Origin of the sequence: Caballeronia sp. LZ062, assembly GCF_031450785.1 — a bacterium.
In the GTDB taxonomy this organism is placed as follows: Bacteria; Pseudomonadota; Gammaproteobacteria; order Burkholderiales; family Burkholderiaceae; genus Caballeronia.
The window spans coordinates 57,672-114,334 of record NZ_JARTWB010000003.1; the positions used below are offsets into that span (position 1 = coordinate 57,672).

Annotated in this window: 53 protein-coding genes (2 of these 53 cut by a window edge); 27 read left to right on the plus strand and 26 right to left on the minus strand. The window is 62.5% G+C overall.

Going from position 1 to position 56,663, the window contains the following annotated elements; genetic code table 11:
- The 3 genes from P9239_RS20430 to oxlT form a co-directional block, all read left to right on the plus strand.
- On the plus strand, positions 1-442 hold the 3' portion of the coding sequence (locus P9239_RS20430; RefSeq protein ID WP_309754275.1) for a GntR family transcriptional regulator. Its footprint begins 341 nt before the window's first position; 442 of the gene's 783 nt are visible here — the last part of the coding sequence; the start codon falls outside the window, past its left edge; the stop codon is at positions 440-442.
- 135 nt (positions 443-577) lie between these two features.
- Positions 578-2,209, plus strand: coding sequence for a gamma-glutamyltransferase family protein (locus P9239_RS20435; RefSeq protein ID WP_309754277.1), 1,632 nt, complete (start codon positions 578-580; stop codon positions 2,207-2,209).
- 107 nt (positions 2,210-2,316) lie between these two features.
- Positions 2,317-3,615 (plus strand): oxalate/formate MFS antiporter, encoded by a 1,299-nt coding sequence (gene oxlT / locus P9239_RS20440; RefSeq protein ID WP_309754279.1) that lies wholly within the window; start codon positions 2,317-2,319, stop codon positions 3,613-3,615.
- A gap of 184 nt (positions 3,616-3,799) precedes the next feature.
- Here the strand turns inward: oxlT and P9239_RS20445 are convergent, their stop codons facing one another.
- Positions 3,800-4,459: a TetR family transcriptional regulator gene (locus P9239_RS20445; protein WP_309754281.1), complete on the minus strand. Its 660-nt coding sequence runs from the start codon at positions 4,457-4,459 to the stop codon at positions 3,800-3,802.
- Positions 4,460-5,078: 619 nt separating this feature from the next.
- Here P9239_RS20445 and P9239_RS20450 point away from each other — a divergent pair.
- On the plus strand, positions 5,079-5,483 hold the full coding sequence (locus P9239_RS20450) for a hypothetical protein (protein WP_309754283.1): 405 nt from the start codon (positions 5,079-5,081) through the stop codon (positions 5,481-5,483).
- A 128-nt stretch (positions 5,484-5,611) separates the two neighbouring features.
- Here the strand turns inward: P9239_RS20450 and P9239_RS20455 are convergent, their stop codons facing one another.
- Positions 5,612-6,856, minus strand: a complete 1,245-nt coding sequence (locus P9239_RS20455; protein ID WP_309754285.1) for a DUF1479 domain-containing protein — start codon at positions 6,854-6,856, stop codon at positions 5,612-5,614.
- A 93-nt stretch (positions 6,857-6,949) separates the two neighbouring features.
- On the opposite strand from P9239_RS20455, the gene P9239_RS20460 reads away from it, so the two are divergent.
- Entirely contained in the window at positions 6,950-7,921 is a 972-nt protein-coding gene (locus P9239_RS20460) for a helix-turn-helix domain-containing protein (protein ID WP_309754287.1), read from the plus strand.
- Positions 7,922-8,019: 98 nt separating this feature from the next.
- On the opposite strand, the gene P9239_RS20465 is transcribed toward P9239_RS20460, so the two are convergent.
- Positions 8,020-9,351 (minus strand): LLM class flavin-dependent oxidoreductase, encoded by a 1,332-nt coding sequence (locus P9239_RS20465; RefSeq protein WP_309754289.1) that lies wholly within the window; start codon positions 9,349-9,351, stop codon positions 8,020-8,022.
- Between the two features lie 230 nt (positions 9,352-9,581).
- Between P9239_RS20465 and tauA the strand changes: the two genes are divergently transcribed.
- Genes tauA through P9239_RS20480 form a run of 3 tightly spaced genes read left to right on the plus strand, consistent with a single transcriptional unit; the run spans position 9,582 to position 12,264 of the window.
- Complete coding sequence (gene tauA, locus P9239_RS20470; protein ID WP_309754291.1) at positions 9,582-10,616, plus strand: taurine ABC transporter substrate-binding protein; 1,035 nt, start codon at positions 9,582-9,584, stop codon at positions 10,614-10,616.
- On the plus strand, positions 10,613-11,392 hold the full coding sequence (locus tag P9239_RS20475) for an ATP-binding cassette domain-containing protein (RefSeq protein WP_309754293.1): 780 nt from the start codon (positions 10,613-10,615) through the stop codon (positions 11,390-11,392). Before tauA ends, P9239_RS20475 begins: the two co-directional genes overlap by 4 nt.
- Positions 11,389-12,264: an ABC transporter permease subunit gene (locus tag P9239_RS20480; RefSeq protein ID WP_309754295.1), complete on the plus strand. Its 876-nt coding sequence runs from the start codon at positions 11,389-11,391 to the stop codon at positions 12,262-12,264. Before P9239_RS20475 ends, P9239_RS20480 begins: the two co-directional genes overlap by 4 nt.
- 402 nt (positions 12,265-12,666) lie before the next feature.
- Here the strand turns inward: P9239_RS20480 and P9239_RS20485 are convergent, their stop codons facing one another.
- Positions 12,667-14,184: a methyl-accepting chemotaxis protein gene (locus P9239_RS20485; protein ID WP_309754296.1), complete on the minus strand. Its 1,518-nt coding sequence runs from the start codon at positions 14,182-14,184 to the stop codon at positions 12,667-12,669.
- Between the two features lie 767 nt (positions 14,185-14,951).
- On the opposite strand from P9239_RS20485, the gene P9239_RS20490 reads away from it, so the two are divergent.
- Entirely contained in the window at positions 14,952-15,695 is a 744-nt protein-coding gene (locus P9239_RS20490; RefSeq protein WP_309754297.1) for an SDR family oxidoreductase, read from the plus strand.
- 492 nt (positions 15,696-16,187) lie between these two features.
- On the opposite strand, the gene P9239_RS20495 is transcribed toward P9239_RS20490, so the two are convergent.
- Positions 16,188-16,484 (minus strand): putative quinol monooxygenase, encoded by a 297-nt coding sequence (locus P9239_RS20495; RefSeq protein ID WP_309754298.1) that lies wholly within the window; start codon positions 16,482-16,484, stop codon positions 16,188-16,190.
- Between the two features lie 15 nt (positions 16,485-16,499).
- Positions 16,500-17,489, minus strand: coding sequence for a zinc-dependent alcohol dehydrogenase family protein (locus P9239_RS20500; RefSeq protein ID WP_309754299.1), 990 nt, complete (start codon positions 17,487-17,489; stop codon positions 16,500-16,502).
- Between the two features lie 126 nt (positions 17,490-17,615).
- Here P9239_RS20500 and P9239_RS20505 point away from each other — a divergent pair, with 126 nt between their 5' ends.
- Positions 17,616-18,494: a LysR substrate-binding domain-containing protein gene (locus P9239_RS20505; protein ID WP_309754300.1), complete on the plus strand. Its 879-nt coding sequence runs from the start codon at positions 17,616-17,618 to the stop codon at positions 18,492-18,494.
- 419 nt (positions 18,495-18,913) lie between these two features.
- Positions 18,914-20,266, plus strand: coding sequence for an MFS transporter (locus P9239_RS20510; protein ID WP_309754301.1), 1,353 nt, complete (start codon positions 18,914-18,916; stop codon positions 20,264-20,266).
- A 351-nt stretch (positions 20,267-20,617) separates the two neighbouring features.
- On the opposite strand, the gene P9239_RS20515 is transcribed toward P9239_RS20510, so the two are convergent.
- From P9239_RS20515 to P9239_RS23445, 5 genes are all read right to left on the minus strand, one after another.
- On the minus strand, positions 20,618-20,944 hold the full coding sequence (locus tag P9239_RS20515; RefSeq protein WP_309754303.1) for a hypothetical protein: 327 nt from the start codon (positions 20,942-20,944) through the stop codon (positions 20,618-20,620).
- A gap of 2 nt (positions 20,945-20,946) precedes the next feature.
- Positions 20,947-22,647 carry a methyl-accepting chemotaxis protein gene (locus tag P9239_RS20520; protein WP_309754305.1) on the minus strand — a complete coding sequence of 567 codons (1,701 nt, stop codon included), beginning with the start codon at positions 22,645-22,647 and terminating at the stop codon, positions 20,947-20,949.
- Positions 22,648-23,459: 812 nt separating this feature from the next.
- On the minus strand, positions 23,460-24,035 hold the full coding sequence (gene flhC / locus P9239_RS20525; RefSeq protein WP_309754308.1) for a flagellar transcriptional regulator FlhC: 576 nt from the start codon (positions 24,033-24,035) through the stop codon (positions 23,460-23,462).
- A 2-nt stretch (positions 24,036-24,037) separates the two neighbouring features.
- On the minus strand, positions 24,038-24,340 hold the full coding sequence (locus tag P9239_RS20530; protein WP_309754309.1) for a flagellar transcriptional regulator FlhD: 303 nt from the start codon (positions 24,338-24,340) through the stop codon (positions 24,038-24,040).
- 751 nt (positions 24,341-25,091) lie between these two features.
- Positions 25,092-25,406, minus strand: a complete 315-nt coding sequence (locus tag P9239_RS23445; protein WP_404980114.1) for a 4-hydroxythreonine-4-phosphate dehydrogenase PdxA — start codon at positions 25,404-25,406, stop codon at positions 25,092-25,094.
- 392 nt (positions 25,407-25,798) lie between these two features.
- On the opposite strand from P9239_RS23445, the gene P9239_RS20535 reads away from it, so the two are divergent.
- Positions 25,799-27,154, plus strand: a complete 1,356-nt coding sequence (locus P9239_RS20535) for a TAXI family TRAP transporter solute-binding subunit (RefSeq protein ID WP_404980115.1) — start codon at positions 25,799-25,801, stop codon at positions 27,152-27,154.
- Between the two features lie 82 nt (positions 27,155-27,236).
- Here P9239_RS20535 and P9239_RS20540 read toward each other — a convergent pair whose 3' ends face one another.
- From P9239_RS20540 to P9239_RS20555, 4 genes are all read right to left on the minus strand, one after another.
- Positions 27,237-28,214: an aldo/keto reductase gene (locus P9239_RS20540; RefSeq protein WP_309754311.1), complete on the minus strand. Its 978-nt coding sequence runs from the start codon at positions 28,212-28,214 to the stop codon at positions 27,237-27,239.
- A 218-nt stretch (positions 28,215-28,432) separates the two neighbouring features.
- Positions 28,433-29,776, minus strand: a complete 1,344-nt coding sequence (locus P9239_RS20545) for an MFS transporter (protein WP_309754312.1) — start codon at positions 29,774-29,776, stop codon at positions 28,433-28,435.
- 183 nt (positions 29,777-29,959) lie between these two features.
- Positions 29,960-30,868 carry an SMP-30/gluconolactonase/LRE family protein gene (locus P9239_RS20550; RefSeq protein ID WP_309754314.1) on the minus strand — a complete coding sequence of 303 codons (909 nt, stop codon included), beginning with the start codon at positions 30,866-30,868 and terminating at the stop codon, positions 29,960-29,962.
- Complete coding sequence (locus P9239_RS20555) at positions 30,865-31,695, minus strand: NAD(P)-dependent oxidoreductase (protein WP_309754316.1); 831 nt, start codon at positions 31,693-31,695, stop codon at positions 30,865-30,867. The genes P9239_RS20550 and P9239_RS20555 overlap by 4 nt, the downstream gene beginning before the upstream one ends.
- Before the next feature lie 182 nt (positions 31,696-31,877).
- On the opposite strand from P9239_RS20555, the gene P9239_RS20560 reads away from it, so the two are divergent.
- The gene (locus P9239_RS20560) at positions 31,878-32,885 is read left to right on the plus strand and encodes a LacI family DNA-binding transcriptional regulator (RefSeq protein WP_309754318.1); all 1,008 of its coding nucleotides are present in this window, start codon (positions 31,878-31,880) and stop codon (positions 32,883-32,885) included.
- Between the two features lie 50 nt (positions 32,886-32,935).
- On the opposite strand, the gene P9239_RS20565 is transcribed toward P9239_RS20560, so the two are convergent.
- A complete protein-coding gene (locus P9239_RS20565; RefSeq protein ID WP_309754320.1) occupies positions 32,936-34,222 on the minus strand; it encodes an MFS transporter in 1,287 nt (428 codons plus the stop codon).
- 362 nt (positions 34,223-34,584) lie between these two features.
- On the opposite strand from P9239_RS20565, the gene P9239_RS20570 reads away from it, so the two are divergent.
- The 3 genes from P9239_RS20570 (at position 34,585) to P9239_RS20580 (ending at position 38,583) form a co-directional block, all read left to right on the plus strand.
- Complete coding sequence (locus P9239_RS20570; RefSeq protein WP_309754322.1) at positions 34,585-36,540, plus strand: Cache 3/Cache 2 fusion domain-containing protein; 1,956 nt, start codon at positions 34,585-34,587, stop codon at positions 36,538-36,540.
- Between the two features lie 651 nt (positions 36,541-37,191).
- A complete protein-coding gene (locus tag P9239_RS20575; protein ID WP_309754323.1) occupies positions 37,192-38,271 on the plus strand; it encodes a glycosyltransferase family 2 protein in 1,080 nt (359 codons plus the stop codon).
- Between the two features lie 54 nt (positions 38,272-38,325).
- Positions 38,326-38,583 (plus strand): hypothetical protein, encoded by a 258-nt coding sequence (locus tag P9239_RS20580; RefSeq protein WP_309754325.1) that lies wholly within the window; start codon positions 38,326-38,328, stop codon positions 38,581-38,583.
- A gap of 23 nt (positions 38,584-38,606) precedes the next feature.
- Here the strand turns inward: P9239_RS20580 and P9239_RS23450 are convergent, their stop codons facing one another.
- The 3 genes from P9239_RS23450 to P9239_RS20595 form a co-directional block, all read right to left on the minus strand.
- Positions 38,607-38,960, minus strand: coding sequence for a response regulator (locus P9239_RS23450; RefSeq protein WP_404980116.1), 354 nt, complete (start codon positions 38,958-38,960; stop codon positions 38,607-38,609).
- A gap of 212 nt (positions 38,961-39,172) precedes the next feature.
- Entirely contained in the window at positions 39,173-39,469 is a 297-nt protein-coding gene (locus P9239_RS20590) for a hypothetical protein (RefSeq protein WP_309754329.1), read from the minus strand.
- 256 nt (positions 39,470-39,725) lie between these two features.
- Positions 39,726-40,580 carry an oxidoreductase gene (locus P9239_RS20595; RefSeq protein WP_309754331.1) on the minus strand — a complete coding sequence of 285 codons (855 nt, stop codon included), beginning with the start codon at positions 40,578-40,580 and terminating at the stop codon, positions 39,726-39,728.
- 298 nt (positions 40,581-40,878) lie between these two features.
- Between P9239_RS20595 and P9239_RS20600 the strand changes: the two genes are divergently transcribed.
- Positions 40,879-41,082, plus strand: coding sequence for a cold-shock protein (locus P9239_RS20600; RefSeq protein WP_008347993.1), 204 nt, complete (start codon positions 40,879-40,881; stop codon positions 41,080-41,082).
- A gap of 275 nt (positions 41,083-41,357) precedes the next feature.
- Positions 41,358-41,780, plus strand: a complete 423-nt coding sequence (locus P9239_RS20605) for a hypothetical protein (RefSeq protein ID WP_309754349.1) — start codon at positions 41,358-41,360, stop codon at positions 41,778-41,780.
- Between the two features lie 147 nt (positions 41,781-41,927).
- On the opposite strand, the gene P9239_RS20610 is transcribed toward P9239_RS20605, so the two are convergent.
- Complete coding sequence (locus P9239_RS20610) at positions 41,928-42,695, minus strand: sulfite exporter TauE/SafE family protein (protein ID WP_309754351.1); 768 nt, start codon at positions 42,693-42,695, stop codon at positions 41,928-41,930.
- A gap of 81 nt (positions 42,696-42,776) precedes the next feature.
- On the opposite strand from P9239_RS20610, the gene P9239_RS20615 reads away from it, so the two are divergent.
- Entirely contained in the window at positions 42,777-43,661 is an 885-nt protein-coding gene (locus tag P9239_RS20615; RefSeq protein WP_309754353.1) for a LysR substrate-binding domain-containing protein, read from the plus strand.
- Here the strand turns inward: P9239_RS20615 and ppk2 are convergent.
- Positions 43,658-44,812, minus strand: coding sequence for a polyphosphate kinase 2 (gene ppk2 / locus P9239_RS20620; protein WP_404980117.1), 1,155 nt, complete (start codon positions 44,810-44,812; stop codon positions 43,658-43,660). The genes P9239_RS20615 and ppk2 overlap by 4 nt on opposite strands.
- Entirely contained in the window at positions 44,812-45,033 is a 222-nt protein-coding gene (locus tag P9239_RS20625) for a YdcH family protein (protein WP_309754356.1), read from the minus strand. Before P9239_RS20625 ends, ppk2 begins: the two co-directional genes overlap by 1 nt.
- A 213-nt stretch (positions 45,034-45,246) precedes the next feature.
- Between P9239_RS20625 and P9239_RS20630 the strand changes: the two genes are divergently transcribed.
- The 6 genes from P9239_RS20630 (at position 45,247) to P9239_RS20655 (ending at position 51,469) form a co-directional block, all read left to right on the plus strand.
- Positions 45,247-45,564: a hypothetical protein gene (locus P9239_RS20630; RefSeq protein WP_309754358.1), complete on the plus strand. Its 318-nt coding sequence runs from the start codon at positions 45,247-45,249 to the stop codon at positions 45,562-45,564.
- Between the two features lie 119 nt (positions 45,565-45,683).
- Complete coding sequence (locus tag P9239_RS20635; RefSeq protein WP_309754360.1) at positions 45,684-46,577, plus strand: LysR family transcriptional regulator; 894 nt, start codon at positions 45,684-45,686, stop codon at positions 46,575-46,577.
- Between the two features lie 160 nt (positions 46,578-46,737).
- Complete coding sequence (locus P9239_RS20640; RefSeq protein WP_309754361.1) at positions 46,738-48,096, plus strand: MFS transporter; 1,359 nt, start codon at positions 46,738-46,740, stop codon at positions 48,094-48,096.
- 26 nt (positions 48,097-48,122) lie between these two features.
- Positions 48,123-49,160 carry an amidohydrolase family protein gene (locus P9239_RS20645; RefSeq protein ID WP_309754363.1) on the plus strand — a complete coding sequence of 346 codons (1,038 nt, stop codon included), beginning with the start codon at positions 48,123-48,125 and terminating at the stop codon, positions 49,158-49,160.
- Entirely contained in the window at positions 49,160-49,828 is a 669-nt protein-coding gene (locus P9239_RS20650; protein ID WP_309754365.1) for an RraA family protein, read from the plus strand. Before P9239_RS20645 ends, P9239_RS20650 begins: the two co-directional genes overlap by 1 nt.
- A 267-nt stretch (positions 49,829-50,095) precedes the next feature.
- On the plus strand, positions 50,096-51,469 hold the full coding sequence (locus P9239_RS20655) for a sigma 54-interacting transcriptional regulator (RefSeq protein ID WP_309754367.1): 1,374 nt from the start codon (positions 50,096-50,098) through the stop codon (positions 51,467-51,469).
- Between the two features lie 6 nt (positions 51,470-51,475).
- On the opposite strand, the gene P9239_RS20660 is transcribed toward P9239_RS20655, so the two are convergent.
- Positions 51,476-52,624 (minus strand): alpha/beta fold hydrolase, encoded by a 1,149-nt coding sequence (locus P9239_RS20660; RefSeq protein WP_309754369.1) that lies wholly within the window; start codon positions 52,622-52,624, stop codon positions 51,476-51,478.
- A 139-nt stretch (positions 52,625-52,763) separates the two neighbouring features.
- Here P9239_RS20660 and P9239_RS20665 point away from each other — a divergent pair, with 139 nt between their 5' ends.
- Complete coding sequence (locus tag P9239_RS20665; protein WP_309754371.1) at positions 52,764-53,645, plus strand: oxaloacetate decarboxylase; 882 nt, start codon at positions 52,764-52,766, stop codon at positions 53,643-53,645.
- A gap of 3 nt (positions 53,646-53,648) precedes the next feature.
- On the opposite strand, the gene P9239_RS20670 is transcribed toward P9239_RS20665, so the two are convergent.
- Positions 53,649-53,951, minus strand: a complete 303-nt coding sequence (locus tag P9239_RS20670) for a DUF4148 domain-containing protein (RefSeq protein WP_309754373.1) — start codon at positions 53,949-53,951, stop codon at positions 53,649-53,651.
- Positions 53,952-54,203: 252 nt separating this feature from the next.
- Here P9239_RS20670 and P9239_RS20675 point away from each other — a divergent pair, with 252 nt between their 5' ends.
- Entirely contained in the window at positions 54,204-54,497 is a 294-nt protein-coding gene (locus P9239_RS20675) for a DUF1330 domain-containing protein (RefSeq protein WP_309754374.1), read from the plus strand.
- A gap of 53 nt (positions 54,498-54,550) precedes the next feature.
- Here P9239_RS20675 and treA read toward each other — a convergent pair whose 3' ends face one another.
- Together treA and P9239_RS20685 are read right to left on the minus strand one after the other, a co-directional pair.
- Positions 54,551-56,191: an alpha,alpha-trehalase TreA gene (gene treA / locus P9239_RS20680; RefSeq protein ID WP_404980118.1), complete on the minus strand. Its 1,641-nt coding sequence runs from the start codon at positions 56,189-56,191 to the stop codon at positions 54,551-54,553.
- A 142-nt stretch (positions 56,192-56,333) separates the two neighbouring features.
- Positions 56,334-56,663 carry the final stretch of an aldose epimerase family protein gene (locus P9239_RS20685; protein ID WP_309754376.1) on the minus strand. The gene runs 813 nt beyond the window's last position, so only the last 330 of its 1,143 coding nucleotides appear in the window; the start codon falls outside the window, past its right edge; the stop codon is at positions 56,334-56,336.

A 56,663-nucleotide genomic window follows, 5' to 3' on the forward strand; every position in this document is an offset into this window, starting at 1 on the left:
GGGCGACGCACCGCAAGCCGAACTGCATCTGCTGCTCGATGCGCTCGACCGCATCTGGAAAGTCGGGCGCGCGCGGCGCATTGCGGACGGCGGGGAGCTCGTCGAACTGGACGAAGCACTGCACCACGCGCTCGTGGCCGCTGCGGGAAACGACGAGCTGACCGCGGCGATGCAGCGCGTGACCGACCGCATTCGCGTCGTGCGACGGCTCGATCTCGTGCATGGCGACGGCATCGCGGAAACTTACGACGAGCACGCCGCGATTCTCGACGCCATTCGCCGTGGCGACGCTGCGCAGAGCGTCGAACTCGTCTCGCGCCATATCGGCGGCAGTCAGGCGAGCGTGAGCAGCCTCAGCCTGCAACGGCTGCTCGCCGCAGGCACCGACGCGGGGCGAAAGCTCACTCACGGAGCACCAGCACGGCCTCGGCGCACCATCTGACGACATCAGCCGCGCTTGCGCAGGACGTCACCGTGCACGGCGCGGGGCCTTACGGGACAAGACTTCTCAGGGTTTGCACCAACGCCTGGCACAGATATCGCATTGATCGCTTCCGATGTATACAAGGAAACGTCAATGCCTCTGAATGACCCGCACATCGCGGCGAACACACTGAATCCCACGCGCGGATCGCGCGGCATGGCAGTCGCGCCGCATGCGCTCGCATCGCAAAGCGCGCTCGCCGTATTGCGCGAAGGCGGCAACGCGGTCGAGGCGATGATCGCCGCCGCCGCGACCATCGCGGTGGTTTATCCGCACATGAACAGCATCGGTGGGGACGGCTTCTGGCTGATCTCGCGGCCCGGTCACGCGCCCATCGGCATCGAGGCGTGCGGAGCGGCGGCGATCCGCGCCGACATTGATACGTATCGCGGACTCGGCCTGAGCGCGATTCCCGCACGCGGCCCGCTTGCGGCCAACACGGTCGCCGGCACGGTGTCCGGCTGGGACTTCGCTCAGCGGTTCTCGCAAGACGCGCTCGGCGGCCGCCTGCCTGTCGCGCGCCTGCTGGAGGACGCGATCCACTACGCGAAGCACGGCATGCCCGTGACGCGCAGTCAGGCGGACTGCATCGCGGCCAAGCGTGGCGAATTGGAGCGCGTGCCCGGCTTCGCCGAGACCTTCCTTCCCGATTCACGCGCGCCGCGCACCGGCGAACGCTTCGCCAACGCGCGTCTCGCCGCGACGCTGCAACGCCTCGCCGATGCCGGCTTCGACGATTTCTATCGCGGCGATCTTGCGCGCAGCATCGCACGCGATCTGTCGTCGCTCGAGACGCTCATCACGCTGGATGACCTCGAGCGCCACCGCGCCCGCGAGCGCACGCCCCTTGCGCTGAAGCACACGCTCGGCACCGTCTATAACATGCCGCCGCCGACGCAAGGCCTCGTGTCGCTGCTCATCCTCGGCGTGCTGGACCGCGTGCTCACCGACGACATGGACCCGCTCGGGCCCGAGTTCGTTCATGCGTGCGTCGAGGCGACGAAGCTCGCCTTCAAGGTGCGCGACGAACACGTCACGGACCCGGACCATATGCGCATCGACGCGGTGACGCAGCTCGACCCCGCCGCGCTCGACACGATGGCGAGCCGGCTTTCGATGACGCGCGCGGCACCGTGGGGCCGTGGCCGCGGTCCCGGCGACACGGTCTGGATGGGCGTCGTCGACGGCGACGGCGTGGCCGTCAGCTTCATCCAGAGCATCTATCACGAATTCGGCAGCGGCATCGTGCTGCCGGAGTCGGGCATCAACTGGCAAAACCGCGGGTGCAGCTTCTCGCTCGATCCGTCGTCGGTCAATCCGCTCATGCCGGGACGCCGTCCGTTTCACACGCTCAATCCCGCCCTCGCTCACTTCGCCGATGGCCGCACGATGGTCTACGGCAACATGGGCGGCGACGGCCAGCCGCAGTCGCAGAGCGCGGTGTTCTCGCGCATCGCGCGATTCGGATGGAATCCGCAGGCCGCAATCGATGCGCCCCGCTGGCTGCTCGGCCGCACCTGGGGCCAGTCCACCGATTCGCTCAAGCTCGAAGCACGCTTCTCCACGGAGACCGTCGACGCCTTGCGGGCGCTCGGCCACGAGGTAGACGTTCTCGCGTCGTACGACGAAGCGATGGGTCACGCTGGCGCAATCGTTCGGCGTCCTGATGGATCGTTCGAAGCGGGATGCGATCCGCGCAGCGACGGCGTTGCCGCAGGCTGGTAGCGCGCCCGGCCGCATCACATCACCGATTCATCTCCCCGGTCCCGCGTTTTGCCGGACCGGAGGGCAGCTTTCATTCTTTCGATTCGCAATCAAACCGGGGAACGCACATGAACACACACATTCAGACGCTGCACGACGATGCCGCTGCGAGCGCGCCGGCCGTCGCGGCTCATCACCGCTGGCTTCAGCTAGGCTTGGGCCTGCTCTGCATGATGGCTATTTCCAGCCCGCAATACGTGTGGACGCTGCTGACCAAGCCGCTGTCGGCGAAGCTCGGTGTGCCGCTGCCCGAACTGCAGGTCACCTTCTCGCTGCTCATCATCCTGCAGACGTTTTTCTCGCCGTTTCAGGGCAAGCTGATCGACCGCTTCGGCCCGCGTCTTCTGATTTCGCTCGGCACGGTAATGTCGGGCCTGAGCTGGGTGCTCGCGTCCATGGCCACGAGCACGTCCATGCTTTATCTCACGTACGGTCTCGTCGGCGGATTGGGTACGGGCATCGTGTATGTCGGCGTCGTGGGGCTGATGGTGCGCTGGTTTCCGGATCGCCGCGGCTTCGCGGCCGGCGCGGTGGCAGCGGGTTACGGCATGGGCGCGATCGTGACCACGTTCCCGATCTCCGCTTCGCTGGCGGCGCGCGGTCTCGACGCCACGCTGTGGATTTACGGCATTGCCTTCGCAATCGTCGGCTTCATCGCGTCGCAGGGCCTGCGCGTGCCGCGGGCTGCGATGTCGGCAAATATATCGGCGAATACGTCGGCGCTCGCGGCATCGAACGTGCCGGACCTTCGTCCCTCGCAGATGATGAAGTCGCCCGTGTTCTGGCTCATGTTCGCCATGATGACGATGATGTCCACCTCCGGCCTCATGGTCACCTCGCAGATGGCGACCTTCGCGGCGGACTTCGGCATCACGAGAGTCGTCGTGTTCGGCATGGCGGCGCTGCCGCTCGCGCTGACCATCGACCGCTTCACGAACGGTCTCACGCGCCCTCTCTTCGGCTTGGTATCGGACCGCTTCGGCCGCGAAAACACGATGTGCTTCGCGTTCGCGCTGGAAGGTTTCGCGATGGCGCTGTGGCTGCTCACGCGCGACAACGCCCTGCTGTTCGTGCTGCTGTCGGGCGTGGTGTTTTTCGGCTGGGGCGAGATTTTCTCGCTCTTCCCGTCGACGTTGACCGACACCTTCGGCACGCGCCATGCCACCGAGAACTACGGGTGGCTGTATATCTCGCAAGGCATCGGCTCGATCTTCGGGGGGCCGCTCGCGGCGCTCCTGCATCAACACGCCGGTAGCTGGGTGCCGGTCTTCAGCGTCGCGATTACGCTCGACATTGCGACGGCCCTGCTCGCGCTGTTCTTGCTCAAGCCCATGCGCGCTCGCTTTATGGCGAAAGCGATGGCATGAGGCTATGCCCGGGTCGTCGCGCGCGAGCGCGGCGAGGTTCCGTGACTGCCGCGTGATGCCCACTCGAACGCGGCAAGCACGGCGTCGGTTCTGACAAGACTGCGCTGCACGCAAGTCGCACGCGCTTTCGTCATGACGCGCCCAGCCGACGCAACTTGTCGACGCGAATCGGCAATTGTGTCGATCAACCGGCCTGATCGATAGTCGGCGGACGGAGAAAAGCGAGCAGCATTTCGGCATGCATCGCGGCAATCCGCTGCCGGTCCGCTAGCTGAACATAGTCTCTGCCGGTGAACGCATCGATCGTGTAGCGGTTCGAGGCGATGTAGTAGCCCATGCCTATCAGCGTAAGGTAGAAGTCGAGCGGATCGACGCCCCTTCTAAACTGCCCGGCATCGGCGCCGCGTTCGAGAATCGACTGGATGACTTCGACCAAAGGCGAGATGGCGTCATTCAGCTTGTCCGACGCCTTGAGGTACCGGCCTTGATGCAGGTTCTCGTTGTTGATCAAGCTCAGCCACTGCGGACTGTCCCAGAAGTATGTCCAGATCGATTGGGCAAGCGTGGCTATTGCATCCCGAGGCGCGAGGCCGGTGAGGTCCAGGCTGCTCTCCTTCCGGGCGAAGTCCTTGTACATCGACTCCAGCACGGCGACGTAAAGCAACTCCTTGCTGCCGAAGTAGTAATAGAGCATCCGTTCGTTCGAACCCGCAACTTCCGAGATGGCGTCGACGCGTGCGCCGGCAAGTCCGAATCTGGAGAACTGGTCCGTTGCTGCTTCGAGGATGCGGCGGCGGGTGGCCTCCGGATCACGCTTGACTGGCTTAGACGGGTTGGTGTCCATTTTGGCTGTTGACCTCTCGTTGAGGGAATGGTCGTCCATCTCGTCATTATGGACGGTCTCAATTCGGTCAGATCGTTTTTCGCCCGCTTGGCCTGCTTCATTGTGGATTAGTACGGTCGGTAAGCGTTCGGGGCAATCGTGTGCCACCCGCTTTGCGGCGATTGCGAAGACGTTTCCTGCCCGAACGAACGAACGACGAGACAGCCGCGCGTTGCTCGGAATCAGAACGCGGTTACGAGGCCTTCGTCGTGGTCCGTCTGCGTCCTGACGCCCTTGCTATTGACGCCTGAGCGGGAACGCGGCGTGGTCGTCGGCTGCATGGGCGATCTTCTGCTTCATGGCGTGCAGGTCGACCGAACCCGCTTATGGTCCAGGCGGAAGCAGCGCTCACCGACTATCCGCACGACTTCGATGCCGCCGCTTTTCCGATGCAAACACCGAACCAAAACGCGTGGAGAGAGCGACGTCGCACTGTAAGTGGCACTCGATGCCAGGCAGCCAACTGAAACATCGCTCACAAAACGTTTGCGCCTGACTAAAAGCGCGTCACTGTTAGGCAGACTCTTAAGAATGGCTTTTTGCCGCCGCTATTAGGGTCTACCGTAAGCCGCTGACCGCCATGTACCGAGAAGAACCCGTCCTATCCGAATTCCTCGCCGCCGGTGATGACATCAACCTCGCACTGCTGCGGATAGATTGCAAGGAATTCGCTACCGAGGGCGATCGCCGTGTCGCGCGTCGGGCAGTGTTTGCGAAGGCAATGACGAAGCACCGCTTGCCAGACCTTCGCTCAACGGTGCTGTGCCACGAGATAAGCGCACTCGTTGCAAATCGGCCGGCGATGATGCGCCTCTTCGACTATTCCGAACTCGAAGCCATGTGCAAGCTGAGAGTTGCGCCATCACTCGTTGACCGGTTCATCGCAGCAAAACGACGGAACCCGCTGTTCGGTCTCGGCGAGATCGTGGCCTTGGCCGTCTACTCGCCGGGACGCCATCAATGGGGACACATTTGGCACGAGTGAGGCAACGATACGCCGTGGGAGAACCGGACTCGCTTCGGCCGGGACTCATCCATGAAGAACGGATCACGCACGGTCATCGCCGGGCGAGGCAGGCGCACAGCGCGACGCCCATGCGTGCCATTTTTCAGCTATAGATCGAAACCGAGTTGAGCCTTGCCAAGCGGCGTCAGGTCGTCTGCGGTTGCGCGGCCGATGAAATCGACTTCGAAATGATCGGTCGGGAAGTCCGGCGGGCTTTCGCCTTTGAGGAAGCTCGGCAACTGACGCTTCAGATACGCGTTGTTTTTGGCGCATGACGGCGCCGAGGCGATATACATCACGTTGCTGTAGCCCGCGCCTTTGTGCTCGTCTTCGACGGCATGAATCACGTCGCTATGCCAGAACACGGTGTCGCCCGCCTGCATCGTGGGGATGGACGACAACGCCTCGAACAGCGGCGCATGGAACTCCGGCTTGATCGAGAGCGCGCGACCGGGCATCGCGCCGCACAGGTCATCGTCGGCGACATCGTCCTGTAGCGCGCGCAACAGGATGTACACCATCGCGTTGGCAATGGGCACGAGTTGCAGCGTGCCGTCGCCGGGGCCTTGCGGCGTCAACGCGGTCCAGCCCTGGAAGGTGCGGAACATCGAACAGACGGCGGGCGACGCGATCTCCTGCACGTCCGTGCGGAAAGCCGCGTCGAACGGGTCGTACGCGCGCCAGTTGCCCGAGAACACGTGGCGATACACCTTGCGGAAATTGCTCTCGATCCAGCGTTCGACCGAGCCGCCGTCGCAATGCGCCGACAATCCAAGCGACGCGGAACCGGGCGGCCGCCGCCGCAGGCGGTCCGCATAGACGGGCACATGTTCCGGGTCGAAGTGAACGCGTCCGTCGCTTTCGTTCCGCCAAAGTTTGTTGAGGAACACGCGCGCCGCCGTCAGCGATTCCGATTGGCGCGCGAGCACTTGTGGCTTCGACCAGTACACGCCGTAGATCTGCGGCTTGCTCGAAGCCAGCTGACCGAAGTATTTGTCCTCGGCCCGGTTTTCCAGGCGCTTGTCGAGATGGTTTCCCTCGACATAGCGTGCGATGTCTTCATCCCACCCCTGCACTTGTTCGCGCGGGAAAACGTTGCGAATCACACATGCGCCACGCGATTTGACCAGCGCGATCTGCTCGGCCGTCACGCGTTTCTCGGTGATGTCGGAGAACTGAATCTCCGGAATGACGGCTTCGCCGCGATCACGCTGCGCTGCGATTCCCTTGGCGGCTTCCGCGATGGATTGTTCGACTTCGGCGAAGACCTCACGGTAGTTCGGCAACGCCGCGCGAAGTTCCTTTTTTGCTTGCCGGATTGCGCCGGCCAAGTCATCGATTTTCAGTGCCATGCTTGTCTCCTTGTGGATCATCGTGGCGATAGCATAGGACGCGTGCCCGAAACTGAGTGATACTATTCCGTCGATTCATTTGCGCATTCGGCCATGAAACCTGCATACGAGCATGTCGAGTTCGGCGAGGACTGTTCGGTCCGGGTTTACCATCGGCGGCTTCCGCGTATTCCGTTCGAGTGGCATCACCACCCCGAGTACGAACTGACGCTCACGATGAACAGTCGTGGCAAGCGCTACATCGGCGACTCGGTCGACGACTACGAAGCGGAAGATCTCGTCCTCGTGCCGCCCGATTTGCCGCATACGTGGGCGTCCAACCGGTCCATCGAGCCGTCTTCGCCGCAGGTGGCCATCGTTATCTGGTTCGACGGCGACTGGGCGCGGCGCATGGCGGATTGCTGCCGCGAATATGAACCGCTGCGCAGGCTCTTGCGCCGTGCGGCGTGCGGACTGGCGTTCGACCCGCCCGCCGGTGAATGGATGCGCGGCCGCCTGGACCGTTTGCTTTCGAGCGCGGCGCGCGAACGGCTGAGTGCGGCACTCGACATTCTGTGCGCACTCGCCGACGCGCCCGGCCAGCCGCTCGCTTCGCCGAGCGCCTTCAATCAGGCGACGACGGGTCCGTCCGGCCATGAGCCCGAGCGGATCAACCGCGTGCTTTCGATAATCGATGCGCGTTTCGCCGAACAGCTGCGGTTGTCGGAACTCTGCGCGGCGGCAAGCCTCTCGGAGCGCACGCTCACGCGATACTTCGTTCAGCATATTGGCGAGAGCGTGGGACGGTATATCGCCCGAGTCCGCATCGGGCACGCGTGCCGGATGCTGGCCGACACCTCGCTGCCCGTCGCCGTCATCGCTGCGCGATCGGGTTTCGCGAACGTCGCCAATTTCAACCGGCAATTCAAGGCCGCCAGGCGCACGACACCGGCCGAATATCGGCGGCAGTTCGCGACGGCTGCGCCCGGTGGTCGAGACGACGCCGCTATCCTGACCGAGCGATCGCCTTCGCTGGAAAGCGAGCGCAAATCAGTCGGCAAGAGAAAGCGGCGAAGCGAGCGTTGATCGAGCACTGCGGCAAGCAGATGCGCCGCAGGCTATCCGGCAGTCATTCAGCACGAGGACATGAAGATTCCGGTCGGCAACACCGAAAGCCCGCTGAATCATCGCGCGTCGAAGAATCGGTTCACCGGCCTCGGCAGACCCAAATGCTCCCGCAGTGTCGTGCCTTCGTATGCACGCCGGAAGATGCCGCGCCGCTGTAGCTCCGGCACCACCTTCGTGACGAAGTCATCCAGTCCGGCGGGCAAGGTCGGGAACATCACGTTGAAGCCGTCGCTCCCCTCCTCGACGAGCCACTGCTCCATCTCGTCGGCGATATCCGTCGCGGTGCCGACCATCTGCAAGCCCGAATAGCCGCCGACGCGGCGCGCGAGTTCGCGAACGCTCAACCCTTCGGCGCGCGCCATGTCGATGACGCGTTCCCGCGCGCTCCGGCTCGCGTTGGTTTCGGGGATCTCGGGCAAGGGGCCATCGGGATCGAACGACGATACGTCGTGCCCCAGCGCGATCGACAGCGACGCGAAGCCGCTGTCGTCGTGCACGAAGGTATCGAGCAGCGCGCGCTTTTCCTGCGCTTCGTCCCGCGAGTCGCCGACCACGACGAACGCGCCCGGCAGAATCTTCAGATGCTCTCGCGCGCGGCCGGCGCGTTCCACGCGGCCCTTCACATCGGCATAGAAACGCTTGCCCGCTGCGAGATTCGGCTGCGCGGTGAACACGGCGTCGGCGGTTTCGGCGGCCAGTTGCTTGCCCGCCTCCGACGATCCGGCCTGCACCACGACTGGCCAGCCCTGCACCGGACGCGCGATGTTGAGCGGCCCACGCACCGACAGATACGGTCCCTTGTGGTCGAGCACGTGCAGCTTATTCGGGTCGAAGAAGAGGCCGCTTTCGGTATCGCGCACGAAGGCGTCGTCGGCCCAGCTATCCCAGAGGCCCGTGACGACATCGTAGAACTCGCGCGCGCGTCGATAGCGCTCGTCGTGCTCCATGTGCTCCTCACGCCCGAAGTTGCGCGCCGCATCCGGATTGGACGTGGTGACGAGATTCCACCCGGCGCGGCCGTCGCTCAAGTGATCGAGAGACGCGAAGCGGCGCGCGATGTGATACGGCTCGTCGAACGTAGTCGATGCCGTCGCCACCAGCCCGATGCGTTCGGTCACGGCGGCGAGCGCGGAAAGCAGCGTGAACGGTTCGAACGAAGTGGCGGTATGGCTGCGCTTCAACGCATCCACCGGCATGTTGAGCACGGCCAGATGGTCGGCCATGAAGAACGCGTCGAAGCACGCCGCCTCCAGCGTCTGCACGAAGCGCTTCAAGTGACGGAAGTTGAAGTTGGCGTCGGCGTAAGCGCCGGGATAGCGCCACGCGCCGGTGTGCAGGCTGACCGGGCGCATGAACGCGCCGAGATGGAGTTGTCGTGTGTGTGGCATCGCGTGGGTCGGCGGAAAGTGGATTCGCGCCACGGTACTGCAACTCGCGAGAACGTGCTCGGATCGGCGGAGACTTTGCTTTTGAACCCGCAACGAATATGGCTAGCAAGAGAACGCGTTGACGCTTATGCCGTTGGCGCTCTCTTGCTATGCATGAAAGATTGGTAGCCGCGGTACGCGAAGTGCCTATAGTCGAAGGCTCCATCACATCACTTCACTTCGTCCGCTCAATGACACACACGTTCTATCGTCGCCGACTGATCGCGAGCGCCGTTTCGTTCCTGCTCGCCGCTGCCGCCCTCTCGCCTATTTCGACGCAAGCCGAGACACGCGAAGTGGTGATCGGCTATCAGGATATGGTCGTGCCGTGGCGCTTCGCGCAGGCAAGCGGCGCCGTCGAGAAGGCGACGGGCTACAAAGTCACCTATCGCAAGCTCGGCAGCGGCGCGGACGTCATTCGCGCGCTGGCTTCGGGTTCCATACAGCTTGGCGAAGCGGGATCGAGTCCCATTGCAGCCGGGCTTTCGCAAGGCGTCGATCTCTCGCTCTTCTGGATTCTCGACAACATCAACGACGCCGAAGCCCTCGTCGCGCGCAACGGCTCGGGCGTGAGCAAGCTCGCCGATCTCAAGGGCAAGACGCTCGGCGTGCCGTATCTGTCGACCTCGCATTTTCATGCGCTCGTCGCATTGCAGCAGGCGGGCGTCGATCCGTCGGCGGTCAGGATCGTCAATCTGCGTCCGCCCGAAGTGGCGGCTGCGTGGGAGCGCGGCAATATCGACGCGACGTATATCTGGGATCCGGTGCTCGCCCGGGTCAAGCAGAACGGCAAGGTGCTCGTCACGTCCGGCGAAGTGGCGAAGGAGACCGGCAAGGCGACCTTCGACGGCTTCGTCGCGTCGCGCAAGTTCGCACAGGACAACGCGGCGTTCATGGCCGGCCTCGTCAAGGTCCTCGCCGATACGGACGCGCAGTATCGCGATCACAAAGCCGACTGGAGCGCGGGTTCGGTTCAGGTGAAGGCCGTGGCCGAGGAGTCCGGCGCGAACGCTGCGGATGTTCCCGCGAGCCTCGCGCTGTACGCCTTCCCGACCGCGAGCGAGCAGGCGTCGCCGACGTGGCTTGGGGGCGGGCAACAGTCCGGCGCGGCGAAGTCGCTCGCCGCGACCGCGCAGTTTCTCAAGCAGCAAGGCACCATCCAGAACGTGCTGGCCGACTACTCTGCCGGCGTCGATCCACGCTACGCGCAGCAGGCCGCGAAATGACGGCGCTCGCCATCCGCAATCTCGGCGTCACTTACGAAGGCGCGAGCACGCCGGCGCTCCTGGGCGTCGATCTGCACATCGGCAGCGGCGAGTTCGTCGTGGCGCTCGGCGCGTCCGGCTGCGGCAAGACCACGCTGCTCAACTGCCTGGCCGGCTTCCTCGATCCGACCGAGGGCGAGGCATCGCTCAACGGCGAGCCGATCACCGGACCGGGCGCGGACCGCGGCGTGGTGTTCCAGAAACATGCGTTGATGCCGTGGCTCGACGTGCTCGACAACGTGGCGCTCGGCTTGCGTTTTCGCGGTATGAAGCGCGCCGAGCGCCACGAGATCGCGCGGCGCACGCTCGCCCTCGTCGGCCTCGCGCAGCATGAGCACGCGAAGGTGTATGCGCTTTCGGGCGGCATGCAACAGCGCGTCGGCATTGCGCGCGCGCTGGCGAGCGATCCCGAAGTGCTGCTGATGGATGAACCGATGGGCGCACTCGATGCGCTCACGCGCGAAAGCGTGCAGGAGCTGATACTCGACGTGTGGGCGCGCACCGGCAAGACCGTCTTCTTCATCACGCATAGCGTCGAAGAGGCGCTCTTTCTCGCGACGCGGCTCGTGCTGATGACGCCCGGCCCGGGACGCATCGCGGAAGTGCACGAGTTGCCTTTCGCGCGCGAGTATGTGCGCAGTCGCGATGCACGTGCGGTGAAGTCGTCGCCCGCGTTCATCGAATGGCGCGAGCGGCTGACGCGCCGTTTGCATCGAACGGAAAGGAAGGCGGCGTGAACCGGCCGGCTTCCGAGGCGCCCTTCTCCGGCGCAACCTCTGCGTCGCACCCGACGGGGCGCACCGCCCGTGCAAAACGCCGCGCGCGCTATCGCGGCATGCCCGGCACGGGACCGACGGCGCTGCCGAGCACGCTTTGCGTTGCTGCGCTCGCGCTGCTCTGGTGGTCCGCCACGCATTTCGGCTGGTTGCCGCCGCTCTTCTTGCCTTCGCCCGAAGCGGTATGGCGCGCATTCGTCGACGCCTGGCATGGCCGCCTTCAGGGCGGTCTGCCGCTATCCGAGCATCTGCTGTGGAGCGCGATTCGCGTGTTCGGCGCGTTCGCGCTGGCGGTCGCGACCGCCGTGCCCGTCGGCATCCTGATGGGTGTGAGCCGCATTGCGCGCGGGCTGCTGGACCCGCCGCTGGAGTTCTATCGGCCGCTGCCGCCGCTCGCGTATCTGCCGCTCGTCGTGATCTGGTTCGGCATCGACGAAACCGCGAAGATCGTCGTCATCTGGCTCGCGTGCTTCGCGCCCATCGCGATGGCCGCGCGTGCCGGCGTGCGCAGCGCCACCGCCGAGCAGGTGAACGCGGCGTGGTCGCTCGGCGCCAGCTTCGGGCAAGTGGTGTGGCACGTCATATTGCCCGCCGCGCTGCCTGAAATACTGACCGGCTTGCGCATTGCCGTGGGCTTCGGCTGGACAACGCTCGTGGCCGCCGAGATGGTCGCCGCCACGGCCGGCCTCGGACAGATGGTCCTCAACGCGTCCAGCTTTCTGCGCACGGACGTGGTCGTCATGGGAATCGTGCTGATCGGGGCGATCGCGTGGATCTTCGACTACGGTATGCGCGCGCTGGAACGCCGTCTCGTGCCGTGGAAGGGGCGTTGATGGCTCGCGCCCGCATCGCTTCGGTTCTGCGTTTTGGGCGCGGGATGGAAAGATTGGATCGGGCCAGCGTTCGAGGCATCGCCGCCGTTTAGATTGATCTGTCGCGGCGGCTTTCGCGCCTTCCAACGAGACAGCAACCGTTGCGCATCGTGAACTCAGTGACGAGAAGGGCCGACCGAACAAGCGCATGGTCTGCGCCTGTTTCAGTTGGCGACACACGCTTGCACTAGGCGCTTGCACTACGCGCTCGCGCAGGCGCTCGGCTGCGCGTCGGTGGGCGTATCGTTCTCGCCCGAGCCGATGCCCCAACGAAGGCGGACCGATACGAACGTCGAGGCAATCAACCGCGCGCAGCATTTCGTCGCGAGAGGAACCGTGGAATCTCGGCCTTTCAGCCATGCATCAGACGACGAAAACCGCCGTCGATGCGCGCAACTCGCCGGCTTGCGATTCGAGCGCATTCGTGGCAGCAGCCGCCTCTTCAACGAGCGCCGCGTTCTGTTGCGTCACCTGATCCATCTGCGATACCGCCTGATTGACTTGCCCGATGCCCTTGCTTTGCTCTTCAGAAGCTGCGGCGATCTCGCTCATCAGCCCCGTGACTCGCTTGATGGCTTCGGTGATCTGCGTCATGGTTGCGCCAGCGTCCTCGACGTGCGTCGTTCCGGTGCGCACGCGTTCAACCGACCTGTCGATCAACTCGCGCACTTCTTTCGATGCCGCTGACGACCGTTGCGCAAGGGATCGCACTTCCGAGGCGACCACGGCAAAGCCTCGCCCGTGTTCGCCGGCTCGCGCGGCTTCGACGGCGGCGTTCAGTGCCAGGATGTTCGTCTGAAACGCTATTCCCTCGATGATTCCGGCGATCTCCGCAATCTGCTTCGAGTCGCTGTTGATTGCTTCCATCGTCGCGACCACATCGGAGACCACACTCGCGCCACGGTCGGCGACATCTGCGGCTGCAGAAGCGAGGCGGTTTCCTTCCTGCGCGTTGCTCGTGTTATTAGTCACCGTCGACGTCAATTCTTCCATGCTGGCTGCGGTCTGCTGGAGTGATGCCGCCTGTTCCTCCGTGCGTTGCGAAAGATCGAGGTTGCCGGCGGCAATCTGCTTGGACGCAGTGGCGATCGAATCCGCCGACGTCTGAATGGCCGTGACGGTTTGCTTCAGTTGCCGCTGCATGCGGCTGATGGAATACAAAAGGCTCGTGCGATCATCCGGCGCGGTCACGACCGGCACCGATAAGTCGTTGCTCGCAATCCCGTCCGCAATGTGCACCGCATATTCCGGCTCTCCGCCGAGCGTGCGTCGCAGCGAACGGTTGAGCAACACGGTAGTCAGCGCAAGCAGCGTGGCCATGCCAGCGAACACCAGAACAGCGCGATACACCGACCGCATGAAGTCCGCCTCGAGATCATCGAGGTAGACACCCGTCAGAATGGTCCATTGCCACGGCTTGTATGAGGCAACATGGCTGAGCTTGGGCACGCTTTCGCTTGCGCCGGGCTTCGGCCAGCTATATCGAAGGAAGCCCTGGCCGTCGCGCTGCGCGAGCGCCACCGCGTCGGACCACATGTGAATGCCGTCCTTGTCCTGAACGTCTTTGGCACTCTTGCCTTCCATGTCCGGTTTCGTGGAGTGCATCACCAGCGTGACATCGGGATCGATGATCGCGAAATAGCCATCCCCGCCGTAACGCATCACGCGGACGCGCTCGGCCGCCTGTTTGCGCGCTTCCGCGTCGGTGAGCTGCCCCGTCTGCACTTTCGCCGCGTAGTCTTTGATTGTATTGACCGCGGCGTCAGTGACCGAGGTGAGCGTGGCGCGGCGTTCCTCGAATCGGATTTCGCGCATTTCGAACGCATCGAAGATGGAAAGAGCGGTGAGGCAGACGAGGCTAATTGCCAAGGGAACCCACATGCGGACTCGGAAAGGAATATTTTTCATTACTTTGCGGCTAGGGAAAACCCTCGTTTACGGCAATATTACCGATCACTTTAGGGACTGAATGGCGTTCGCGCTGGAAACGGTGTTGGCCAGGCATCGCAAAGGCGGCGTGCTGGGGCGTTACTGGAGTCAGACGCTTCGGTGACTATGTCTTGCACGGAAAGCCGCGAAGACGCGATCACTTAGCGATCGCCGGGCGCAGGAATCGGCGCGAGGCTGGGAAACGCGCTTGTCGAGGGAAAGTGCATCGCACAGCGCGATGTCACTATCGTCATTGGGCACGCTGCGAATTGTGGAGAACATGATGTCAAGCCGGGCGAACGATGTCGTTCCAAATGCAGCCGGCTCATCCTCGCTGCGTCCTGTTGCGCTGTTGAGGAATCGGTGTCGTTTGCATGTGAGCGTGCTTCGCGGGGATGGTCGGTCCCGGCATCGAAAGTATCTCGTGTCTGACCATCCCGCCGTAGCCGACGCGCAATGCAGACGTGATCGTTGACGGCCACGGGGTCGTGTCGCGACCAGAACCCGCCTCCACGTTTTGCCCGCTTCAACGACGGCTCGATTACTCGAGCAGCAAGCGGCCAACTGAGCGCGCGGCGCTCCATCGCGTGCGAGTGACTGCATCGGCGCGTCGCACCCGCTTGGCCGAAACCACGTACACTGCGGCGGCCGCAAAACGCGGCATATGTTGCGCGACGCTCAGCGTCGGCATTCGGCCTTCTCTTTTTAGTCTCTCACGCATGACAAAGAATCAGCTTAACGATATTACGCTTCAAGACAGTAAAGTCGTCATCGCGGGCGGCACGTCGGGCATTGGTTTCGCCGTCGCGGAAGCGGCGGCGCAGGCGGGTGCCGAAGTGATCATCGCATCGAGCAATCAGCAGCGCGTCGAAGCGGCATTGAAGCGGCTGCCGCAAGGCGTGCGCGGCGAGACGCTCGACGTCACCGACGAGGCGCAGGTCAGTGCCTTCTTCGGGCGCGTCGGAGCGTTCGACCATCTGGTCTACACCGCTGGGGAGGCGCTGCTGCTGGAGAACCTCGCGGACCTATCCATTGCAGACGCGCAGCGCGCTTTCGAAGTGCGCTACTGGGGCGCGCTGAAAGCCGTCAAGTATGGCGCGCCGTTGATCCGTGAAAACGGCTCGATCACGTTGACGAGCGGTGTCGCGTCGTCGCGTCCCCTGCCCGCGTGGACGATCCCGTCGAGCATCCTCGGGGCGATCGAGTCGCTGACGCGCACCCTGGCCGTCGAGCTCGCGCCACTGCGCGTCAACGCGGTGGCGCCTGGCGTGCTGCGCACGGAGATGTGGAACAGCATGAGCGACGCGGATCGCCAAGGGCTCTATGACTTCATCGCCGAAAAGATGCCGGTGCGGCGCGTCGGCGAAGCGCGCGACGTGGCGCGCACCTATCTGTACCTGATGCAGCAGGGCTTCAGCACGGGACAGGTAGTCGTCGTCGATGGCGGTCACGTGCTGGTTTAGACACGCAGCTGCACGGCCGACAGTCGAAGAAGAATCGAAAAAGGCGCGGCACACGGTGTCGCGCCGATGGATCGCCCGGTTGTGCGGGTGCCGCCATAGGGAAATGACGGCGACAGGCCGCGCGCTCGATCAACGAACGGTGAGTGACGTGACCGCAGCTACCGGGACTGCGCTAGGTGTCGGGCAATTCGAGCGGACGCGCCGTGCGCCGAATGGCACAGTCAAAACGGGGAGACTTCGGGTCAGGTAAGCACCAGCCACTTTTGGCGGCCGCGCGCGAAAGCGTCGGGGAGATAGACAGTTAGTTGCTCGAGCGTCCGAGTCTCGGACATTGGTCCGGACTGTCTGTCCGCGAGTGCAGACATCGGCAATCGGCTGTTGCCGCGCCTTGCAAGAAGGCGTTCGGGAACCGGTCGGCGGGCTCCCGAACTCAGTCGTAGCGCTGTCCGAAGGACTGTCAGCGTTTCAACGCGCTACATCGCTTTCAGTCGCTCACGCCAGCTCGCGGAGCAGCTGCACTTCGATCGGCCCTTCCAGGCGCGTCTTGAACGCCTCGGCCATGGCAAGAAAGTGCGGCTCTTGCTCGTGTCGAGCGAGCGCTTCGCGACTTTCCCATCTTTCGATAAACACGAACCGCCCAGGATGCTGCGGGTCCGAATGCGCGGTGTACAGCCGACAGCCGGCTTCCTTGCGCGTGGCGGACACGCAAGTTTTGATGATGCTTTCTACCTCTGCTTCCACCCCGGCTCGAGCTTGAACCGTTGCAACGACGGTGACTTCTTCAGACATGGCACCTACTCCTCTTTAATTGACGATATCGATAACGACCTTGCCCACCGCTTCGCCGCTGTCCAGCCGCCCGTGAGCGGCTGCAGTGTCTGCGAGCTGAAAGCGAACCGGATCGACGACCGGTGAGAGCTTACCTTCATCCACCAGCGCGGCAATCTTCCGCAAGATGACGCCATGGTGTTCGAGCCGCTGCCCGGTCAGCATCGGCAACAACATGAATATGCCGATAAGGTTCAGACTGCGTCCGAGCACGGGAGCAAGGTCGTGCTGCTCCCATGCGGCGCAAGTAACGAGCCTCCCGTAGAGGCTCGTCGCCATAGCGGACTGGTCGAGCGTCGGCCCGCCTACCGTGTCATAAACGATGTCGAAGCCCGCGCCATCGGTGTATCTGGCGACATAGTCCTCGGTCGACATGTCGCGATAGGGAATCGCGACGGCGCCGAGGCTTTCCGCGAGCGCAAGTCTCTCGGGCGTCGATGCCGTCGCGAACACTTTCGCGCCGAAGATCTTTGCAAGCTGAATGGCGATATGGCCGACACCGCCCGCCGCCGCATGCACCAGCACCTTTTCGTCGAGGCTTACCTTCGCTCTGTCTACGAGGCCTTCCCACGCCGTGATCGCAACGAGCGGGAGCGCGGCGGCTTCTCGCATCGAAAGGCGAGCCGGTTTAGGGGCAACGAGGCGCGCGTCGACCACGATGTATTCCGCGAGCGATCCGGCTCTGCCTTTGACGCCGCCAGCGCAGCCGTACACCGCGTCACCCACGTCGAATTCTTCGACGCCTGCCCCGACCTGGGTGACGATTCCGGCGAAGTCCATACCGAGAATCGCCGGGAGAGCGGGCGCAGCGGGACCAAGCTGCCCTGCCTTGATCTTGAGATCCGCCGGGTTGACACCGGAGGCGTGCACGGCAAGCAGCAGTTCACCCGCCTTGGGTTCGGGGATCGCGAGCGTATCGAGCACTTGCCCTTCAACGCCGAACTCGTTCAATACGAAAGCTTTCATAGATGCACCCTCTTTTCTGGAAGAAGGACGATAGCGTCCCCCCGAGGATTTGCAAAACGACTAATTCGAATCCCGTGCATGAGATGCGCTAATGCTAAGATCCGGCCTTTTACTTTTGCGCCCGCGATGACAACACCTCGGCTCGAACTCGACAGCCTTCGCACCTTCCTAGCTATTGCAGACGGCGGGAGTTTCACGGCAGCGGCAGCCAGCGTCGGACGGACGCAATCCGCGATCAGCCTGAAGGTTCGCAAGCTCGAGGAAGCGCTGGATAAGCAGTTGTTCGTTCGCAACGCACACCACACGACTCTGACGCCCGCCGGCGAATTGCTCCTCGGCTACGCGCGGCGCCTCGTTCGGGACAGCGACGCTGCACTCGCGCACCTGCGCGCCTCCGAGGCGACAGGCACGATACGGCTAGGCATCGGTGAGCTGTTCGTGCCGGATCATCTGCCGCGCGTGCTGACGCGCTTCAGGCACGCTCATCCCAAAGTGCGACTCGAAGTGCAGGTGGGTCTGTCGGCCGACCTACTCGAGCAAATGCGATCGGGAGGGCTGGAGGTTGTCGTGGCTAACCGCGAGAAAGACGAACGCGGGGGACGTGTGGTCTGGACCGAACCACTGAGGTGGGTCGCAGCCGATGACTTCGAATTGGGTGACAGCGGCCCCGTGCCGCTGGTGGCACTGCCTGCTCAGTGCGAGTACCGGCGAATGGCCATCGATGCTCTTGCGTCCGTCGGACGTCCTGCCGACGTCGTGTATGCGTGCACGAGTCTGCTCGGAGTCGAGGCCGCCATCGCGGCAGGGTCAGGGCTTGCCATACTCGGACAGTCTTCGCTGGCCCGAAACCTGGGTCTGCGCGATCTGAGCCAGCACTTGCCGCCGCTGCCGGCATGCGAGATAGCCGTCTATGGCGAGGCAGCCAACAATGGCCGCGCGTTGTGCGCACTGATTCAGTTCATCGAAGACAGTTTGCGATCCGACTCGGTTCTGCGGAAGACATAGCCTCAGAGCGTCCATGCCGCTTTGGCATTCTTGCGCGAGGACGTGAAACACGCGCGATTCGGCATCGCGCGGGGACAAACGAAACGTTGTGGTAGCGGCTCAGGCGCCATGCATGCAGGATGTACGATCGGACTTCCACCGCGCGGTTCGGAGCAATAGCAGGACATCCCGCAGCTTGCGGCACGAGATGCGATCATGCTACCGTTGTTACCGATACCATTTCATGCCGGTCTGGTTGCAGGCTTTGGATGTTACCGGTACCATCGACGCCCGCGTGCCGACGACGAGAAGCTGCTCACACGCGAGCGCGGGGACAGAACAGCGGCCTTCACATCCGGGTGCGCGAGCGCGTAGGTGACTCATCCGCGCGGGCGCAAGCCACGAATCAGCCGACCACACACAATACGGAGACAAATACAATGCCAACCATCAGCCAGGCTGCCGCCACCACGGCAGCCGTCGGGGACGAGGCCGAAAACCAGTTGTATCGGAAAGTCCTGAAGCGCATTCTGCCCTTGCTGCTACTTTGCTACGTAGTGGCCTATCTGGATCGCGTCAACGTCGGCTTCGCGAAACTGCAGATGCTTGATGCTCTCGGACTGAGCGACAGCGTCTACGCCGTGGGCGCAAGCATCTTCTTCTGGGGGTATTTCCTCTTCGAGATGCCGAGCAACCTCTTGCTTCATAAGTACGGCGCCCGCTTCTGGATTGCCCGCATCATGGTGACCTGGGGGATCGTGTCCTCGGCTCTCGCATTTATTTCGCCGCTGGCCAATTTCTTCCACGTCGGAACAGGGACGATGTTCTACATCCTTCGCTTCCTGCTAGGCGTGTGCGAAGCGGGATTTTTCCCGGGCATCATCCTGTACATGAACTACTGGTTTCCGGCGCGGCGGCAGAGCGTCGCCATGTCCGGCTTCCTGATCGCGATTCCGGTAAGCCTTACCCTCGGCGGAGTGGTGTCCGGCTGGCTGATGGAAAACACACATGGGCTGTTCGGCATGGGCGGCTGGCAATGGATGCTGTTGCTCGAAGGCATCCCGTCGATACTGGTTGCATTTGTCGTGCTGTTCCGCATGGGCGATGGCATTCAGTCCGCTACATGGCTGACGGCCGCTGAGAAGGCTTTGCTGCACAAGAACCTCGAGCAGGAAAGTGCGAAGAAGACGCACAGCGTCGGTGCGGCGCTGAAGAGCCCGCGCGTCTGGCTGCTGACATTCATCCTTCTGACTTTCAACACTGGCTTCTATGGTTTGGCGTTCTGGCTGCCGTCGATCATCAAAGCCTCCGGAGTGAAGAGCACGCTGAACATCGGACTACTAACGGCTATTCCGTACATGTGTGCCGTCGTCGCAATGATCTGGAACGGGGCACATTCACGCAAGACCGGCGAGCGGCGTTTGCACGCAGCCATCCCGGCGTGCATCGGTGGAATCGGCCTCATTCTCAGCGCGCACTTTGCGAGCAATGTGCCGCTGTCCATTCTTCTGTTGACGGTCGCTACGTGCGCGATCCTCGGCCTTATGCCGATCTACTGGACTTTTCCCGGGCAGATCCTGTCTGGCACCGCTGCGGCGGCAGGCATTGCGCTCATCAACTCAGTCGGCAATCTTTCTGGCTTTACAGGCTCGATGATTACAAGTGTCGCCAAGGATTTGACCGGGAATATCAATAACGGGACGTATGCACTCGGGGCTTGCTTACTGGTCAGTTGCGTTCTGATTTTGTCGATTCCGAAAAACATGCTCAACGCTGAGCGAGTGGAACGCTGAAGCGCGGTGCCTACTCTGACACTAGGGTAGGCACTATCGCTTTTGCTTCTCTCCGCACGGGTTTGCGACCCAGCGGGGTCCGGGAAGTTTGATTGGCAGACCTTCGAGGGAACGATTCCCTTGGCTCCTCCACAGGGTCGCTCAGGGTCGGACGACGCACGCGTTCGCTAGCGCCGGAATCGAAGGTCGACAGTGCCGCGCAACGAACGACAGCGGACGATCTTTCGAATGTGTGGAACGCTTCGTCTCGAACACTGAGCGGCCAGTAAGACGACCGCAGAGCCGCCCCGTTGCGCGGCCTTGGCGTTTCCTACGGCTACCCTTCTAAGCCGCCCGACCGCACCGGCCCAACTACGTGCCCAGACAACCCGACGTACCGTTCGATGACCGGTTGCGGTCCCCTCTTCGCCCAACGGCGCCTTGGGCGTCGTTGCTATTCGAGCGAAGAAACTCGTCCAGCTCGAAGCACGCGTTGACGACTGCCTCGATCGCCTCTTGCGCGAGGTCTGTCTCGATTGCCGTCAGCCGACGGCGAAGCTCATGCAGTTGCTTTACCATGTCACCCACCTCGTTGCGTACGAGAAACTCGCCTTGCGGCCGTTTATTGCTGGGCGGATCTGCGCGAGGCGGGGCAGACGATCGCATCGCCTGGATCCGCTCCTTGAAGATGCCGTCCATGCTCAGAACGTCGACCAGTCGCCGTCACTTGCCGCCCCGGCCGCAACCGCGGCGACGACAGGTTGCTTCGCCGCTCGCGTGCTGACTGGCGTTCGCTTCGCAACGGGCGGCCGCGTCGTCTGCTGCGCGTAGCTGTCGGTCGTCGGCATCGCAGCCGTGTGCCCGGTGCGGAACACAGCGACCGAGGCAGTCAGGTGCTTTGCCTGGTCCTCCATGGAGCCCGCCGCTGCCGCAGCTTCCTCGACGAGCGCCGCGTTCTGCTGCGTGACTTCGTCCATCTGAGAGATAGCCTGATTGACCTGCTCGATGCCGCGACTCTGCTCATTCGATGCCGATGCGATCTCGCCCATGATGTCGGTGACGCGCTGAATCGCCGTGCCGACGCGCTGCATCGTGTCCCCTGCTCTTGTGACGAGTTCGGTTCCGGCGCGCACTCGGCTGCCGGACGTCTCGATCAGTTCTTTAATGTCTTTTGCAGCAGCCGACGAGCGCTGCGCGAGACTGCGAACCTCACTCGCCACCACTGCGAAGCCCCGCCCTTGTTCGCCGGCTCGCGCGGCTTCGACGGCAGCGTTCAACGCGAGAATGTTCGTCTGGAAGGCAATGCCTTCGATCATGCCGATGATTTCCGCGATTTTGGCCGAGCTGCCTTCGATGCCAGTCATCGTTTCCACAACCTGACTGACGATTGCGCTGCCCTCGTTGGCGACCGCGCTTGCATTGTCCGCAAGACCACTCGCCTGGCGCGCGTTCTCGGCGTTCTGCTTGACCGTCGCGGTCAGTTCTTCCATGCTTGCAGCGGTTTCTTCGAGTGACGCGGCCTGCTGTTCCGTGCGCGACGACAAGTCCGTGCTGCCTGCGGCAATCTCACCGGACGCCGTGCGAATGACATCGACCGATTCCTTGATGCCGTTCGCGAGCGCAGAGAGTTTCGCAAACGCCGCGCGCACCGCCTGCATCAGCGTCGCCAGTTCATCGCGGCCGACGACTTCGACACGATGCGTCAAATCACCTTGCTCCAGCGCGTTCATTGCTGCAAGCGCATCGCCCAACGGCTTGGTCACGGATCGCGTGATGACAAGCATTGCCGCGAACGCAATCAGTACGGCGGCTATGGTCGAGCCCAGCGAAAGCGCGACCGCGTCGTCATAAGCGGCATGCGCGTGGCGCGCCGACTCGTCGGCGAGTTCGAATTGGTAAGCAACCAACGCATCGAGCGCCGCGAAGTATTTTCCCTGAGCGGCTGCCACAGCGCCTGCGATCTGCGTGCGGGCTTCCTCGACTTTTCCACCCGATATCAGCTTGACCGCTTCCTGACGGGCTGCCGTATTCGCGGCGCGCGCCTCGACGACTGCATTGAAAAGCTCACGCCCGCGCCCCGACGTGATCATGCGATCGACTTTATCCAGCCGCTGCGATGTCGCTTTGGAAGCTGCGGCGACGCCCGCCTGCATTGCTTCGATGTCCTCAGGATTCCCGGTGATCACGGCGCGTTGCAGCCGAAGAACGGTTTGGCTTGCAGAGTCCTTTGCCTTGGTCACTTCCGCTGCTTTCACCATCCGATCATCGGTGATGACCGTGATCTCATTGTTCAGAGCACGCATGTTCAGGAAGTTGATCGTCGCGATGAAGACGAGCAAGGCCACGACGATGCCGAAGCCGATAGTCAGCCGGGCGCCGACCTTGAGATTGTGCAGTTTCATTTTTAGAATCCGGGGACCGTTTGTTCAAGACATGTGGAGTAGAAGGCGCGCTCACTTGTTGCGGGTTCGGCCGGTCGCCGGTTGCTTACGTCCTTGGGGGTCGCCCGAGGAGGTTCAATAGCTGGTTCGTGTCGCCTTCTTGTAAGTCTATCGGCTGAAAAGACGAAATCTTGACTTTGCGTTTATAGTTATCTTTTTGGATATGAGTAAAAGTTACTCGAATGACGCGAATGGATTCGTTTGTCTTGGACCGACGGCCGCCTCGTCTATGGCGGACGAACGGAAACCTGCATCGACGGATCTCGCGCGCGTTGCAAGGCGTCGTGCATCCTTGAGTGATGCCTTTACTCGTGGTTCCGTTCATCGCGGGCCAGCGATGCTTGCGAAAAGCCGTGGCCGGAGTCGAGCCGTCACTGTGGCTTTGCTGATTCATTTGCGATGGAAGATGCAGCGAGCGTCGATGCGCGATGGTGCGTCGATCAGTACGTCGCTTGGCTTATTGGCCGATGGGCACGAACCTGTCGCGCCGCATGTGCGCTGATTGTCGCGAGGCTTCGCGACGCAGAGAGTGGATGTGTCGCCCTCAAGTGGCAGGTCACGGCCAAAGCGAACAGTGCCGCTGGCCGTAAGGTGTCGGACGCCGACTACTCGACGAGCCGGAGAAGCGTGCTCGGCAGAATGCGCGACCGTCTTGCGTTTCCAAAGAAAGAAGGCGCATCCAGTGTCGAGGTCAACGCGTTCAGCGACGAGCCGTGCGCCAAGCATTGACTAGAGAGAACTGGCGTTGCGCGTCGATTAGCCCGCGTATTGCGTCAAGCTGCCTGCTGCAAGGCCGCGCTTTGCTCGCGTGCTGCTTTGGCCTTGGTCTTCCCGGCTCGCGACGGCGGCTGACATAAACCGCAGACCATGCCGTGCGCCGGTTCGTGGGCGTGCGCGACAAACTTCCCGCGGCAGCGTGTGCACCCCGCCAGACGCAGAATCCCGGCATCCTTGAAACGCACGAACGTCCAGGCGCGCGTCAGGTCCATTTGCAGTGCTTCGCCGTTCATCGTGAAGTGCTCGGCATACAACGCATAGGCGCGGCTCAACAGATCCACGCGATCGAGATCCTTGCTGTTCTGTTCGAGGAACGCGTACACGTTCGCGAACATCGAGGCGTGGATATTCGGCCCCCACGTCAGATACCAGTCCTCCGAGAAAGGCAGCATTCCCTTCGGCGGCGATGCGCCCTTCACTTCCCGATAAAGACGAATCAGACGGTCGCGAGAGAGCTTCGGAAATTCCGATTCGAGCACCTGCATGCGCGCGCCGAGCTTGATCAGCGTGATCGCGCGCAGCACCTGAGCGGCTTCATCGGCGAGGCTCTTCGAAGACGTAATCGTGGTCATGATCAGGCTGCAACGAGTGCTGCGTTGGACAGGGCCGCCGTGACCGGAGCGTCGAGGCTGCGGCTAGCAAGGCCGCCGAGCATTTCGTCCGCATTCATGCGGAAAAAGCACAGCAGTTGCGACGACGACGCAAGCTTGTCCGTCTGTGCCGGCGAGAGCTTCAAGAGCGTATCGGCGATTTCAGCCGACAAGCCGAGGTGCGCCTGCGCGGCCTCGCGGTCCGATGCCAGCACACGCCGCGCGAGCGTCAGGTAAGACAGGTTCAACTCGCGGATGGAAGAGAGATCGTGGCTGGCGTGTGTCATGGCTGGCGTACCGAAGTAACTGTGACCGTTTTGGGCGTCAAGCTGCGCTGTAAGTGACAGCGCGAAGCAATTGTCTGGTTATTTATTGCGGCGTGCAACAGAAAGTTACAGTCGCAAACCTTTGCAACGGCGACTTTTGCGTCCGCAATCGTTGGCTGGGGATCGTTGCTTCGTGAGCGGTCAACCATGGAACACACTGCCGATGCGCAAACTCTGCGTCTAGTAAGCAAAGCGTGCGTTTTTTCTTCGCGGACACGACGAAATATGCCGATGCACGCAGGCGCCGCGCGGTAGGCAACATTTACCTTGCGACAGTTTTACCGCGGCTATCACGCGACAGTGTTACCACCGCTTTTCTTTGTCCGATAAATCTGTTGACGGAGGCGAGGCGGTCTACATGTAGCAGTACGTTCGCTTGGGCACGGCTCTGGAAGGCATCTGTCCGCGCAGACGCAGACCGTGCCATGTGGTCGGCGATACCGGCCGCCGACGGGTGCAAGCCGGTAGCCGACAGGAAGCGTTGGGGAATCTGCTCGCGCAGTGGCCGGACCGCAGGCCAACCACGGTGGCTCCGGTTCCGCCTTGAAGGCGGCGCATCGCGCTGCGTCGCACCGGTTCGATCCGCAAACTGCAGTCTTCCCGCACTCTCAAGAACTGGCGATGTGCATCGACGACAGTCAGATCGGCGTCGTACCCTTATCGAGAAAGCGTTCGCGCAAGCCTTCGACGCGCCCGTGCATCGTGGCGCCCGCTACGGCGGTCCTGATCCATGCGCAGCGGAATCCCGAACGCCCGTGTGCCGCGCCGACATCCGCCCTGCCTCGCCGTCGATCTCGTATGCGGTGCCCGGCGCGGGCGTCGCGATCGGCACCGGCAAGCGGCCGTGCACGCACTTTGCGCAAGAAGCCCATCCGCGTTGATCGTGGTACATCGTGATGACGCCATCGGATACCTTCTGGTCGCGTGCGCGCAAGAAGACGGTGTCGCCGGGCAAAGGCCCTTGCGCTCCGTAGCCATAACTCGCCGACGTGCTCCACGGCGGCGGATCACGTCGGCTCCCTCGCATCGGAAGGAGCCATTGCCGCCGTTATGCGGATCGAAGCCGCACACCGCGATGCGAGCCACGCGATACGCGCGCGCTTCTGCCCTCCACGAATCACCCGCACCGCGCCGACGATACGCTGCCGCCTCAGCTTCGCGCTCCCCGTCTTCCAGCGCGATCAGCGAAGTGACACGCTAGATGCACGACTCGTAAAACACGTCGACTCGGCAAAACGCACCTCGTAGTCGAACTGTCGAGCGAACCATTTCGTTTCATCACGGCCCCGCCCGATTGCATGACATCTTCATGCCGTTCTATCCGCCCCTGGCGGTACACTGCCAATCACCGCAGCTTCCGAACGAGCTCGACATGCGCGACGCCTTCTCCGGTATGCACGATGCAAGAGTGTTCCGCCTATGACGCGCCCTCGCATGAAACACTCGGCCTTCGCGCACAATCACGCGAGACGAGTCTTGCACGATCTCGTCTGGTCTGTCGGACCCCTCGTGCTGGCTTGCGCGCTCGCTGTCGTGCTCGTCGTGTGGCTCGTCGATCCCGCGCCGCCGCGTACCATCACCATCACCGCGGGGCCGCCCGATAGCTCGCTCTTTCAAATCGCCGGGGACTACGCGAAGCAGCTCGCGCGCAACGGCGTCACGCTGAAAGTGCTGCCTTCCGATGGCTCCGTTCAGAATCTCCAGCGCCTGCTCGATCCCAAGACGCATGTCGACCTCGGGCTCGTTCAAGGCGGTATCGCGACTCCCGAACAAGCGTCGTCGTTGATGTCGCTCGGCAGCGTGGCTTATTTGCCTATCGTCGTGTTCTATCGCGGCAAGGGCCTCACGCTCCTGTCGCAACTGGAAGGCAAACGCATAGCTATCGGGCGTGAAGGCAGCGGCACGCGCACGCTGTCACTGAAGCTGCTCGAGGCGAATGGAATCGGACCGGGCGGCGGTACGCAATTGCTTCCGACGGATGGCCTTCAGGCCGCCACGCAACTCGTCAGCAATGAAGCGGACGCGGTGTTTCTCAGCGGCGACTCCGCCACGCGCGCGCTCATGTTGCGCCTTCTCAAAGTGCCCGGCCTCTCGGTGATGGACTTCAACGAAGCCGACGCCTATACGCGCGTCTTTCCTTATCTCGACGAGATTCAGTTGCCGCGCGGGGTACTCGATCTCGGACGACTCGTTCCGCCGCAGCCCGTGCACCTGATCAGCCCGACCGTCGAACTGGTCGCACGCACGAGCCTGCACCCGGCGCTGTCCGACTTGTTGATCGAGGCAGCGCAGGAAGTGCACGGCAAGGCGGGACTCTTGCAGCACGCCGGTCAATTTCCGAGCCCGGTCGCGCATGAGTTCCCGATCAGCGAGGATGCGAGCCGCTACTATCGCTCCGGCAAAAGCTTCCTGTATCGGGCGCTGCCTTTCTGGCTGGCGAACGTTGCGAACCGCGCGCTGGTCCTGCTGCTGCCTGTCGCGGTGCTCATCTTTCCGGCGCTTCGCGTCGTGCCGGCGCTCTACCGATGGCGCGTGCGATCGCGTATTTACCGCTACTACGGCGCGCTTATCGCCGTCGAGCGTGGCGCAATGCATCTTTCGAACGAAGACGATCGCCGCGCGCTGCTCGCCGAACTGGACGACATCGAAGCGTCACTGGATACGCTCAAACTGCCGCTCGCCTATACCGATGCGCTCTATGTGTTACGCGAGCATATCGGCTTCGTGCGTTCGCGTCTGAGTACTGCGGGCCGAAGAGACAATCATGCCGCCTGACGCGCTTTATATCGTTCGGCGTCCGTACTATTATGCGTGCAGTCGCGGCCATCGAATCCATTCATGTCCGATGGCCCTCGCATCACTTGAAACCCGCAACCGTATGCGGAACATACGGCGCTTCGAGCTGCGCAATCTCCTCGGGCGTCAATTTCAGGGACAACGCCGCGACCGCATCGCTCACATGGTTCGGCTTCGAAGCCCCAATGATAGGCGCAGTCACCGGCGCCTTTTGGGCCACCCAGGCAAGCGCAACCTGAGCGCGCGGAACGTTGCGCGCCTTCGCGACGGCCGCCACAGCTTCGACCACGGCCCGGTCCGCATCATGCGTCTGATACAGCGTGCTGCCGAAGGTATCCGTTTCCTGACGCTCCGAGGTCGCATCCCATTCGCGCGTGAGACGTCCGCGTGCAAGCGGACTCCATGGCAACACACCTACGCCCTGATCCGCACATAGCGGCAGCATCTCACGCTCTTCTTCGCGATAAAGGAGATTGAGGTGGTTCTGCATCGTCTTGAACTCGGTCCAGCCGTTGGCACGCGACGTATAAAGCGCCTTGCTGAACTGCCATGCATACATGGACGACGCGCCGATATAGCGAGCCTTGCCGGCTTTCACGACGTCATGCAAGGCTTCGAGAGTCTCTTCGATCGGCGTCGTGTAATCCCAGCGATGGATCTGATACAGATCGACGTAATCGGTCCCGAGGCGGCGCAGGCTGCTGTCGATCTCGTTCATGATGGCCTTGCGCGAAAGCCCCGCGCCGTTAGGGCCCGGCCGCATGCGATTGAACACCTTCGTTGCAATCACGATGTCGTCACGCTTCGTGAACTCGCGTAGCGCGCGTCCGACGATTTCTTCGGAAGTTCCATCGGAGTAGGTATTGGCAGTGTCGAAGAAGTTGATGCCCGCATCCAGTGCCTGCTGAATGATCGGGCGGCTCTTCTCTTCGTCGAGCGTCCAGGGATGCGTGCCGCGTTCCGGCACACCGAAAGTCATGCAGCCAAGACAAAGGCGGGACACTTCAAGACCGGTCGTACCGAGTTTCACGTATTCCATCGGGATATCTCCTTGCAATCGATTGCCTTTCGAAAGATGACGCAAACGCAACGCGATCGCGTGTCAGCGGCCAAAGGTTCACATTAGCGCAGGTCGCGGCGCGTTGCTGAACACCGTTGCAAGGAATGGTCCGCACACAAAATTGCCCGCTCGATGGCGGGCACTAGATTGAGCACCACACTGTGCGGCGTGCGAGAGCACGCCGCAACACGCGCCGATCAAGACCTGGCCGGCTCTCCTTCGTCCAGTTCCCGCGGCCCGGATATCGTCTCCAGCGCCGAATCGTGATGCAGCAGCAAGACCGCCGCCACACCGACCATCCCCGCGCCCGCGAGACACAGCAAGCCCGCGCCGAAGCCGCCCGTGCTGTCCTTGATCCAGCCCATCGCATACGGTCCGAAGAAGCCCGCCAGATTGCCGAGCGAATTGATCGCCGCAATACCGCCTGCGGCCGCAGCGCCGGAAAGGAACGAGGCAGGCAGCGTCCAGATCACCGGCAGGCAGCCGAAGATGCCGAAGCCGGCAATCGACAGTGCAATCATCTTGAGCACCGGGTTATCCAGTCCGGCCGACGCTGCAATCCCGCCCGCCGCCACCATCAGTGCGATGGCAACGTGCCAGCGTCTTTCAAGCTTGCGATCCGAATGACGCCCCCACAGCACCATGCTGACGACGCCGACCGCATACGGCAACGACGTGACAAAGCCGGTTTGCAGGTTGGTCAAGCCGAATGCCTTGACGATCTGCGGCAAGAAGAAGCTCAAGCCATAATTGGTTGCGTTGGCGCCGAAATAGACCAGCGCAATGGCGAGCACGCGTCGATTGAAGAGCGCCTCCTTGACGCTGAACGCATGCACGGCTTCGCGATGCGCGCGCTCGTGCGCTTGCCTGTCCACGAGCCACTTTCGTTCGTCATCGGCAAGCCAGTGGGCGTCGGAGGGCTTGTCGGTCAGATAGAAGAAGACGACAAACGCAAGCATCAGCGCCGGCAATGCTTCGATCAAATAGAGCCATTGCCAGCCGGCCATGCCATGGAAACCGTCGAGCTGCAGAAGCGCGCCGGAGATGGGGCCGCCGATCACGGTAGACAGCGGAATCGCCGCCATGAAATAGCCCACTACGCGCCCGCGATATTTTGCGGGGAACCAGAGCGTGAGCAAGAAAATGATGCCGGGAAAGAAGCCCGCCTCAGCGACACCCAGCAAAATGCGCAGGCCGTAGAACACGTAGGCGTTGGACAAGCCGGTCGCCTGCGCGATGTGCGGAATATAGGCCATCGCCGCCGCCAGAATGCCCCATGTGAACATGATGCGGGCGATCCACCGTCGCGCGCCGAAGCGTTCGAGCAACAGATTGGACGGAACCTCGAAGAAGAAATACGCAATGAAGAAAATGCCCGCGCCGAAGCCGAAGGTGCTCGCGGAGAAGCCGAGCGCCTTGTTCATCTGCAAGGCAGCAAAGCCGACGTTGACGCGATCAAGATAAGCGATGAAGTAACAGACGATCAGGAACGGCACGAGCCGTACCATCACGCGCTTCATGGTGCGAGTTTCAAGGTCCATCAATGTCTCCTCCGAATAGGCAAGCGGCAAATCGTTGACTTGACTGCGTTGACTTGGATGCGCTGACTTGAATGCGATTCGTCAGCCTACTCTCGAAGGAGAAAGTAAAGAACTGGTGTTTAGCCTGTACCGTGGGCGCAATCCCGCACTTGACGGCGGCTCGTTACTACAATCTCATGGCATTTATGCGACCGGTAACATGCCCGCATACTCCGGTTCCGGTAATCCTTGCACACCGGGCCGCAACGCAAAGACGCAACCGTCGTTGTCCGTGGCGTTGTCAGCGGGACGAATCGACGTGACGTAGAGCGTGGCGAGGTCGTCGCCTCCGAACGCGCACATCGACGGCTTGACGGCGGGCATTGCGATTGTGCGATCGAGCTTGCCCTGCGGCGTGAAGCGTAACAGGCGGCCTGCGTCGTTGGCGCAGGTCCAGTAGCAGCCGTCGGCGTCGACCGCTGCGCCGTCGGGGCGACCGGCATGATGATGCAAGTCCGCCAGTACCCGACGGTTAGACGGCGTGCCGGTGTTCACATCAAAATCGAACGCCCATATGAGGCGCCTCGTCGGGTGCGAATCGGACAGATACATGGTCGCGCCGTCCGGCGAGAACGCCAGACCGTTTTGCGTGACGAGTCCATCGACGATGGGCTCAGACAGCGCGCCGTCGTTGCCATAGTAGTACAGCGCCCCCGCAGGGCTCGCGAGCGCCATGTCCTGCACCATCGTGCCCGCCCAGAAACGCCCTTGCCGATCGCAACGGCCATCGTTGAAACGCATGCCGGGCGCGTCGAACCGCGGCGCCGCGAGCCGGACAAGGCGCGCCTCGCCTGCTTCATGCAATGTCACGGCATGCAGCCCGCTTTCCATGCCGGCGACGATTGTGCCGGCTGCATCGAAGGCAAAACACGCAATCTGCTCGGGAAGCGTCCAGTCGGCGCGCCGCCCACTTTCGACATCTAGTCGGACGATGCGCCGGTCCGGAATGTCGACAAAATACAGCGCGTTGTCTTTTGCATGCCAGACCGGACACTCGCCGACCGTCGCGCGCCCGGCCGCGTCCAGCCGCTCCACGCTAGGCGCAGAGTTCATCGACTGCGCTCCATCGGTTCGCCGAGCACGAATGCGCCGCCCTGGAAATGCTGTGCAGGGTCGTCGCGTTCGGCGGTCGGCGCGGTCACGGGGAAGCGGTCGCTGAACGCTGCCGAGCTATCCTGCGGATTGAATCCGAGAAAAGCCGCCTTGGTGTTGTCCCACCACTTCAGCGGATTGTTCGACGCACCATACACGACCGTGTGCCCGACGCGATTCGTGAACAGTGAGCAACGCACCAGCTCGATGAAGTCGCGATAGCTCAGATAAGTCACGAGCATCCGCGGATTCTTGGGCTCCTCGAACGACGAGCCAATGCGCAGGCATACCGTCTCGATGCCGAAGCGATCGAAGTAGTAGCGCGACAGCGCCTCGCCGAAGCATTTGGTGACGCCGTAGAGACTGTCGGGGCGCTGCGGCGCGTCGGCATCGAGCACCTCCGTGACCGGATGAAAACCGATCGCGTGATTCGAACTCGCGAACACGACGCGCTTCACGCCGTGACGGCGCGCGGCCTCATAGATGTTGTACGTGCCTCGAATATTCGCTTCGATCAGATCGTCGAACGGCGCTTCGATTGAAATGCCGCCGAGATGCACGATCGCATGGACGCCATCGACAAGTCGCATGACCGCGTCGCGGTCCGCGAGATCGACGGAGCTTGCTTCCTCATGCGCTGCGGCGTCGTCGAGCGGGGCGATATCGGACAGGCGTACCACGTCCGCCCATTGCGCGAGCGCGCCGCGTAACTGGCGGCCGAGATTTCCGGCTGCGCCGGTCAGCAGCAGGCGCTTGAAAGGCTTGCCCGTTGCAGAACTTTGGTTCATCGATACTCCTCGTACGAATTTTGAATGCAATATGGTAAAACGTTTTTCGGGGCCGTTGTTTCCACCGGATCGCCTACCTGTAGCCTTGTCGCGGATTGCATGCGGCATGCAAAGAACAATTACTCCGCACCGTTTTCTGCGACAATCCGAAACATTGGAAAACGCAAGAAAACGTTACCCCCATGAAAAAGACTTCTCCGACCATTCGCGATGTTGCCGCCGCAGCGGGCGTTTCGGTTGCGACGGTATCGAAATACATGAACGGCGCGCAACGCTTTTCGGCGCCGGTAGAAGCCCGGCTGAAGGCCGCGATCGACTCGCTCGGCTATCGCTCGAACCCGCTTGCGCGTTCGATGATCACGGGCCGCACGCGCACCATCGGCCTCACGATCCTCGACATCAGCAATCCGCACTTCACCAATGTCGTCAAGGGCGCGAACCGCATCGCGCTGAGACATGACTACACGCTTCTGCTCGTCGATATCGACGAAAATCAGACGCGCGAGCGGCCGCTCATCGAAGCGTTGTCGCAGCGCGTGGACGGCCTCATCGTCAGTTCGCGTCTTTCCGATGAAGACGCTCGCTGGATGCTCGATCTCGGCAAGCCCGTCGTGCTTCTGCGCAACGCCGAGGCGCTGCCGATTCCGAGTGTCGGCATCGACAACCGGCTCGCCGCGCACATGCTCGCACGGCATCTGCTGAACCTCGGGCATCGGCATATTGCATACCTTGGCTTCGGCCAGGCGCGCATCAACGACGAGCGGATTCGCGGCGTGCGTGAATGTCTCCAGGACGCCGGCCTCGAACTCGACGTTCACGACGCGCACGCCCCGACCTCGCTCGCCGGCGAACATGCCTGCTCGCGCGTGATGCTGGGCCCGAAGCGTCCGCAGGCGGTTATCTGCTACAACGACCTGATCGCGCTCGGCTTCATGAAGGAAGCCGCGACGCTTGGCATTCGCGTGCCTCAGGACGTCTCGGTGACCGGCATCGACAACGTGCCCTACGGCGCCTACGCCGCGCCCGGGCTCACCACCGTGGATATCCAGAGCGAGAAGATGGGCGAACTCGCCATGCAGAAGCTGATCGACGCGCTCGCCGGCCATCCGGACCCCGGCAACTCCATGTTCGAGCCGCGCCTGATCGTGCGTGAATCGACGGCTGCGGCCGCCGCCGCGACGACCGAGTGAGGGAAGACGCATCGGCTCGATCCCGTTCACGATGCGTCTCCAGGCTGCGCTCAAACGTCGAGCTTGGCCGGCGTCATCTTCGGCGTGAGCACGTGCATCACGGCGAAGGCGACGAGATAAGCCAGCGCGCCGATCGCGAAGAGCGCCCAATACTGACCGGTGCGCTGCAACACCTGGCCAATCACTTCCGAAAACAGCACGCCACCGATAGACCCGGCCATGCCGCCGATACCGACGACCGCACCCACTGCGCGACGCGGAAACAAGTCGGAAGCCGTCGTGAAGAGATTGGCCGACCATCCCTGATGCGCCGCAGCCGCGAGACCCACGATCGCCACCGCGAGCCACAGATCGTGTACCTGCGAGACGAATGCAATGGGCAGCACGCAGCATGCACAGATCAGCATCGCGGTTTTGCGTGCAGCATTCACGCTCCAGCCCGCGCGCAGCAGTGCCGACGAGATCCAGCCGCCGCCGATGCTGCCCACAGTCGTGATCGCATAGATCACGACGAGCGGCAGGCCGATGTGCTGCATGTCCATGCCGCGCGATTCGTTCAGCCACTTCGGCAGCCAGAACAGATAGAACCACCACACGGGATCCGTCAGGAACTTGCCGATCAGAAAAGCCCACGTTTCCCGCTTGCGGATCAGCACCTTGAAACCGGGCGCGCCGGCCTTCGCGTTCGCGGCGTCAGCCGCTTCCGCTTCGTCCTTCTCGTGCGACAGATCGTCGTGCGCGCGGCTGTCCGGCTGGCGATACATGAAGAACCAGACCACGAGCCACACAAGCCCGATTGCGCCGACGATCACGAACGCCGCGCGCCAGCCCATCGCCACGGCGAGCGCCGGAATGATGGCGGGCGCGAATACCGCGCCGATATTCGCGCCTGAATTAAAAATGCCAGTCGCGAGCGCGCGCTCGTGGCGCGGAAACCATTCAGCCGTCGTCTTGATTGCAGCCGGAAAGTTGCCGCCCTCGCCGATGCCGAGCAGCGCGCGGACCATCGCGAAGCCCATCACCGAGCCGACTGCCGCGTGCAGCATCGCGGCGACGCTCCAGACGAACATCGCGAGCGCGTAGGACAGGCGGGTGCCGAGCCAGTCGACGATGCGCCCGAAGCACAGCAGACCGACTGCATAAAAGGCCGAGAAGGCGATGACAATGCGCCCGTACTGGATTTGCGTCCAGCCGATGTCATGCTGCAGCAACGGAGCGAGCAGACCGAGAATCTGCCGGTCCATGTAGTTGATGACGGTCGCGAAGAAGAGCAACGCACACACGGTCCACCGATACCGGCTGGCGGTACGTGCGATGCCGACGACGGCTGTTTGCATGAATGTCTCCGGTACGCGGCGCCGCTCGTCGTGCCGCGTGTCAGTTCATGATGGCGACGGGCGCCGTTTGCATTCGTCGATGCCCATGCACCGCGATGCCGTTCTTGGAAAACGTTTTTCTGCAGGATATAGCGATAGCGCCGCGCACGGATACCCCGGGACTTACCCTAGGGCACCTCAGATGGAGGCTGGATCGACCTCTGGCGCGTTAACCGTTTTTCTAAGGACGCGGCATTTTGTGAACCGGCGCGCCGCATGCCGCATGCAAAATTCAAAACCAACGGTAAAAAACGCCCGTCCGACTAAAGGACGCCGGCTCTCTTGCCGATAAATACCCGACACCTTTCGTAATAGTTGCGCCCATGCCTTTCAAACGTCTCGCCCGCCTGAATGCCGGGACTCAGTTCGCAGTTCTCGCGTGTACGCTCGCAGCGATCGTCGTCGCCACTTTCACCCTTGCCGTCACCCGCTCCGCAGGAGAGCAAGTCAACGCACATGCGCTCGCTCGCGTGGAAAGCGACAACCGCTCTATCGTCAGAACGATCCGCCTCTACGACACAGCCGTGAGTGCAGAAGTCGCGCGCTTCATGACCCTGTTCTCGCATCGTCTCGCAAACGATTTCGCGCTCGACGAAACGCATACCGTCGATGTTGCCGGCGTCGCGACCCCGAACCTCAGTGCGGGCGGCAAGCCCTTGAACGGCGACTTCTCGATTCCCGATGCGTTCCTCGAAGACAGCGGCGCCATCGCGACGATCTTCGCCCGCACCGGCGACGACTTTGTGCGCGTCACCACGTCCCTCAAGAAACAGGACGGTTCGCGCGCGGTCGGCACGCTGCTCGACCGCAAAGGCCCCGCTTACGGCCCGCTCGTTGCCGGCAAAAGCTATATCGGCATGGCTGCGCTCTTCGGCAAGCAATACATCACCGAGTACAAGCCCGTCACCAATGCGGCGGGCCACGTGATCGGCGCGCTTTTCGTGGGCGTCGACATCACGGCGGAAATGGCCGCGCTGCAGGACGATATTCGCAAGCTCGCCGTTGGCGAGACGGGCTACCACTTCGTCGTCGATGCCTCGAACGGGCCGAATCGCGGCAAGCTGCTCGTGCATCCCGGCCGCGAGAACGAGGTGGCGGACGAACGCGTCGCGCCCTTCAGGCAGATGCTCGACGCACATGAAGGCAAGCTCGCGTTCGATGGCGCGGATATCCCCGGCGCCGATGCCCACGTTCATGGCGGCACGAAAGAGATCACCTTCACGACCGTGCCGCAATGGAACTGGATGATCGGCGGTGTCGCCTATCGCGACGAATTGCTTGCCGGCATACGCGCGAGCCGCAATCGCTTCCTGATCTTCGGGCTCGTGGTGATCGCCGCGCTCGTCGCCGCGTTGCTCTATGCCGTCGCCAGACTCGTCGGTCGTCCTATCGATGAAGCCACGCGCGCTTCCGAGCGCATTGCGGCGGGCGATCTCACGGTGCGCATCGACACGGCGCGCCAGGACGATATCGGCCGCCTGATGCGCGCCATCGACGGCGTGTCGCAAGGGCTCGCGGGCATCGTCGGGCAAGTGCGCAGCGCGTCGGCAGACATGAGCGACGGCACCGCGCGCATCGCCTCCGGGAGCAGCGACATTGCATCGCGCATCGCGACGCAAGCGTCGAGCATCGAAGAGACGGCGGCCAGCATGGAACAGATCACGTCCACCGTGCAGCAGAACGCGGCTAACACCGAAGAGGCAGGCACACTCGTGTCGTCCGCGTCCGACGCGGCGCGCGCAGGCGGCCTCGCAGTGGCCCGCGTCGTGGAAACGATGAGCGAGATCGACGAATCGGCGCGGCGCATCGCGGATATCGCGTCGACCATCGAAGGCATTGCATTCCAGACCAATATCCTGGCGCTGAATGCAGCCGTGGAGGCGGCGCGGGCCGGAGAACACGGCAAGGGCTTCGCCGTCGTCGCTTCCGAAGTGCGGGCACTTGCGCAACGCAGCGCCGGCGCAGTGAAGGAGATCGAGGCGCTCATCACGGAATCCGCAACGAAGGTCTCGCACGGCTTCAGGATCGCAGAGGAAGCAAGCAGCACGATGAGCGGCATCGTGGAACGCGTGGCGCGCGTGAATGCGATCGTCGGCGAAATCGGCGTGGCTTCCAGGGAGCAGGCGAGCGGCATCGATCAGGTCAACACCGCTGTCATGCAGATCGGCGAAGCGACGCAGCAAAACGCGGCGCTCGTCACCGAAGCCGAGCACTCCACCGCGGAACTGCGCGAGCAGGCCGAGCGACTCGCGCGCGCGGTCAGCATGTTCCGGGTGTGATTAGCGCGTGTCTCGCACGCGCTCAAGGGTAAGCGGCTCGTGTGCCGCTTGCTCGTCGGACGGTCGAATCGCTCGTGACGACCGGTCGCTGATAATCCGAACCTGCATTGCAGACCGACTGATCCGCCAATGATTATCCTCGCGCGCCGGTGGCATCGTCTTTGCTCTTCCATTTGCGGACAATGAGCCTCATGCTCTTGACCATCGCACGGCGACAGAGTATTCAAAGGACCAACCGACCCATTCCCGTAATTTTGTACGGCTAGCATGCAGCCAATGCGAACCGGGGCAACCGCCGCGATTCGCCTGTTCGGGGAACCCATCGCAGTGAACCCGCTCTATTGCGTGGCGCGGTTGACGTGATGTGCATCACATCGGGGCGTGGCGCTCCGATGCCAGGGCATCCGAAGGCTCGTCCACTGTCTTTTGACATGTCGACCGGGCCCGCCAGCATCTATAACTAGACATCGCACCAGCGAAATGCCGCTCACCAAAGGCGGCATGTCCTGCCATGTGCGGTGCCATCGACCAAAAGATTCGTCCGGGGAGCGCAATGTCCTTGCGCGCCACCGCGTCGCTTTTCCAGCGGCGTACCTTTCAACCCGAATTTTTTTCGACGGAGCGTCCCCTATGTCTTTCGAGCGTGACCCTGTGCAAGACACAAGTCCGCTGCTCACCATCGTGGTGGCAGCTTATAACGTCGAGGGGTACATCGAAGAAGCGCTCGAATCGCTGTTGAGCCAGCCACATGTCGACGCGATGAAGATCATCGTCGTCGACGACGGATCTCCCGATGAGACCTGTGCAGCCGTAGAAGCCATGGTCGAGCGCGACGGCGGCGCGCATATTCAACTCATCCGGCAGCAGAACAGCGGCGTCAGCGCCGCCCGCAACCGGGGTCTCGCTGCCGTGACCACGCCCTATGTCGGCTTTCTCGACGGCGACGACATCTACCTCAAAGGTTTTACCGAGGCCATCGTTCCGCGGCTCGCGGAAGGTAATTACGACATGGTCGAGTACAACGTGAGCATCATCGACGATGACGGACGCGAGCTCGATCAACTTGAACTCGTCAGCCAGAGCGAAGGCGGCGACCATCCGGTGGATCGTCATGCGCGGCTCCACTTCGCCGACCGCTTTCACACGTTCGTCTGGGCGCGCGTCTATCGCACGGAGCTGTTCAAGACGCTGCAGTTTCCTGTCGGCCGGCATTACGAGGACATGGCGCTCATGCCGTCGCTGTTCCTTCGCGCGAAGCGCTTCTATCGCATTGCCGAGCCGCTGATCGGATATCGGAGGCGCTTCGGCAGCATCACGCAGAAGGCCACGCTGAACGACATGCGCGATCTGCAAGTCAACGGCGTTGAGGCGCTCGCACGCTGCGACGGCACCGAGATGGACGATTTCTGGCTTGCGGTATTCGACAAGGTCTTTCACCGCGCCTGCCACGTGTGTGCGCGCGTCGATCGCGCGTCGTTCCGTGAGGCGTCGCACATACTGTCCGAGATGGCGGCGGATCACCGCAAGACGCGCGCAAGGCTCGCCGAGCGCAACGGACGCCAAGTGGTCGAACTGAAGCCCTTCGACCTCAACGTGCGCACGGATCGGTCCATTCACTTCCTCAAGTCGCTCGTGAAGAAATTGCTAAGGCGCAGCCTGGATCGTCATCAGCGCGTGCGGCGGCCGCTCAACCGACAACGCCTGAGCATGAGCGAGCGTTCAGGCGCGTAGCGCAGTGCCGGGAGACGCGGGCGCGTGTCCCGCGTTTCGCAGTAAACTGCACGCATGGAAAAGTGCCCCTACTGCGAAAGAATCCGCGACGAATGGGACTGTCACGGACAAACATGCCGGACCGCTATCGCCCGTGCGCTGCGCAGGCAACGCATGGGCTTGCCCATGGTCCCCAAAGTCATCCGTAGCGAGATTCCCGCGGGCGCGTCGACCGGCGAAGTCATCGCTCAGTTGTCGCGACAGCGCCTGCGCGCACGGCGCGCGAACGAGGAACGCCGCGAGCGCAAGGCCGCCGACGATCTCGACACTTAACGATTACGCACGTTGCAGCGCAATCAGCAGGCGTCGAGGACAGCCCTGAAGCCGTCCGCCGTAAAAGGCTTGAGAAAATAGCCGTCGAAGTGTTCGTGCAGTTCGTTCCGATGCCGATCATCGCCCGTCACCGCAACGACGCACGCAAGCTGGCTCGGCCCCGCCGCGCGCAGCCGGCGGCACAGGTCGCGGCCATCGACATCGGGCAAGCCGATATCGATGAAGATCGTGTCATAGCGATTCTCCGCTGCCAGCAACATCGCCTGATGACCGTCGTAAGCCACATGCGCAACGTGCCCAAGCGAAACGGCAAGGTCTCTGAATGCATCGCAAAGACGGGCGTCATCTTCTACAAACAGGACGTACATATCGGTCATCCGGGGGCGTTGATTCGCGTCGCGCTTGAGGCCGAGGCGTCAGATCACGAAGGCACGCAAGAAGCGAGCCATTTCTGGCATGGCAACGGGAATCGCGTTGCAGCGGCGTTTGCGAAGAAACAGCGCGGCACAGAAGAAGACGGGCGTACATTTTCCCGGTTCGACGTCATTAGGACGTCGCAATTTCCGCCGACACCATTCTTCCGTCAGCATCAACGAAAACGATCTTGCAGGGCATGAAAACGCGCCGCATCGATGAACCCCTGCGTCACCATGCATTCGAGCGCGCTTAGCGTTACTTGCGAACCGCAAAGCAGTTCGGCCTTGGCGTCGGCGTCACGTTCCAGCGCAATGGCGCGCTTGCCCGCACGTTTGCGCCATGCCTTCCATGAAGCGATCCAAATCAGCGCAAAGCATGCACCGGGAACGGACACGCGCCAAAGCTCATGATCCGATGACGACGCGAACATCGCGCATGGCACCGCAAACAGTATGATCACGCCCAGCACGGTCCACGCGAAGTCCGTCAGTAGTGCGGCGCGCTGCGTCGCATGCGCGACTTCATGCGCAAGGACGAGGCAAAGCGCAGGCTCGGGCAACGCGAGCGTGCGCGAGTCCACTTCGATGCGATTGAACAACGCCTCGTAGCAGGGGCCGAACGACGTCTCGACGAACCGGACGCTGGGCGTCGAGACACCCAGCGCCGCTGCGTACTGCGCCACCACAAGCGACGCATGTTCTTGCGCCCTGTTCATCTCTCGAGCGTCATTCGACCGGGTTGTCGCTCCACGCGCTGCGCGCCTGCCACGCGTCGAGATCCTCGCTGAGCCGGGCGAGCTTGCGGCGCACCAGGTCCATGCCTGCGTTGCCGAGCACGAGATGCGCGGGCGGTTGCGCCGATTGCACCGCTTCGATAATGACTTGCGCCGCCCTTGCGGGGTCGCCGGGCTGCTTGCCGCTCGTCTGCGCGATGCCCGCCCGGCGCCGGCCCGCGACTTCGGCGTAGTCGTCGATGGGCTTGCGCGTCTGCCGCAGCGAACGCCCCGCCCAGTCCGTGCGGAACGGCCCCGGCTCCACTGCCGTCACCTTGATGCCGAGGCCTTCGGTTTCGCGCGCGAGCGCCTCGCCGAGACCCTCCAGCGCGAACTTCGTGGCGGCGTAATAGCCGCTGCCCGGGTTGCCGACAAGCCCGCCCACCGACGTGATGTTGACGATATGCCCGGCGCGGCGCTCGCGCATCTTTGGCAGCACCGCGCGAATCATCGCAGCCGCGCCGAAGAAGTTCGCCTCGAACATGGCGCGCACTTCATCGTCCTCGCCTTCCTCGACCGCAGCGAGATAACCGAAGCCCGCGTTGTTCACGAGCACATCGATATGGCCGAACGATGCATGCGCAGCCGTGACGGCCGCAGCGATTTGATCGGCGCGCGTCACGTCCAGTTGTACCGCGATCGCGCGGCCCTGTGCGCGTTCAATGAGATCCGTCACGCTATCCGGATTGCGCGCGGCGACCACCGCGCGCCACCCGTTATCGATGACGCCTGCGGCGAGTTCCCGGCCGAAGCCGGTCGAACAGCCGGTGATAAACCACACGGGCGAATCGTTGGATGACGCTGACATTGAGTTCTCTCCAGTGGAAGGAAACGGCATGTCAGTCATTTTGAGCGTAACGCGATCAACGTGCATGAAGCCCTGCCGCGTTAAAGCGTATCGGTATGTCTAATGCCTGGCGCACATAAAGCGGCAAATAAAACCGACGCCTGAGAGGCGCCAAGTAATTTCGTTCAATGTGACGTGCATAAGTCCACATGCTTAGCAAAAACGCGTATTGGACCAAAATCCCGAGTCATGGTAAAAATGTATCCGCTCGATATCACGGGCGCATCTTCAACGAAATTCGTCTCTTAGGGTTGGAAAAATGGCAACAGGTACCGTCAAGTGGTTCAACGATGCAAAGGGTTTTGGTTTCATTACGCCGGACGACGGCGGTGAGGACCTGTTTGCACATTTCTCCGAAATCCAGTCCAAGGGTTTCAAGTCGCTTCAGGAAAACCAGAAGGTGAGCTTCGAAGTCAAGCAAGGCCCGAAGGGCAAGCAGGCTTCGACGATCCAGCCGCTGTAACTGTCTTTCAGTCAGCAGCTGCCTCGGCGCACGACGGCCCCTTCGGGGCCGTTTGTTTTTGCACAAACGCTTCCTCGCTAGACTCACTACGCCGCTCCTTTTAGCGTCGCCACAGTCGAAATAAGTCAGTAGAATTCACGCACTCAATATCCAGCTGCGCGTTTGCTGGCAGCAACTTTACGGTTCTCATTGGCGTGAATCCGCTAAGCAGTCAAGAAAGGCGCCGGGCCTGGCCACGGTGCACCGCTCAGGCATTGCTCGTCATGCTTTGCTGTGTGTTCGCTAGCGCACAGGCGCAATCGTTTGCGCTGAATGCGCGCGCCGCCCTGTTCGTGACCGCTGTCGTATTGGATGACTTTCATACGGCGCAATCGGGCGGCGGCTATCTCTTTTCTTACGACAGTCACGAGACCGACGCGACGCTTCGGGCCAAGCTCGCACGTTGGCTTTCCGGCGCCGATCCCGATGCCATTCATATGAATGCCGACGAAAAGCGGACGCTTTTCAGCTTCTATTGGGCGGCGAGCATGATGCCCGAGAAGTCCGCGTGTTTCGACTCCATCGCGCAGGCCGCGTGCAGCGAGGAACTCGGTGCGTGGATGGCGCGCGAAGCGGCTGGCGACCCGCGCTTTGTCCGCGCGTATGAATCGGCGGCGGAGCCACTCGGCTTGCCCCCTTATGCGAGCCCGCTTCCGTGATGCTTGCACGCGGATCGTCGCAAAGCGGCGATTCATCGGCATGTCTGCGCGCCCACGCTATCTTTGCCGCCACGCTCGCAAGCACCGAGAGCGCGCCAATCGTTTCGAGCAGAGCGGCGATCATGGCGTTTCCCCCAAGATGGCGTCTTATCGATGCGAAAACATCGGCCCGTAAGTTCGCACGAAGAACGCGATGGTGATGCCCGCGCTCAGCATCAGCGTGCCGGTTATGATCGCGGCAGGCGGCATGCGACGCCCGATCTGCGCACCGCTATAGCCGCCCGCGACGGCCGCAACGAGCATTGCGATTGTCTCCGGCCAGCGCACCGCGTGGGCGAGCGAGAACGTCACCACGGCGACCGAATTCGCCGCACTCACGAGTAAGGTCCGCGGCGCGTTGAGACTTTTGATGTCGCGCTTATCGAGCAGACCCCAGACGGCCATCATCATGATGCCCACCGCGCCGCCAAAATAGCCGCCATAGACGCCAAGCGCCAGCTGAATCGCGAGGACGGCCGGCGCGCCGATGCGCCAGCGCCGCCGCAATGCTTCGCCGAGCGTGCGGCCGAATGCGAGCGACAGGCTCGCGCAAAGCATCAGCCACGGCAAGAGGAACGAGAACGTCGATGACGACGTGGACAGCAGCAAGCCCGCGCCGATCAGCCCGCCGATGACGGTCATGACGAGCATCGCGCGTATAGACACCGGGCCCACCGGACTCAGCCCGTCGCGATACGCCCACGCACTCACCACGCCGCCGGGAAAGAGCGCCACGGTTGACGAAGCGTTCGCCTGAACCGGTGGCAGACCGGCTGCGATCAGCGCTGGCAGACTCACGAACGAACCGCCGCCCGCGAGCGCGTTCATCGCACCTGCGATCAGACCCGCGCCCGTCACAACGATAAGGGGTTCCATGCGGCAGATCGTATCGGGCGCACCGCGCCCTTACAATCTGGCATTTCCAATGCGAGGCTTCGGCGAGACCGAAGGCACGGCATGCGGTTCGATCTCACCGACATGAGGCTCTTTCTGACCGTGCTCGAGCGCGGCAGCATCACGGCCGGCGCGCAGGCCATGCATCTTGCGCTGGCATCGGCGAGCGAGCGCATTGCGGGCATGGAAGCCGCGCTCGGCGCGCCGCTTCTCGAACGCAATCGCCGCGGCGTACAGGCCACCGCCGCGGGCGAAACGTTCGTGCGCCACGCGCGCATGATTCTGGCTCAGGTCGAACAGATGAAGGGCGAGTTGCGCCATTACGCAACCGGTCTCAGAGGACGCATCAAGCTGCTGTCCAATACGGCCGCCCTCGCCGCGTTCCTGCCCATGCAGCTCGCCCGCTTTCTTGCGGCGCATCCCGATCTTTCCATCGATCTCGATGAACGGCCGAGCGTCGATATCGTTCAGGCGCTGGCCGAAGGCCGCGCGGACCTCGGCATCGTGGCCGACATCACCGACCTTGCGAACCTGCAAACTCACGTGATCGCGCAGGATGGGCTCATGGTCGTGGCGCACCGCGCGCATCGCGTGGCGCATGAGCAAGCGGTAGCGTTCGCGGACATCGTGAACGAAGCGTATGTTGGACTCGCGGATGCCGCGCTCGAAATGCATCTGGCCGAGCGCGCGTCACGGCTCGGCAGGCAGCTCGATTACCGCATCCATATGCGCAGCCTCGACAACGTGGGGATGCTCGTCGAAGCGGGCATCGGCATCGCGATTCTCTCGGACGTCTCTGCTCAGGCGTTGCGGCGGCCCGGGCTCGCGATCGTGCCGCTATCCGAGCCTTGGGCCACACGCCGCCTGCACTTGTGCGCGCGCGCATTCGACACGCTGACGCCGCACGCGAGCCTCCTCGCGCATCAACTGATCGAAGCGGCGGCTTAGAACGCGCGCCCCACGATCAACGGATCGACGGGACCGATGGTTCGGATATCGCGATTCGCATACGGCAGGCGATGCAGCACATAACGCATCGCGTTAAGACGCGCTCGCTTCTTGCAATCGGAGCGCACGACGGTCCACGGTGTATCGGCAGTATCCGTATGCGCGAACATGGCTTCCTTCGCGGCGGTGTAGTCGTCCCATTTGTCGAGCGATGCGAGGTCCACGGGACTCAGTTTCCATTGCTTGAGCGGATGCACTTCGCGCTCCTTGAAACGGCGGCGCTGCTCGGCGCGGCTCACCGAGAACCAGAACTTGATGATGTGCATACCGCTTTGCGCCAGATGCCGCTCGAAGGCCGGCACCTGCTGCATGAAAGCGTCGTACTCCTGGTTGGTACAGAAACCCATCACGCGCTCGACGCCTGCGCGGTTGTACCACGAGCGGTCGAACAGCACGATTTCCCCGGCAGTCGGGAGATGTTCGACGTAACGCTGGAAGTACCATTGGCCTCTTTCGCGTTCCGACGGCTTTTCGAGCGCGACCACGCGCGCGCCACGCGGGTTCAGGTGTTCCATGAAGCGTTTGATGGCGCCGCCCTTACCTGCTGCATCACGTCCTTCGAAGAGGATGACGACGCGCTGACCGGTCTCCCTGACCCACGCCTGCAGCTTCAGCAGTTCCACTTGCAGGCGGTACTTCTGCTTCTCGTAGGATTGGCGCGACATCAGATGCTTGTACGGATAGGCACCGTGACGCCAACCCGGCGACAGTTCTTCGTCCTGGCGCTGCCTGCGTGAGGCCGATGCCCCAACGAGCGACGACGACTCGAACAGATACGCGCGCAGGGTTGCCGCTTCGTCCGGCGACAGACCTCCCATCATGGCCTTCAGCGTATCGAGCCGCGTTTGCGCGCTATCGCCGTTGGACGCGGCAATCGCGAGTATGTCCTCCAAGCCGCTGGAAATGAGGTCGTTCGCCGCGTTGACGGCGTCCTGCGTTTCCCGGCTCAGAATCGCGTCCGACGATTCGACGACGCTCACGTCGTCGTCCTGCTGTGGCTTCTCGCGTTCAAAAGCCGTGGATGCTTGCGGCGCGGTTGATCGTGCGTTTTTCAAAGTCTTTTTCTCCCCTAGCGCGTATGCGGCGTTCATCAAGCGGCTTGCGCGGCCTTTCGCAATACGACGTACAGCTTGTCCTTCAACAGCAGCTTCTCTTTCTTGAGCGCTTCGACGGCGAACGGGTCGGCAGGCGTCACACCGGTCTCCATGTTGCGGATTTCGTGATCGAGCGCATTGTGTCGCTCGAAAAGCTTCGCGAAGTGCGCGTCTTCGGTCTTGAGCCGGGATATCAGGTCACGGTATTCGGGGAACATGCTGCCATCTCCATGCGGTTGCAATGAGCGTGTTATTCAACACTGCGTAGTACATCTTACCGATTTCCGACGGCTTCTCGACCAAAGCTGTCCCTTTCCATGCTGCGTAATAACGCCGCATCCTTGCCCGCTAGGCGAAAACCCCTCTGCCGGCAGGCACACTGCGCGCGCACAATAGTGCTTCTGGGGACGCATGTCCCGCAGGGAGAAATCATGAAGACAGCCATTATCACGGTGGTCTCGCTGGCAATCGGGGCGGGCGGCCTCGGCATTGCGGCGGTATCGCATGCGGACAGCAGCGCCGCGCACAAGCTCGGACAGATCGGCGTCATCAATCAGACCCTTCAGCCGAAGCCGCCCAAGTCGTCGCCCGCCTACTCGAATTCCAACTCCACCTCGACGATCAATCCTGCCACCGGAGCCGCCTACGGAAACACGGGGAACGGCGTCAACGGTCAAAACTCGGCCAATGCAGCGGCGAATGCGGGCGCGACCGCGCGGGCAGGCGCAGCGTCACGCAACTCGCGATAAGGCAAGACGGCTCCGCTTTGCGCGGAGCCCGCGCGCTTCGTTATCATGTCCCGCCGGTCGGGCGGACACGTCCGGTCGAGTCATTCGGATGAACACGCCGGCGGTCAGGAGCGCGCGCAATGAATCTACGGGGATTGCAATGCTTTATCGTGCTTGCTGAAGAGCTGAACTTCAGCCGCGCGGCGGAACGGCTGCATATCGCGCAGCCCGCGCTTTCACAACAGATTCGCTCGCTCGAAGAGCGTCTCGGCAGTCAGTTGGTCGATCGCGGCAGCCGTCCGTTGCGTCTGACGGAAGCGGGCAGCTATTTCTATACGGAAGCACGGCAGATTCTCGAACGCTGCGAACAGGCGACACTCGGCGTGCGGGCCATCGACGCCGGCACGCACGGCTGGCTCGCAATCGGCTTCACGCGTTCGGCCATGTATAGCGTGCTGCCCCCGGCGCTCAAGGCGTTCCACGCGGCGTATCCGAAGGTGGAACTCAAGCTCTTCGAAATGCTTACCGAGGAACAGGCCGATGCCTTCCGCGATGCGCGCATTCATATCGGCATCGGCAGACAGGCGCCGGACCGGCCGGGCTGTGCGACACGCACGCTGCTGCACGAACGCGTGATGGCGGTGCTCGCGTCCGATCATCCGCTTGCCCGGCGCGACACCGTGCGCATCGACGAACTGGCTGCAACGCCGCTCATCGTTTATCCGAAGCATCCGGCCGCGCAGTTTCCGCGCTTCATCGCTTCGCTGTATCGCGATGCGGGCGCAACGCTCAACGTGGCGCACGAGGCTTACGAAATTCAAACGGCCATTGCGCTGGTCGCAGCAGGACTCGGCGTGACTTATGTGGGCGAATCAGTGGCGTTGCATGGCCGATCGGATGTGGTTTACCGACATCTGACGGGACCGGGCGCTGCGCAAACCACGTCGCTCACGGCCACCTTTCGAAGCACTGACGTCTCCCCTCACGTGCAGGCATTTCTTGCGTGCCTCCCGCTCGCGTCGGCGCAACGTTGACCGTCGCTATAAGTAAAAGCCTATAGAAGCATAGTGAATCCGTCTTGGACGGCGGCCTCGTCGCGTCTCTATGATGACCTCTCGTGCAAGCGCGAACGCATGCGCTCGCCACACGCCATCGAATAGACGCCGGCAATCGAGCCGGCGCATGGAGACGACGATGACCCCAGCGCCCGCATCCGCGATCGAGTCCGCGACCGCATCGGCCACGATGCATAAGGTGTACCGCCGCCTCATGCCGCTTTTGTTCGCGATGATGTTCTTCAACTATCTCGACCGCATCAACATCGGCTTCGCGGCGCTCGACATGAATCACGCGCTGAATTTCAGCCCCGCCGTGTTCGGCTTCGCGGGCAGCGTGTTCTTTGTCGGCTATATGCTTCTCGAAGTGCCAAGCAATTTGTTGCTTCATCGCGTGGGCGCGCGCAGGTGGATCGCGCGCATTCTCATCACATGGGGCGCGGTGGCGGCCGCCACGGCTTTCGTTTTCAACGACAAGAGCTTCTATACCGTGCGCTTTCTGCTCGGTGTGATGGAAGCGGGCTTTCTGCCGGGCGTGGCCGTCTATCTGACGAAGTGGTTTCCCGAGCGTTATCGTGCGCGTGCAGTGGGCGGCTATATCATCGCCGGCTCGTTTTCGGCGGTGTTGGGCGGCCCTATCTCGACCGCGCTCATGACCTATGCGAACGGCGTGCTGGGTCTCGCCGGCTGGCAATGGATGTTCATCTGCGAAGGCGTGCCCGCCATCCTGCTCGGCATCGTCACGCTCAAGGTGATGCAAGAGCGCCCCGCCGATGCTAACTGGCTCACGGCCGAAGAAAAGCAATGGCTGGAAAGTACGCTTCAGGCCGAACGCAAGCAACTTGGCGGCGATGCGCATGTCTCGATGTGGCGCGTGGCCGGCGACATACGCGTATGGAGTCTTGCATGCCTTTTCGGATGTGCGCTCGTGGGCATTTACGGGCTATTCCTGTGGCTGCCGCAGATCGTCAAGAGCCTTGGGCACCTGAGCAACATCGAAGTGGGCTTTCTCTCGGCGGCGCCGCCTTTGCTCGGCGTGTTGGGCACGTTCATCATCAGCCGCAGTTCGGACCGCACGGGTGATCGCAAGAAGCACCTTGCCTTCGTCTATGGCATGAGCGCCGTTGCGATTGCCGCGAGTGCATACGCGCCCTCGCCTGTCATTGCCTATGCGCTCTTGTGCGTCACGGGGCTTTTCATCTATGCCGGCAATCCGCTGTTCTGGAGCCTCGCCGCGTCGTTTCGCACAGGCGCCGCGGGCGCCGCGACCATCGCGCTCATCAACACCATCGCGCAGTTCGGCGGGCTCGTGGGACCGTGGAGCATCGGCCTCGTGCGCAACGCGACCGGCAACTTCAAGCTCGCGCTGGTGACGATCGCCGCCTTCCTCGTCGTCGCGACGATCATTGCGCTCGTGATGCGCGTGCGTCCCCCGGACGATGCTGCAATCGATGAACGCACCGACGACGACGCCCGCACCGCCAAGCATTCGCTCTGAATCAACGACATTTCCGCGAGCCACTCATGATCATCGACTGTCACGGTCATTACACGACTTCGCCGCCCGAACACGAAGCATGGCGCACGCGCCAGATTCAGGCGCTCGCCGACGGCACGCCGGTGCCGCCTCGCCCGCATATCAGCGACGATCAGATTCGCGAGACCATCGGCAACGCGCAACTGCGTGTGCAGCAGGAGCGCGGCATCGACCTGACGATCTTCTCGCCGCGCGCCGCCGGCATGGGCCATCATCTCGGCGATGCAAACGCCAACGCGGTGTGGTCGAGCGAATGCAACGACCTCATTCATCGCGTCGTGTCCCTGTTTCCGCAGAATTTCATCGGAGTGTGTCAATTGCCGCAGGCGCCGGGCGTCGATCCGGCGAACTGCATTCCCGAGTTGCGGCGTTGTGTCGAAGAACTGGGCTTCATCGGCTGCAATCTGAATCCGGACCCGTCGGGCGGTCACTGGTCCGGGCCGCCGATGACGGACCGCCACTGGTATCCGCTCTACGAAGCCCTCGTCGAACTGAACGTGCCCGCGATGATTCACGTGTCGTCGTCGTGCAACCCCAACTTCCATGCGACGGGCGCGCATTACATCAACGGCGATACGTCCGTGTTCATGCAGTTGCTCACGGGCGATCTCTTCGCCGATTTTCCGACCCTCAAGCTCGTCATTCCGCATGGCGGCGGCGCGGTGCCGTATCACTGGGGACGCTATCGCGGACTTGCGCAAGACATGAAGCGCCCGCTTTTGTCCGACTATTTGCTGAACAACGTGTTCTTCGATACCTGCGTCTATCACCATCCGGGCGCGGAACTGCTCGCGCGCGTGATACCGGCAAAGAACATCCTCTTCGCGTCGGAGACCATCGGCGCGGTGCAAGGCATCGATCCTGAGACGGGCCATCACTTCGACGATACGCGCCGCTATATCGACGGCATCGCGTGGTTAAGCGACGAAGACCGGCAGCGCATTTTCGAAGGCAACGCACGCGCCGTCTATCCGCGCCTTGGCGCGCAACTCGAACTCAACACATCCACGCAAGGAGTCGCATGATGAACGGTCCCGGTTGGCGGCACAATCAGTCCGCGCCGCAAGCAAGCGCCGAGTTGCTCGACGCGCTGAGGCCGCTTGCCGTATCGCTTTTGTCGGACAGCATGGCGCGTGCTTCGGGCTCGGTGGGCCTTACGCCCTTCCATCGGCCGAAGGCGATGGCGGGCACGGCGGTCACGGTGCGCACGCGTCCCGGAGACAACCTCGCAATTCACGCGGCATTCGATTTTTGCCGCCCCGGCGACGTGCTCGTGATCGACGGCGGCGGCGACCTGCATCAGGCGCTCATGGGGGACATCATGGCGAGCTATGCGGAGAGCATCGGCATCAGGGGCCTGGTGATCGACGGCGCCATTCGCGATGTGGCTTCCCTGCGCGCGCGCGATTTTCCCGTCTATGCGCGCGGCGTGACGCACCGCGGCCCTTACAAGAACGGTCCGGGCGAAATCAACGTGCCGGTCACCGTTGGCGGCATGGTGGTCCAACCGGGGGATATCGTCGTCGGCGACGAGGACGGCGTGCTCGCCATCGCGCAGGCCGACGCAGCGGACGTGCTCGAACGCGCCCGCTCGCAAGGACTCAAGGAAGCAGAGGCGTTGCGCTCTATTTCGGAAGGCGCTTTCGACAGGTCGTGGGTGGCGGGTCAACTCGAACGGGCGATGAAAAGCTGAACGCCCCCTAATCTCGGAGAGCACATCAGTAAAAGCGCCCTGTTCCCGAATGCCGCTCCGCTCGCAACGGCGCGCCTCTCACATAAATCGCACGTGCGTTCGCCCAAAAAGCGGGCGAACACGCTGCAAAATCTGCTCAAGGTTTCTTTATCGCTTCGTGCAGGGCCATGCAAAGAATCAAAGTACGCGTATCGTTTGCGCGGCTTTTTACCTCGGCAATCTCAAGGGCATACTGTGCCTACATACAAATAAATCCTGAGAGAAGCCATGTACGGGGAATCAAGAACGCTCTACTTTGCGGGCCGCACGGTGTCGGACGATCTGGCCGAGCGCCTGCACGCACGTGGCTGGGTCATCGAGTACGTCGCGCCAGGCAAGCCGCGCAAAGCCGCCAAGCACGACAAACGCGCAGCGGCAGGCATCATCGACCTGACGAGCCGCGGGTATGCCAAGGATTCGGCTTCGCTGATGGGGTTGTTTTCGGGGCATCGCATCGGCTGGGTGGCGACCGTCGATCCGGATCACGCCGACAACCCGGACATCTGCCGCCTGATTCGCGACTACTGCTTCGACTATGTGACGGTGCCCTCGGCAGCGGAGCGCATCGTCGATGCCGTCGGTCATGCGTATGGCATGGTTTCCCTGCACGACGCCGCCTGCAACGATGCGCACACGCCCGATGGCAGCGAAGTGGGCATGATCGGCACTTGCGAAGCGATGCAAGCGCTGTATCGCTCCATCCGCAAGGTCGCAATGACGGATGCGCCCGTCTTCATCTCGGGCGAATCGGGCACCGGCAAGGAACTGACCGCACTCGCCATTCACGCCCGGTCGGCGCGGCGCGAGCAGCCGTTCGTCGCGATCAACTGTGGTGCGATTCCCCCGCATCTCTTGCAATCGGAGCTGTTCGGCTACGAGCGCGGCGCGTTCACGGGCGCGAATCAGCGCAAGATCGGCCGTGTGGAAGCGGCAGACGGCGGCACGCTCTTCCTGGATGAAATCGGCGATTTGCCGCTTGAAAGCCAGGCGAGCCTGCTGCGCTTTCTGCAGGAACGCAAGATCGAGCGCCTGGGCGGTCAGACTTCCACGGCTGTGGACGTGCGCATCATTTCGGCCACGCACGTCGATATGCAAACAGCGATGCTGGAAGGACGCTTTCGTGCGGACCTGTATCACCGCCTGTGCGTGTTGCAGATTGACGAGCCGCCGTTGCGCGTGCGCGGCAAGGACATCGAACTGCTCGCCAATCACATGCTGGAACGCTTCAGACGCGACGCGAGCCGCCGCTTGCGCGGATTCTCGCCGTGCGCCGTCGCCGCGCTTCACAACTACGGCTGGCCCGGCAACGTGCGCGAGCTCATCAATCGCGTCAGGCGTGCGATCGTCATGAGCGAAGGGCGGCAGATCCTCGCGAGCGATCTCGAACTCGGCGAATATGTGGAAGCCGCGCCGACGACGCTCGCACAAGCACGGGAACGAGCTGAGCGGCAGGCCATCGAGGTGGCGCTCTTGCGGCATCGCGGACGGCTTGGCGAAGCAGCCGATGAACTGGGCATCTCGCGTGTCACGCTTTATCGCCTGTTGACCGCCTACGGGCTGCGCGCGAAGGAAGAGCGTCCGCTGCAGGTATCGAGCGCCTGAGCGCGCTCAAAAGTGCGGCGGGGCGTCTTGCCGCAAGAAGCGAAGAATCCGGCTCACCACGGTTCTCGCCTGCTCTTGCTGCACCCAATGCCCCGCGCCTTCGATGAAATGCGCCGCGCGAAAATTCGTGCAAGCGCGCTGGCGCATGGCTTCGAAATCGCCCGGCCTTTGGTAGCAGCCCCAGTCGCTGCTCCCCGCGATGAAGCATGCCGGCACGTCGATCGTGCGCCCGGACCACAAGCGCAAGCGCGCGGTTTGACGCTCGTCGTTGGCGGCTCGGTACCAGTTCAAGCCGCCCTGAAAGCCCGTGCGCGCATATTCGCTTGCATAGACGTGCAGTTCGGCGTCGTCGAGCCATGCGCATGATGCGATCTCGTTTTCGGATGGCATGAACCCGGCGACGGTCTGCGGCATGGTCGTGTCCGCGCGCATGACGTAATAGTCCGGCAGCAGCGCAAGTTCTTCGGCCACCGGCGCGACGAGCGGATGCGGCCGATTGCCCGACCAGTCCGCGCTCTTCACATGCCAATACGCGCGCAGAAAATCGGCAAGTCCCTGCGGCGCATGCCACATGTCACCGTTAGCCTCACGCTCCGCGAAATACGTTTGGTAGTACCTGCGCGGCGGATCGAGCGAGGCAAGCGCCTTGAATGCATCGGCGATCGAGGGTGATGGCGTATCGTCGAACTCGAAGCGCGGCGGTCCCGCAAACGGCGCGCTCATCATCACGACCGAGCGAAAGACATCCGGCCTGATGAGCGCGCACCACGCCGCCACGAACGAGCCGAAATCATGGCCGACGACAGCGGCAACGGACCGGTAGCCCAGTGCGAACACCAGGCCCAGCGTGTCGTTCACGAGGCCGGGCATGGCATAGTCGGCGAGATTCGCGTCGAAGCGCACGTCCGCGCCGCCGGTTCTGCCATAGCCTCGCTGGTCCGGCGCAATGACGTGAAACCCCGCGTCGGCGAGCGGCTTCATGACCTTTCGCCAGCTATAAGCCAATTCAGGAAAGCCGTGCAGCAGCACGATGCACGGCCTTTCCGGGGTCTCATACCCTGCCTCAAGCATATGCATCGACAGGCCGTTGCCGTTATCGACAAAGCGCGCACGCACGCCGTCGGGCAAGGGCAAATCCGTCAGCGTCTCGGTCATGCGCGGCTCCTTTATCCAAGAGCCGACATGATGCCACTTCCTCCGAGCACTGAGTCGCTGCCCGCTTTAACATGACAGCCTAAGCCGAGTCTCTTCTTGCCAGCCTCGACGTCCAACGACTCATTCGGAATCTTCAGCCATGACCACCTCTTCTTCCCGCCGCCGCGCCGCTTTTCGTGAACTCGTGAATGCACGCCGCGGGTTGCTGCTGCCTGGCGCATTCAATGCAATGAGCGCGAGCCTCATTGCCGACCTCGGCTTCGAAGCCATTTACATCACGGGCGCGGGCGTCACGAACATGTCGCTCGGCATGCCGGACCTCGGCTTCATGGGGCTCGCGGAAATCGCCGAACATACGAATCGCATTCGCGACGTGGTGGATCTGCCGCTCGTCGTCGATGCCGACACGGGCTTCGGCAATGCGCTCAACGTGCGCCATACGGTACGGACGCTGGAGCGCGCAGGCGCCGATGCCATACAACTGGAAGATCAGGTGATGCCCAAGAAGTGCGGTCACTTCGCGGGCAAGAGCGTCATATCGACGAGCGAGATGCTCGGGAAGATACGCGCCGCCGTGGACGCGCGGGAAGACGAGAATTTCCAGGTCATCGCGCGCACGGACGCTTGCGCGGTCCACGGTTTCGATGCCGCCATCGAGCGCGCGAATCAATTCGCCGAAGCGGGCGCGGACATTCTCTTTATCGAAGCAATTGAAACGCCGGAACAGATCACGTCATTGACGCGGCTCGTCGCGGCGCCGCAGCTCATCAATATCGTGATCGGCGGCAAGACGCCTGTCACCGGCCGCGAAGAACTGCAAAAACTCGGCTTTAGTCTTGTGCTGTACGCGAACGCCGCATTGCAAAGCGCGGTGCGCGGCATGCAGACCGCGCTGACCGCACTCAGGCAACAAGGCAAGCTGGACGAAGACCCGGCTGTCGTCGCGCCCTTCTCGGAGCGTCAGAGGCTCGTCAAGAAGCCGCTCTACGATGAGCTCGACCGCAAGTACGCGGCCGAATGAGCTTTAGCGGGAGTACATCGCGTTCCAGTCGGCTTGCGACACACCGCGATTACCCGATCGCGTCGCACCGGTCGGCGTGCCGCCGTATGCGGTTGCGCCGTTGCGTGCGGCCAGCTTGGCCTCAGCGGCCTGAATGGCAGCGGGATAGTGCGCCTGGTCGCCGTCTCCGGCGTGATAGCCGACGCTTTGCAACTCAGCCAGTTCGGCACGCACCTGTGCACGCGTGATCTGACTGCCTTCTGCAAACGAGACGGCGGGAATGGCGAAAACGGTGGCGACAACAGCTGCGCGAATCAAGGACTTCATGACCACTACTCCATAAGTTTCAGGGCTCGCCTCGAGCGGTTGCCGCTAAGGCAGTGATCGAAGTCTAGGCGCATGCTCCTTGCGGGTTAACCCCTAACTGAGGAAGGGTGCCTTTAGCGATGACGAACAATGAGCGGCGCGAGGCCTGAGCCGAATCTTTGCTATGCTCGCCTTCGCTCGAATGCATGCGTTGCATACACGATGCATTCGCCTCATGGCGCATGGCGCTCAACATGAATCAGGAGATTGCAAATGGCAAAAGGCTATTGGGTCAGCGCATACCGCAAGATCATGAAGCCCGATCAGGTTGCGGAGTATTCGAAGCTCGCGACGGTCGCGATCAAGGAAGGCGGCGGCCGCGCGCTGGTTCGCGGCGTGGCGTCGACTGTGCATGGCGCGGGCGTTGCCGAGCGCACGGTGCTCGTCGAGTTCGATTCGCTCGATCAGGCGCTCGCCACATTTAACGGCGAGAAGTATCAGGAAGCGTTGAATGTGCTCGGCGATGCCTGTGAACGCGACTTCCGCGTGGTGGAAGGCATCGAATAAAAGCAGTCGATGCAATGGCGGCGTATTTCAGCCGCCATCGCCAACTCAGTCCGTCATTGGCCGGGCGCGTACAGATCGAGCAGGCGCAAGGTCACGCCGTTCGTCCATCCGAAGCCGTCTTGCAGCGGATATTCACCGCCCCCGCCGCCGCCCGTCCCTGTCCCTTCCACCACGTACTTTTCCACCAGCTTCTGCTCGGTCGCGTAGACATGATTCACGTCAGCGAGAAAGCGCGTGCCGATTTGCTGCGCGAGATCGCCGCGGCCATAGCGCCGCAAACTCTCGACCGCTATCCAGTGCAGCGGCGCCCAGCCGTTCGGGGCATCCCACTGTTGCGCCGTGTTGAACGTCGTTGTCGTCAGGCCGCCCGGCTTGAGCAGTAACGTTTCCACCGTGCGCGCCGTAGCGTGCGCGCGCTCGGGCCACGCAGCACCGGCAAACAAGGGATAAAGCATGGCGGCAGACGGGTTGTTGCGCGGCTGACCCAGCTTCCAGTCATAGTCGCCGTAGTAGCCGTTGTTGTTCCACAGAAACCTGTTTATGCCGATGGCGCGCTTCGCCGCCTTACCGATGAACTCGGCGACGCAACCGAAGTCTCGCGCTTCACCGCAGGCGCGCGCTATGGTGGTTTCCAGATGAAACATGAGGCTATTGAGATCCACCGGCACGATAGACGTGGTGCGAATAGTGGCAAGCGTTTGATTGTCCCCGAACCAGCGCGAACTGAAATCCCAGCCGCTTTCCGCCGCCGCCCGCAGATCGCGATAGACCTCGTTCGCGGGGCGGCTCGTCACGGTTGCGGCAGTCTGAACGTCTTCGAGATACGACTCGTCACGCGGCGTATCGCGTTCATCCCAATAGCGATTGAGCACGGTGTGATCGGGCAGCATCACGACATTGCGCACGGCCTCGCCGGGCTGTAGTGAATGCGCGCCTTGCATCCAGTAGTGATATTCGCGGCGCATCTGCGGCAAGTACTTCTGGTAGACGCGTCCACCTTCCTTGTGCGCGGCAAGCTCGACCATGTACGAAAAGAACGGCGGCTGCGAGCGGCTCACATAGTACGTCCGGTTGCCGTTCGGAATATGACCGATGGTATCGATCAGATAAGCGAAGTTGTCGAGCATGTTGTCGACGAGATCCTCGCGGCCCGCTTCCTGAAGGCCCAGCATCGTGAAATACGTGTCCCAGTAATAGCCTTCGCGAAAGCGTCCGCCCGGCACGACATACGGCTTCGGCATGGGAATCAGCGTGCTGTACGGCGGCACCGTCGCCGAGTTTCGCGTCAGTTCGGGCCATAGCCAGTCGATATGTTCGCGCAAACTCTGATTAGGCGGAGGCGTGATGACCTGATCGGTCGGAGGCGTGAAATACTGCGCAACGAAGGCGGAAAGACTGAAGCCCGGAACGACACGCTGCTGCGCATAAAGCTGATTGATCTGCGCCGGGTCGATTTTCGGCGTCGCGTCGACGAAGGTCTTCTGGTCGGGGTAGATCTGCTGCGTCTGCACTGCCTTGAACAACTCGCCATAGAGTTCGCTCGGCGGTGGCGGCACGACATAACTGCTTTGTGCATCGGCGTAAGCGACGCTCGCTGCGCTCAGTAACGTGCACGCACCGAATAGCCGGCGCATGTTCGACGAAATGTGTTGCGACGCATCAAGCGTCATGCGATATCGCGACAGTACGATCATGGTCACTCCTTCAAAGGGTGATGAACCGGACTGGTCTCGCTCGTGCCGCATCGTTTAATTGAGTGCTTGCAGCAGGGCGAAGCATCGCATGCGCTCGAGTGTCATGGCAACCGGAATGCTCGCGCGCGACGAGCAAAAGCGCCTAACGCACGCCGAACTTCCACACCGTCACTTCGTGATACTCGTCACCGGGCCTGAGCTCGGTCGACGGAAACGAGGGATGATTCGGCGAATCAGGGAAATGCTCGGCCTCCAGCGCGAAGGCGTCCGTCTGGCGATAGGCGACGCCCGATACACCGACCGCACTGCCGTCCAGCCCGTTCGCGCTATAGAACTGCAGACCGGGTTGCGTTGTATAGACATCGAGCACGCGACCGCTTGCGGGGTCGTAGGCGCGGGCTGCGAAAGACGGCTCGCCTTCGTGCTGGCTGCTCTTGTTCAGCTTGAAGTTGTTGTCGTAGCCGCGGGCGTA

Bases quoted from the DNA above. Each gene is read 5' to 3' on its own strand.
- P9239_RS20540 (WP_309754311.1), bottom strand. From the start codon at position 28,214: ATGGAATACGTGAAACTCGGTACGACCGGTCTTGAAGTGTCCCGCCTT.
- P9239_RS20530 (WP_309754309.1), bottom strand. From the start codon at position 24,340: ATGACACACGCCAGCCACGATCTCTCTTCCATCCGCGAGTTGAACCTG.
- P9239_RS23450 (WP_404980116.1), bottom strand. From the start codon at position 38,960: ATGACCGATATGTACGTCCTGTTTGTAGAAGATGACGCCCGTCTTTGC.
- P9239_RS20640 (WP_309754361.1), top strand. From the start codon at position 46,738: ATGACCCCAGCGCCCGCATCCGCGATCGAGTCCGCGACCGCATCGGCC.
- P9239_RS20435 (WP_309754277.1), top strand. From the start codon at position 578: ATGCCTCTGAATGACCCGCACATCGCGGCGAACACACTGAATCCCACG.
- P9239_RS20565 (WP_309754320.1), bottom strand. From the start codon at position 34,222: ATGCAAACAGCCGTCGTCGGCATCGCACGTACCGCCAGCCGGTATCGG.
- ppk2 (WP_404980117.1), bottom strand. From the start codon at position 44,812: ATGAACGCCGCATACGCGCTAGGGGAGAAAAAGACTTTGAAAAACGCA.
- P9239_RS20580 (WP_309754325.1), top strand. From the start codon at position 38,326: ATGGAAAAGTGCCCCTACTGCGAAAGAATCCGCGACGAATGGGACTGT.
- P9239_RS20495 (WP_309754298.1), bottom strand. From the start codon at position 16,484: ATGTCTGAAGAAGTCACCGTCGTTGCAACGGTTCAAGCTCGAGCCGGG.
- P9239_RS20515 (WP_309754303.1), bottom strand. From the start codon at position 20,944: ATGGACGGCATCTTCAAGGAGCGGATCCAGGCGATGCGATCGTCTGCC.
- P9239_RS20600 (WP_008347993.1), top strand. From the start codon at position 40,879: ATGGCAACAGGTACCGTCAAGTGGTTCAACGATGCAAAGGGTTTTGGT.
- P9239_RS20625 (WP_309754356.1), bottom strand. From the start codon at position 45,033: ATGTTCCCCGAATACCGTGACCTGATATCCCGGCTCAAGACCGAAGAC.
- tauA (WP_309754291.1), top strand. From the start codon at position 9,582: ATGACACACACGTTCTATCGTCGCCGACTGATCGCGAGCGCCGTTTCG.
- P9239_RS20615 (WP_309754353.1), top strand. From the start codon at position 42,777: ATGCGGTTCGATCTCACCGACATGAGGCTCTTTCTGACCGTGCTCGAG.
- P9239_RS20475 (WP_309754293.1), top strand. From the start codon at position 10,613: ATGACGGCGCTCGCCATCCGCAATCTCGGCGTCACTTACGAAGGCGCG.
- P9239_RS20650 (WP_309754365.1), top strand. From the start codon at position 49,160: ATGAACGGTCCCGGTTGGCGGCACAATCAGTCCGCGCCGCAAGCAAGC.
- P9239_RS20570 (WP_309754322.1), top strand. From the start codon at position 34,585: ATGCCTTTCAAACGTCTCGCCCGCCTGAATGCCGGGACTCAGTTCGCA.
- P9239_RS20630 (WP_309754358.1), top strand. From the start codon at position 45,247: ATGAAGACAGCCATTATCACGGTGGTCTCGCTGGCAATCGGGGCGGGC.
- P9239_RS20465 (WP_309754289.1), bottom strand. From the start codon at position 9,351: ATGCCACACACACGACAACTCCATCTCGGCGCGTTCATGCGCCCGGTC.
- P9239_RS20550 (WP_309754314.1), bottom strand. From the start codon at position 30,868: ATGAACTCTGCGCCTAGCGTGGAGCGGCTGGACGCGGCCGGGCGCGCG.
- P9239_RS20675 (WP_309754374.1), top strand. From the start codon at position 54,204: ATGGCAAAAGGCTATTGGGTCAGCGCATACCGCAAGATCATGAAGCCC.
- P9239_RS20560 (WP_309754318.1), top strand. From the start codon at position 31,878: ATGAAAAAGACTTCTCCGACCATTCGCGATGTTGCCGCCGCAGCGGGC.
- P9239_RS20555 (WP_309754316.1), bottom strand. From the start codon at position 31,695: ATGAACCAAAGTTCTGCAACGGGCAAGCCTTTCAAGCGCCTGCTGCTG.
- P9239_RS20500 (WP_309754299.1), bottom strand. From the start codon at position 17,489: ATGAAAGCTTTCGTATTGAACGAGTTCGGCGTTGAAGGGCAAGTGCTC.
- P9239_RS20445 (WP_309754281.1), bottom strand. From the start codon at position 4,459: ATGGACACCAACCCGTCTAAGCCAGTCAAGCGTGATCCGGAGGCCACC.
- P9239_RS20505 (WP_309754300.1), top strand. From the start codon at position 17,616: ATGACAACACCTCGGCTCGAACTCGACAGCCTTCGCACCTTCCTAGCT.
- P9239_RS23445 (WP_404980114.1), bottom strand. From the start codon at position 25,406: ATGCGAGGGAGCCGACGTGATCCGCCGCCGTGGAGCACGTCGGCGAGT.
- P9239_RS20645 (WP_309754363.1), top strand. From the start codon at position 48,123: ATGATCATCGACTGTCACGGTCATTACACGACTTCGCCGCCCGAACAC.
- P9239_RS20490 (WP_309754297.1), top strand. From the start codon at position 14,952: ATGACAAAGAATCAGCTTAACGATATTACGCTTCAAGACAGTAAAGTC.
- P9239_RS20460 (WP_309754287.1), top strand. From the start codon at position 6,950: ATGAAACCTGCATACGAGCATGTCGAGTTCGGCGAGGACTGTTCGGTC.
- treA (WP_404980118.1), bottom strand. From the start codon at position 56,191: ATGATCGTACTGTCGCGATATCGCATGACGCTTGATGCGTCGCAACAC.
- P9239_RS20510 (WP_309754301.1), top strand. From the start codon at position 18,914: ATGCCAACCATCAGCCAGGCTGCCGCCACCACGGCAGCCGTCGGGGAC.
- oxlT (WP_309754279.1), top strand. From the start codon at position 2,317: ATGAACACACACATTCAGACGCTGCACGACGATGCCGCTGCGAGCGCG.
- P9239_RS20595 (WP_309754331.1), bottom strand. From the start codon at position 40,580: ATGTCAGCGTCATCCAACGATTCGCCCGTGTGGTTTATCACCGGCTGT.
- flhC (WP_309754308.1), bottom strand. From the start codon at position 24,035: ATGACCACGATTACGTCTTCGAAGAGCCTCGCCGATGAAGCCGCTCAG.
- P9239_RS20665 (WP_309754371.1), top strand. From the start codon at position 52,764: ATGACCACCTCTTCTTCCCGCCGCCGCGCCGCTTTTCGTGAACTCGTG.
- P9239_RS20450 (WP_309754283.1), top strand. From the start codon at position 5,079: ATGTACCGAGAAGAACCCGTCCTATCCGAATTCCTCGCCGCCGGTGAT.
- P9239_RS20455 (WP_309754285.1), bottom strand. From the start codon at position 6,856: ATGGCACTGAAAATCGATGACTTGGCCGGCGCAATCCGGCAAGCAAAA.
- P9239_RS20545 (WP_309754312.1), bottom strand. From the start codon at position 29,776: ATGGACCTTGAAACTCGCACCATGAAGCGCGTGATGGTACGGCTCGTG.
- P9239_RS20660 (WP_309754369.1), bottom strand. From the start codon at position 52,624: ATGACCGAGACGCTGACGGATTTGCCCTTGCCCGACGGCGTGCGTGCG.
- P9239_RS20635 (WP_309754360.1), top strand. From the start codon at position 45,684: ATGAATCTACGGGGATTGCAATGCTTTATCGTGCTTGCTGAAGAGCTG.
- P9239_RS20670 (WP_309754373.1), bottom strand. From the start codon at position 53,951: ATGAAGTCCTTGATTCGCGCAGCTGTTGTCGCCACCGTTTTCGCCATT.
- P9239_RS20520 (WP_309754305.1), bottom strand. From the start codon at position 22,647: ATGAAACTGCACAATCTCAAGGTCGGCGCCCGGCTGACTATCGGCTTC.
- P9239_RS20535 (WP_404980115.1), top strand. From the start codon at position 25,799: ATGACGCGCCCTCGCATGAAACACTCGGCCTTCGCGCACAATCACGCG.
- P9239_RS20655 (WP_309754367.1), top strand. From the start codon at position 50,096: ATGTACGGGGAATCAAGAACGCTCTACTTTGCGGGCCGCACGGTGTCG.
- P9239_RS20610 (WP_309754351.1), bottom strand. From the start codon at position 42,695: ATGGAACCCCTTATCGTTGTGACGGGCGCGGGTCTGATCGCAGGTGCG.
- P9239_RS20485 (WP_309754296.1), bottom strand. From the start codon at position 14,184: ATGTGGGTTCCCTTGGCAATTAGCCTCGTCTGCCTCACCGCTCTTTCC.